This window comes from Caulobacter sp. Root487D2Y, from assembly GCF_001427165.1.
Classification (GTDB): domain Bacteria; phylum Pseudomonadota; class Alphaproteobacteria; order Caulobacterales; family Caulobacteraceae; genus Caulobacter.
This window is the reverse complement of the sequence record NZ_LMFD01000010.1, coordinates 56,337-110,238: the sequence shown is the minus strand read 5'-3', so window position 1 is coordinate 110,238 and position 53,902 is coordinate 56,337. Positions and strand designations below refer to the sequence as shown.

Genomic DNA, 53,902 nt, shown 5'->3' with positions numbered 1-53,902 from the left:
TGGGGATTGGGGCCGATGTCGAGCCCGCCGTCCAAGGGGCCCAGATCGGCCGCGAAGCGGATGGGGCCGGCGGTGACGAGGATCTGCACGCCGCCGTGGCCGCTGTCGTCGGCGATGGCGGAAGGGCGGGCGGGGACGGCGATCATGGGGCGGACTCCGGCTGGCGTCCCACTTGCTACCGTGAAGCCGGGCCGTCTTGTACGGATTTATCGCTCTATTCCGCTGTCATCCCGGACAAGCGCGTAGCGCGCCGATCCGGGACCGCCGGAAGCGCCGGCGCTCAGGCGTCGGTCCCGGATCTTCGCTGCGCTACGTCCGGGATGACAGTCTTCGAGGGGGAGAAAGAACTAGGCCGCCGCCACCTGGTGCGAGGTCACCTCGAACAGGCGGGTGGCGCCGCGCCACACCTCGACGGTGTCGCAGCCGCGATGGACGCCGACCAGCTGTTCGGCGCGACGGCGCGCGGCCTGGTCGTCGGGGCAAGGGGTGACATCGAAACGCGGCACCGAGCCATCGGACTCGACACAGAAAAACGTGAACACCTGCATGGGAACATCCGTTCGCATCAGGCGGGACCGGGTCCATATTCGATGGGCGGGGCCGCGGGCGTCGGCTGGATTCTCAGCCGACTAGAAGGATATAGGTGAGAACCTGGCGATTAACCAGAGAGCGCGGGTTTCGATACAAGACTCTCCACAGGACTCTCACGAAGACGAATCCCTGAGCCTCGCAGGGGTTCCGGCCGAGTCATGGTGTCGCTGCGACGACAAGTCGCAGGCCAGGGCTCCGCGTATCCTTCTGGAACCCCAATGAGTCCGGCGTGAGTCCCGTACAAGGCGAGGTTTGGCGATTTCGAGGCGATGAACCGCCAAAAGCGGTTTCGTTTTCGGTTATCGCGCTCTAGGTTCGCCACCTTTCCGTAACGGCGACGTTAGAGACCCATGGCCGCGCATTATCTCGACTTCGAGCGACCCATCGCCGATCTGGAAAGCAAGATCGAGGAGCTGTCGCGGCTCTCCGAGACGGCGGGTCCCGGCGCGTTCGAGACCGAGATCCAGGCCCTGCGCGACCGCGCCCAGCAGCTTCGGAAAGAAGCCTATGCCGGCCTCGACGCTTGGCAGAAGACCATGGTCGCCCGCCATCCCGAGCGTCCGCACCTGAAGGACTATGTCGCCGGCCTGATCGACGAGTTCGTCGAGCTGCGCGGCGACCGCAAGTTCGCCGACGACCAGGCGATCGTCGGGGGCCTGGGCCGGTTCCGCGGCGTCCCGGTGGTCGTGATGGGCCACGAGAAGGGCCACGACACCACCACCCGCCTGAAGCACAATTTCGGCATGGCCCGCCCCGAGGGCTATCGCAAGGCCGTCCGCCTGATGGACATGGCCGAGCGCTTCAACCTGCCGGTCATCACCTTTGTCGACACCGCCGGGGCCTATCCGGGCCTGGGCGCCGAGGAGCGCGGCCAGGCCGAGGCCATCGCCCGCTCGACCGAGCGCGGCCTGGTGCTGGGCACCCCGATGGTCGCCACCATCGTCGGCGAAGGCGGTTCGGGCGGCGCCATCGCCCTAGCCGGCGCCAACAAGGTGCTGATCCTCGAGCACTCGATCTATTCGGTGATCTCGCCGGAGGGCGCGGCCTCGATCCTGTGGCGCGACGGCGCCCGGGCCAAGGACGCGGCCGCCAACATGAAGATCACCGCCCAGGACCTGATCCAGCTGAAGATCGTCGACCGCATCGTCGAGGAGCCGGCCGGCGGGGCCCATTCCGACCCGGCCGCCGCCATCGAAGCCGTCGGCGACGCGGTCGAGGACGAACTGAAGAAGCTGATGAAGCTGTCGCCCGCCGAGCTGAAGAAGCAGCGCGCCGCGCGGTTCTACGCGATCGGCCGCGAGGGGCTGCAGTAGTGTTCGATCCAGGCCCGCGCGACCCTCTGCTCGGAGCGGAAGTCGGCGGGCGGCGGAAGCAATCGGACAATAATTGGTTTGGCGCGGGTCTCGACGCGGGCTTGTCCAACGCCGGCTGGCTGGCCCTGCCCATCGTCGCCGTCCTAGGTCTCTGCGCGGTGGTTTTCGTTGCCTGGCAGAGATTTTTCGGCGGGCGCCGATAAAATCGCCGACCCTATGTCACGTCTGGCCGCCTAACCTCGTCTTGTTCCGAAAGCCCGATCGCAGGGCCAAATCGAGGACAAGACCATGAGCGTCGAAACCGCCCCCTTCCGCCACGACGTCAACGTTCCGGCCGTCTACCAGGCCTTCATCGCCGCCGAGACCGCGGCGGTGGGCGCCGGGGTCGACGGCCACCTGGTGCACCTGGTCAAGCTGCGCGCCTCGCAGCTGAACCAGTGCGCCTTCTGCGTGAAGATGCACTCCAAGGAAGCCCGCGACGACGGCGAGACCAACGAGCGGCTGGACCGCCTGGTGGTCTGGCGCCACGTGTCGGACTTCACCGCCAAGGAGAAGGCCGCCCTGGCCTGGACCGAGGCCCTGACCCAGCTGCCCGTCCACACCGATCTCGGCCCGCTGCGCGCCGACCTGCGGACCCACTTCAGCGACGTCGAGGCCAGCGCCCTGACGACGGTGATCGCGATGATCAACCTGTGGAACCGCCTGGGCGTGTCGGTGCACTAAATTCCTCCCCCTGTGGGGGAGGTGTCGCCGAAGGCGACGGTGGTGGGAGTGATCGGCAGTCGGCCCGCGTCTGGATCGAACGAGCCTAAAACTCCCCCCACCGGTCCTTCGGACCGCCTCCCCCACAGGGGGAGGGACTTCGGGAGGATGAACTTTCCCCTCTTGCCCGTCCCCAACGTCACCCGGCCATACTCCCGCGAAACACAGAGGGAGCACGCCCGTGGCCATCAAGACCCGCTTCACCGAGATGTTCGGCGTCGAGCATCCGATCGCCCAGGGCGGCATGCAGTGGGTGGGCACCGCGCCGCTGGTCAGCGCCGTGGCCAACGCCGGGGCCCTGGGCTTCCTGACCGCCCTGACCCAGCCCACGCCCGAGGCCCTGTCCAAAGAGATCGCCCGCACCCGCGAGCTGACCGACAAGCCGTTCGGCGTCAACCTGACCATCCTGCCGGCCATCAAGCCGCCGCCCTACGCCGAGTACCGCGCCGCGATCATCGAGGCGGGGATCAAGATCGTCGAGACGGCCGGCTACAAGCCGCAGGAGCATGTCGACGAGTTCAAGGCCCACGGCGTCAAGGTGATCCATAAATGCACCGCCGTCCGCCACGCCCTGTCGGCCGAACGGATGGGCGTGGACGCCATCAGCATCGACGGCTTCGAATGCGCCGGCCACCCCGGCGAGGACGACATCCCCGGCCTGATCCTGATCCCGGTGGCGGCCGAGAAGGTGAAGATCCCGATGATCGCCTCGGGCGGGTTCGGCGACGCGCGCGGCCTGGTCGCGGCCCTGGCCCTGGGCGCCGACGGCGTCAACATGGGCACCCGCTTCTGCGCCACTCAGGAGGCGCCGATCCACGACAACTTCAAGCAACAGATGGTCGCCAACGACGAGCGGGCCACCGACCTGATCTTCCGGACGCTGCACAACACCGCCCGCGTGGCCAGGAACGCGATCAGCCAGCGGGTCGTGGCCATCGAGCGGGCCGGCGGCGCCAAGTTCGAGGACGTGGCCGATCTGGTGAAGGGCGCGCGCGGCCGCGAGGGCCTGATCGGCGGCGACACCGACCACGGCGTCTGGTCGGCCGGCATGGTCCAGGGCCTGATCCACGACGTGCCGACGGTGCGCGAGCTGATCGACCGGATCGTGTCGGAGGCCGAGGAGATCATCCGCGGGCGGTTGGCGGGGATGGTCTCCTAGCTACGCGGAACGCCCCCTCCGTCATGTCGCGTATTCGCGCCATGCCACCTCCCCCGTTTCACGGGTGAGGAGGAAGCTGGACCGCCCTCCTCCTCACCCGCATCGCGGGGGAGGTGGCGCGATGCGCAGCATCGTGACGGAGGGGGCGTCTAGCGCCGCGCAAGGTCACGGTAAACGCCCCCGCAAACACTGTGACAGCAACGTGAAGTTTTCGCGAAATAGCAACGCTTCGGCCCACAGATTAGCCAGTCGTTAGGTCAGAAATGGTCCCTCCACCCGCGAGTGGAGGCGTATCTATGTTCACCCTGCGAGACACCGTTTCTTCCCTGGTTCCGGCCCGCGCCGACAGCCTGGGCAAGACCCTGTACGAGCGGTTCCGCGAGGAGCCCGACACCCTGATCGTGCCGGTGCTCGACGCCGACGACCGGCCGATCGGCCTGGTCGAGCGCAACGCCTTCTTCCTGCGCATGGCCGCCGAATACGGCCGCGCCCTCTACGCCCTGCGGCCGATCTCGGTGCTGATGGACAACGACCCCCTGGTGGTCGAGGCCGACGTCGAGCTGGCGGCCTTCACCAGCGACAGCCTGTCGTACCGGGCCAGCGACCTGCTGCGCGGCTTCATCGTCACCGACGGCGGCCGCTATCTGGGCGTCGGCACGGTGCTGGGCCTGCTGCAGGCCGCCAACGAGACCAACCGCCGGGGCGTCGAGGCCCTGGCTTCGGCGAAGGCCGCCGCCGAGCAGGCCCGCACCTTCATGACCGCGGTGGTCGAGGCCATCCCGTCGATGGTGTTCGTCAAGCGGGCGGACGACCACACCTATGTCCTCCTCAACCGCGCCGGCGAGAAGATCCTGGGCCACGCCCGCGCCGACATGATCGGCCGCACCGACGCCGACTTCTACCCGGCCGAACAGGCGGCGATCTATCGCGAGCGCGACGCCGAGGTGATCTCCTCGGGCGAGGTGCGGGTGATCGAGGAGGACCACGTGCCGCGCAAGGACGGCTCCCTGGCCCTGCTGCGCACCAAGAAGATCGCCATTCCCGGCCCCGACGGCGCGGCCGAATACCTGCTGGGCGTCTCCGAGGACATCGCCGAGCGCAAGCGGGCCGAGGCCCAGATCGCCCGGCTGGCGCACTACGATCCGCTGACGGATCTTCCCAACCGGCTGCTGTTCCAGAAGGACCTGGCCGCGGCCCTCAGCCGCGCGGCGCGCCGCGAAGACCTGGTGGCGGTGCACTGCATCGACCTGGACCGCTTCAAGACCGTCAACGACACCCTGGGCCATCCGATCGGCGACGCCCTGCTGAAGACCGCCGCCGAACGCCTGCGGGCCTGCGTGCGCGAAGGCGACACCGTCGCGCGCCTGGGCGGCGACGAGTTCGCGGTGGTCCAGTGCGGCCTGACCGATCTTTCCGGCGCCACGCGTCTGGCCGGCCGCATCGTCGAGGCCCTGGCCGAGACCTTCGAACTGCAGGGCCACCAGGTGATGATCGGCGGCAGCGTCGGGGTGGCGGTGTCGCCCAACGACGGGTCGGACAGCGGCGAACTGCTGAAGAAGGCCGACATGGCCCTCTATCGCGCCAAGGCCGACGGGCGCGGGGCCTTCCACTTCTTCGAGCGGGCCATGGACGAGGCCCTGCAGGCGCGCCGGGCCTTGGAGCTGGACCTGCGCGTGGCCCTGGCCGAGGGCCAGTTCGAGCTCTACTACCAGCCGCTGTTCAACCTGGGCGCCGACAAGGTGATGGGGTGCGAGGCCCTGCTGCGCTGGAACCACCCGAGCCGCGGCATGGTCTCGCCGGGCGACTTCATCCCGATCGCCGAGGAGATCGGCCTGATCAATCCGCTGGGCGAGTGGGTGCTGCGCGAGGCCTGCCGCGAGGCGGCCGGCTGGCCCGAGCACGTGCGCCTGGCCGTCAACCTGTCGCCGGCCCAGTTCCGCGACAAGCACCTGGTCGGCATCGTGGTCTCGGCCCTGGCGGTCTCGGGCCTGCCGGCCGAGCGGCTGGAGCTGGAGATCACCGAGTCGGTCCTGCTGCAGGACAGCGTCGGCAACATGTCGGTCCTGCACCACCTGAAGGCCCTGGGCGTGCGGATCTCGATGGACGACTTCGGCACCGGCTATTCGTCGCTGAGCTATCTGCGCAGCTTCCCGTTCGACAAGATCAAGATCGACCAGACCTTCGTGCGCGACATCCTCGACGACGCCGACGCCCTGGCGATCATCAAGGCCGTGCTCGACCTGGGCGCCAGCCTGGGCATCACGACGACGGCCGAGGGGGTGGAGTCGGTGGAGCAGCTGGACGAACTGCGCCGCCAGGGCTGCGGCGAGATCCAGGGCTATTTCATCAGCCGCCCCAAGCCGGCCGCCGAGATCGCGGCGATGCTGGGGGTGACGGTCCAGAGCTCCGGCAGGGCGTCCGTCGTCACCTTCTCCCAAACCGAAACCTTCTCCCATGGGGAGAAGGCGGGGCCCGCGCCGCAGGCGTGGGAGGATGAGGGGGTTCCGAGCCAGCCGGCGCGCCGGCAGGGCGCTGAGTGAAATCGTCGGCGGTGTAACCCCTCACCCTCCCATCGTTTCACGATGGGTCCCTCCCTCTCCCTCAGGGAGAGGGTGTCGGTCGGGGAGAGGGTTACAGATTTATCCCCGACCTTTCCGCACTCGCCCCTAGCCACCCGCCCTCGGCTTTGCCACACACCGGCTCATGCGCATGGTCGGCTATCTCAGAGTTCCGCCCGTCAGGGGCGTGGTGATCGACGGGCCGAAGTCCCAGCGCCTGTTCGAGGCCGGCTGCGACCAGCTGTTCCATGATCGCTGCTACGGCCTGGCGGTGCACAAGCCGGGGCTGGACTCGGCCCTGGCCGTCCTCAAGCCCGGCGACGTGCTGGCGGTGATCAACCTGCACGCCTTCGCCGCCCACCTGGTCGACCTGCTGGAGGTCCTGGCGCGGTTCGAGGCGGCCGGGATCCATTTGCTGACCCTGACCGAGGGGATCGACACTCGCGCCCCCGGCGGTTTCTTCACGGCCTGCGCCCAGCTGGCCAAGTTCCACGACCAGCGCCGCATGGTGCGCACGGCGGAGGAGAAGATCGTGCGGGACGGGCCGAGGCGGCTGGAGGCGACGGAGGAAGCGGCGGTCGAGGAGTAGCGCTGTCGGGGACATGCCCTCGCGGCGTGTCCCCATCCGCCAGCGCCGAGCCAAGGTTTGGGAACACGCCGCAAGGGCGTGTCCCCCTCCCGTGAATCACGCCACCGCCTTCAGCGCCTCGCCCAGTTCCTCGACCATCTCCGGCGTCGTCGCCCACGAGCACATGAAGCGGGCCGTGCCGTCCAGGAAGCGATAGACGAACCAGCCGCGCTCGCGCAGGCGCTCCAGCGCCGCGTCGTCCATGTCGACGAACAGGCCGTTGGCCTCGACCGGGTGGCGCAGGGGGAAGGGCATCAGGGCGGCCAGCTTTCGGGCCATGGCGTTGGCGTGGGCCGCGCGCGCCGCCCACGGACCGCCGTCGGCGCCCTCGCCCAGCAGGCCCAGCCAGGGGGCGCTGAGGAACCGGCCCTTGGAGACCAGCTGGCCGGCGTGCTTGAGGCGGGCGTCCAGGCGCCGGCCGAGATCCTTGTTCAGGAACACCACGGCTTCGGTCGGGGTCGAGCCGGCCTTGGTGCCGCCGATCACCAGGATGTCGACGCCGATCTTCGGCACGGCCTTCAGGTCGAAACCCGCCGCCACGGCGTTGGCCAGGCGCGCGCCGTCCAAGTGCACGCCATAGCCCTTGGCCTTCACCGGCGCGATCAGGGCGGCCAGGTCGTCGGCGCCGTAGACCGTGCCGTACTCGGTGGCGTTGGTCAGGGACAGGGCGGCGGCCGGCTGGCGGTACGAGACGTCCGGCTCGTTCAGGGCCAGCTCCAGCCCCGGCAGGGCGATCTTGCCCGAGGCGCCGGGCAGGCCGATCAGGCCCACGCCCTGGCCGAAGAAGCCCGGCGCGCCGGTCTCGTCGGTGCAGATGTGGGCGTGCTCGTGGGCCAGCACCGCCTCGTGCGGTTGGGCCAGGCAGGTCAGGGCGAAGGCGTTGGCCGCCGTGCCCGAGGCGGTGAACCGCACCTGCGCGTCGGCGTCCAGCAGGGCGCGGATGCGGTCGGCGGCGGCGGCGCTGACATGGTCGGTCCCGTAGCCCGACGCCGTTCCGGCGTTGGCGGCGACGATCGCCTCGATGACTTCCGGCATGGCGCCGGCGACGTTGTCCGAAGCGAAGTCGTAGCGGGCGGCCATTCAGGTCCTCAGGGCAGCGGCGGGTTCTCGGGGAAGGCCGGGCGGCCCGGCTCGATCCGATGCCACGGCTGGGCCTCGCTCGTCCAGAGATGGATGGCCGGCTCCAGGATCGACGGATCGTCCAGGCTGCCGACCTTGACCGGATAGAAGGGCAGGCGGCCCTCCGACCACAGCGGCGTGCCGCAGTCGCCGCAGAAGGCGCGGGCGACGTCCGCCCCGCTGCCGCCCGGCCGCACGTAGCGCTTGGGCTCGCCCCGGGTGACCGTGAACCCGTCCCTCGGCGCCAGGCCCACATAGTTGGGCCCGCCGCCGGTCGAGTACTGGCAGGATCGGCAGTGGCAGGCGCCCGAACCCATGAACTCGCCCTCGATCCGGTAACGGATCGCGCCGCACTGACAGCCGCCTTCGATGCTCATGATGGTTCCTCCCTGGGGTGGGCCTCGTCGGGCCGTTAGGGGGAGAGTGCACGAAGACCCCAACGGCCGTCATCCTCGGACTTGTTCCGAGGATCCCTGTTTCAGCCTAGGTGACGGCGTGGATCGGCTGAGACGGCAGCGGATGGCTCTGAACGTTCAGCGCGGCGGACATAGGGGTCCTCGGAACAAGTCCGAGGATGACGGGCGGGGAGGGGTGAACCTCAATCAAACACGATCACCGACCGCGCCAGCTCGCCGCGCTTCAGCTCGTCGAACGCCGAGTTGACGTCCTCGAGCTTGATGCGGCGCGAGATCAGTTCGTCCAGCTTCAGCTTGCCGGCCATGTAGGCGTCGACCAGGCGGGGCATGTCGACCGGGAAGCGGTTGGAGCCCATGTAGCTGCCCTGGATCTTCCGCTCGCCCAGGAAGTCGGGCCCGTGCAGCTCGATCATGGTGCCCACCGGGATCATGCCGATGATGTTGGCCGTGCCGCCCCGGCGCAGCATCTTGAACGCCTGCTCGGCGGTGACCTTCAGGCCGATGGCCTCGAAGCTGTGGTGGACGCCGCCGCCGGTCAGCTCGATCACCTGCTTGACCGTGTCGTCCGAGGCCTGGATCACGTCCGTGGCGCCGAACGCCTTGGCCAGCTCCAGCTTGCCCGGGATGCGGTCGATGGCGATGATCCGGCCGGCGCCGGCCATGACCGCGCCGTTGATCGTCGACAGGCCCACGCCGCCGCAGCCGATGACGGCCACGGTCTCGCCCGGACGGACGCCGGAGGTGTGGATCACCGCCCCCACGCCGGTCATCACCGAGCAGCCGATCAGGGCGGCGCGGTCGAACGGCATGTCGCGGCGAATGGCGACGCAGGCGTGCTCGTGCACCAGCATCATCTCGGCGAACGACGACAGGTTCAGGAATTGGGCCATCCGGGTGTCTCCGGATCCCGAGAGATCCTCGCGGAACAGGCGCGGCTCCTCGCCCTTGGCGCGGCGCGTTTCCGGGCTGATGCACAGGTTCATGTGCCCGGTCAGGCAGACCTCGCAGTGGCCGCAATAGGGGTTGAGGCAGGTGATCACGTGGTCGCCGACCTTGACGGTGCGCACCTCGGACCCGACCGCCTCGACGATCCCGGCGCTCTCGTGGCCCAGCACGGCGGGCAGGGGATGGGGATAGGAGCCTTCGACGAAGTGCAGGTCGGAATGGCAGACGCCGGCGGCCTTGGTGCGGATCAGCACCTCGCGCGGGCCCGGCTTGCCGATCGAGACCTCCTCGATCTGGAGCGGCTTGCCCACTTCGCGCAGAACGGCGGCCTTCATCGGCGATCTCCCTGGTTCGTTGGGGAGACCCTAACGGGAGGGCGGGGGCCGAAGGAAGGGGATATTCGAACAAATGTTTGGAAGTGTGCGTGTCCTCGTCCTTCGACAGGCTAAGGATGAAGACAATCAATACGCCGCGTTCGAATTCATCCTCATCCTGAGCTTGTCGAAGGACGAGGATGCGGCAGGGCGCCTAGGCCGCCAGGTCGACCCGGCGCTCGGGCAGGATGGCGTCCACCGACAGCAGCACGATCATGGCCGCCTCGGTGGTGATCACCGCCGAGACCAGGTTCGAGGTGATGTCCTCGCCCAGCGGCGGGGGCGGGCTGATGCTGTCGGCCGAGACGATGAAGCTGTCGCAGACCGCGTCGACCAGCAGGCCGGCGACGTCGTCGTGGTGCTCGACCACGATGATCACCTGGCGGGCGCTGTCGGCGGCGACGCCCTTGCCCAGGCGTTCGGACAGGTCGATCACCGGCATCACCTGGCCGCGCAGATTGATCACGCCGCGCACATAGGGCGGCGCGTCCGGCAGCGGGGTGGCGGGGGTGACGCCGCGGATCTCGCGGACCGCGCCCACGGGCACGCAATAGGTCTGGGTTCCGACTTCGAACGACAGGATCTGCAGATCCTCGCCGGCCGCGTAAGCCACGTTCCTGGACATCGCCTGGTCGCCTTCAAGCCTGTGTGTCGCCCGTTCTGAGCGCCGTCTGGTCCCACCCTCGCGCGGAAAGGTGAATAAATCGGCGTTGCCGTCAGGATTTGGATCGGGCGCGGCCGGTGAAGCTGACGGTCCCGTTCAGCCTGCGTTCAGCCGCCGGGACCGAGGATCTCCAGCATGGAGACGGACGTGTCGGAACGCCGTCGCCACGAAGGAACAGCGTCATGACTCGTCATCTGAAAACCACGATCGGCCGTGTCGCCGCGAGCGTCGCGGCCCTGGCCATGGTCGCGGGCGCGACCGCCGCCTCGGCCGACTCCTACCGTCACCACGGCTATTACGGCCACGGGCGCGGCCACCACGACAACGACGTCGGCGTCGCCATCGCCGGGGGCATCGTCGGCCTGGCCCTGGGCGCGGCGATCGCCGGCAACAACAACAACCACTATCGCACCGGCTACAGCCACGGCTACGCCCCGCCGCCGCCACCCCCGCGCTACTACGGCGGCTACGCCCCCCGCCCCTACGGTTACGGCTACGGCCGCGACTGCTGGACCACCCGCGAATACGACCCCTATCGCGACGCGGTGTACACGCGGACCGTCTGCCGCTAGCGCCGGGCCCAGATACGAAGACGCCCCGGGTGCGAGCCCGGGGCGTTTTTGTTTTTGGTGAAAGGGCCGCCCCCAAACCGTTGTCATCCCGGACAAGCGCCGCGCGCTTTCCGGGATGACAACGGTGGGTAGGCGCAATTGGACCCTTAGGCCGAGGCCGCCAGCAGGCGCTCCAGCACCAGCGGGTGCAGTTCCTGGTTGGTGGCCAGGATCGAGGCGCCTTCGATCGGGTTGCCGTGCTCCTCGATCGTGGAGACCTTGCCGCCGCTCTCGGTGACCATCAGCACGCCGGCCGCCACGTCCCAGGGCTTGAGGTTGCGTTCCCAGTAGCCGTCGAAGCGGCCGGCCGCGACCCAGGCCAGGTCCAGCGAGGCCGAACCGAAGCGGCGCACGCCGGCGACCTTCTGGCTGATCTGGTGCAGCTCCTTCAGGAACTGGCCGTGGCCGGGCTTGCCCAGGAACGGCACGCCGGTGGCCAGGACGCTTTCGTCCAGGTGGCGGCGGGCCGCCACGCGCAGGCGCTTCTCGGCGCCCAGATAGGCGCCCTTGCCCTTTTCGACCCAGAACAGGTCGTTGGTGATGGGGTTGTAGGTGACGCCGGCGACGACCTCGCCCTCGCGCTGCAGGGCGATGTTGACCGCGAAGTGCGGGATGCCGTGCAGGAAGTTGGTGGTGCCGTCCAGCGGGTCGACGATCCAGGTGTGGGTCTTGTCGGTGCCCTCGATCAGGCCGCGTTCCTCGCCCAGGAAGCCGTAGCCGGGACGGGCCTTTTCGAGGATCTCGAAGATCACCTGCTCGGCCTTCTGGTCGGCGGCGGTGACGAAGTCGGCGGGGCCCTTCTTGGACACCTGCAACTCGGTGACTTCGCCGAAGTCACGGGCCAGGCCGCGGGCCGCTTTACGGGCGGCGTCGATCATCACGTTTAGGAGGGCGGAAGCGGTGGCCAAGGCGGGTGTTCCTCATAGTTCCCCCTGCGCGGCGTCATGAGGATGACGGCGGGGGATATGCATGCGGGCGGATAGAAAGATCGGGAAAGTGGGCGCGATACCTAGTCGCGTAGGCCGCCGAAAGCAAGGCGAGGGGATTTTTCAGGCCCGCCCCACCTCCGCTCATCCCGGCGAACGCCGGGACCCAGATCCCGTAGCGGGGTGGATGATTGGCAAGGGCTCAACGCTCATGGCGTCAGCCACACCGCCATTCCATCTGGGTCCCGGCGTTCGCCGGGATGAGCGGAATTTTGGTTCGGGGCCGAGTAAATCAGCCCGCCATGTCACATCCGCCCGCGCTGCCTCGTCCTGTCTCCAAACACGGAGGAGGTGACGATGCGTTGGGTGAAATGGATCCTGCCGGCCATCCTGGCGATCAACGGCGCGGTGATGCTGCTGGCGCCGGCCTGGTGGTATCCGCGCGTGCCGGGGGTGATCGAGACCGGGCCGCTGAACGAGCATTTCGTGCGCGACATCGGGGCGGCCTATCTGGCCTGCGCCCTGGCCATGGGCTGGGCGGTGAAGGATCCGGCGCGCGGCCTGGGCGTGGCGGTCGCCTCGGCGACCTTCCTGACCCTGCACGCCGCCATCCACCTGATCACCCCGTTCTGCGGCGCGACCCTGCCGTGGCCGCTGCTGCTGCGCGACTTCCCCGGCGTGTTCCTGCCGGCGATCATCAGCCTGCTGATCGTGCGGTCGTGCCGGCGACGCGCCATGCGAGCGGAGGCCTGACCATGCTGACCTGGTTGATGCTGGGCGCCGTGCGCCGCCTGGAGCGCCGCTACGACTACGACGCCAGCTATCTGCGCGCCCTGGCGGCGGCCAGCCCCAGGGCGCTGATCGCCTTTTCGGGCGTGGGGCGGCTGCAGGGCTTTCTGGAGGGCGCGCCGCCGGCCGCGATCGCCGCCGCGGCCCTGGCCGGCACGCTGAACGAGGACTGCGGTCCCTGCACCCAGATCGTCGTGCGCCGGGCCGAGGAGCGGGGCGTGTCGCCCGCGGTCCTGGCCGCGATCCTGGCCGGCGACGGCGAGGCCATGGGACCGGACGCGGGCCTGGCCTTCGGCTTCGCCCGCGCCAGCCTGGCCCGCGATCTGGAAAGCAGCGAGGACCTTCGTGAGGAGATCGTCTCGCGCTGGGGCCAGAAGGGCCTGGCCGCCATCGCCCTGGCCTTGGCGGCGGCGCGGGTCTATCCGACGGTGAAATACGCGCTGGGCTACGGCAAGACCTGTTCCAAGGTCACGGTCGGCGGCCGCGCGGTGGCGGTGCGGACATGAGCGCTTTTGGCAAGAACGGGCGGGACGCGATCTTCGAGGACCGCCGCGGGGCGATGACCGGCCTGGCCTACCGCATGCTGGGCTCGCGGGCCGACGCCGAGGACGTGGTGCAGGACGCCTGGATCCGCTGGCGCGACGTCGACGCCGACGAAGTGGCCAACCCGGCCGGCTTCCTGAACAAGGTGGTCACCCGCCTGTGCCTGGACCGGCTGAAATCGGCCCGCGCCCGGCGCGAGGTCTATGTCGGCGAGTGGCTGCCCGAGCCGGTGGTCGACGAGGATCACGAACGCCTGGGCGAGGACCTGTCGGTGGCCTTCCTGCTGGCCCTGGAGCGGCTGACGCCGCTGGAGCGCGCGGCCTTCCTGCTGCACGACGTGTTCGACGCTCCTTTCGCCGAGGTCGCCAAGACGCTGGGCCGGACCGAGGCGGCCTGCCGCCAGCTGGCCGCCCGGGCCCGCGAGCACGTCAAGGCCGGCAAGCCGCGCTACCGCCCCAGCGCCGAGGAGGAGCAGCGCCTGACCGGCGCCTTCCTGGCCGCGGCGATGACCGGCGACGAGACGGCGCTGCGCGGCGTCCTGGCTCGGGACGTGGTCATGCATTCCGACGGCGGGGGCCTCGCCAAGGCGACCATGAACCCGGTGTTCGGGCTGGAGAAGGCCGTGCGCCTGATGCTGGGGATCAAGAAGAAATGGCCCGCGCCCGACGACACGGTGGCCCGCCTGGCGCGGATCAACGGCGCTCCCGGCATCGTGTTCAGCCACGCCGGCGTGGTGTTCCAGACCATGGGCCTGGAGATCGTCGACGGCCGCATCGCCGCGGTCTACACGATGCGCAATCCGGAGAAGCTGGCGCGGTTGAATTCTTGAAACCCTCTCCCGGAGGGGAGAGGGCGGGTGAGGGGTGACACCGTCAAAAGTGAAACCCCGATTACTTTGCTTGCCACGTTCTTGATTTGATCCGCTTCATCGCGAGATGAACCAGATCCCCAACGCTCGCCGCCTGCGTCGCGGCCAGACCCAGGCCGAGGAAAGATCTGGGCGATCGTGCGCGGCCGCCGTCTCGATGGCTTCAAGTTTCGCCGCCAAGTTCCGATCGATCGTTATTTCGCGGACTTCGCCTGTTGGGACGCCAAGCTCGTCGTTGAACTCGATGGACCGGCGCACGAGGATCGCGAACTGCATGACCTGGTTCGCACCGAAGTTCTTGAGCGCTGCGGGTATCGCGTCTTGCGGTTCGACAATGAATTCGTACTGGCCGATCCCGGAGGGGTGGCCGAGGCCATCGGCGCGGCGCTCCGGCTGAGGGCGTGACCCCTCACCCTCCCACGCTTCGCGTGGGCCCCTCCCTCTCCCCTCCGGGAGAGGGTGCCCCTAGGGCAGCGCCACCTTCGGCAAGGTGTCCTTGGTCTCGCACGCCACGCGGCCCGCGCCGCCGGCGGCGCCCTTGATGTCGTCGATCTTCTCGCCCTTGCGCCAGCCCTTGGGCAGGCCCTGGTCGCCGGTGAAGTCCATGCCCAGGTCGATCCACTTGTCGGCCGCGCAGTCCAGGGCGAACAGCAGGATCGGACCCTTGCCGGCCGGCCAGCTCCGGTAGGGGCCGTTGGGCCGTCCCTCGGCGATGCGCAGCACGATCAGGCCGGACGTCTGGTCCACCCGCATGAAGTCCGCGTCGTAGAAGGTTTTCGCCTCGCCGGGCGACGCTTTCCAGCTTTCCGCCAGGGTCGCGGTGGCCGTCGCCATCAGGCCCAGGACGGTTACGCCAAGCAAACACAGACCAAGCCGCCGCATGGACGTCCTCCCCGTATTCTATCGTTGGGAAGACGCTACGCCCGACAAGCTTGACCGGCAAGCTCCGCGAACGGCGTTATGCGCCCCGCGCCGCCAAGCGGGCCGCAAGGCCCTCGGCGATGGCGGCGTTGATCGCCGCGACGCCGGCGGCCGGCCCCTGGGGGTGCTTCCAGACCCCGGCCGAGACGGCCAGGAAGTCGGCCCCCGCCGCGGCCAGGCCGGCGGCGTTGTCGGCGGTGATCCCGCCGATGGCGACGGAAGGCACTTCCATCGTCTCCTGCCAGATCGACAGGATCTCCGGATCGGCGGTGGTCGGAGCGTCCTTGGTGGTGGTCGGGAAGAAGGCCCCGAAGGCCACGTAGTCGGCTCCGGCCTCGGCGGCCTCCATGGCCAGGTGGCGGCTGTCGTGGCAGGTGACGCCGATCATGGCGTTCGGCCCCATGATCTTGCGGGCCTCCTTGTAGGGCGTGTCGCCCTGGCCGACATGGACCCCGTCGCAGCCCAGCCGGGCGGCCAGGTCGGGACGGTCGTTGAGGATCACCGCCACGCCGCGCGACCGGGCGATGGGGCTGAGCACCTGGACGGCGGCGGCGATCACGTCGTCCGGGGTGTCCTTCAGGCGGATCTGCAGGGCGGCCACGTCGCCGCCGTCGAGGGCCGCGGCCAGGTCGTGGCCGAAGGCGGCTAGGTCGTCCAGGGCCGGCGGGGTGATCAGGTAGAGGCGGCAGTCGGTCATCAGGCGGGATTACGCCGATTTGGACGGCGGACAAAGGTCCTCCCCCCGTGGGGGAGGCGGCCGAAGGCCGGTGGGGGGAGTTTTGGGGGCGTCGATCGGGGGGATGAGGCCATCTGCCGATCACTCCCCCCTCCGTCGGCTGCGCCGACACCTCCCCCACAGGGGGAGGTGCTTAGAACCTAGGACCCATTTGTCGCACTGCGAGTCAGTTGCAAAAGGCGCGCGCCTCCGCTACATGAGAATGACAATCATTCGATGGGGCGCGTCTCCCTTGTACGTCTGCAACTGTAACGGCATTCGCGAGCGGGAAGTCCGCGCCGCCATCGACGCCGGGGCCACCCGCCCGGCCGACGTGTTCCGTCACAAGGGCTGCCAGGCCCAGTGCGCCAAGTGCGTCTGCGAGATGCGCCAGATGATCCAGGACAACCGCGAAGCCCTGGCCTTCGCCGCCGAATAGGCCTCAAACGCGCTAAAATCCGCGCCCGCGCGCCTGCTTCACGCTTTTCCGTGAGGCTGAGAAACACTTGCAGACATAGCGGTTGATGCAACCTGGCCGATGGCTCAGGGTCCCCTCTGCCTGAGTCCAAAGGACTCAGGCAGCCCTTTTACGTGGGCACGCGATGGTCGCCGAAACCGGCGTCCACTTTCGGCTATCGCGCGCCGTTATTCGAATCTGAGGAGGCCCGCCATGCAAGGCGATCCCGGCATCATCCGGCTCTTGAACGCGGTGCTCACCAACGAGCTGACGGCGGTGAACCAGTACTTCCTGCACGCGCGGATGTACGACAACTGGGGCTTCAAGCGCCTGGGCAAGATCACCTACGACGAGTCGATCGGCGAGATGAAACACGCCGACAAGCTGATCAACCGCATCCTGTTCCTGGAGGGGCTGCCCAACCTGCAAGACCTGCACAAGCTGAAGATCGGCGAGACCGTGCCCGAATGCCTGGCCAGCGACCTCTCGGTCGAGGTCGGCGGCCGCGAGACGCTGATCCCGGGCATCATCCAGTGCGAACAGGTCCGCGACTATGTCAGCCGCGAACTGCTGCGCGAGATCCTCAGCGACACCGAGGAGCATATCGACTTCCTCGAGATGCAACTGGGCCTGGTCAAGGCGCTGGGCGAGCAGAACTACCTGCAGAGCGCCGTGGGCGAACTGCCGGCTTAGGTCGCGGCGGACGGACGCCCCCTCCGTCGGGCTTCGCCCGCCACCTCCCCCGTTGCTCGGGGGAGGAAATGGTGAGGGCGTAATCCTCCTCACCCGCATCGCGGGGGAGGTGGCGCGATGCGAATACGCATCGTGACGGAGGGGGCGTCCGTCCCCTCACAAATCCCGCGTCATGAACACCCGCGCGTCCTCATCCAGCCCTCGGGCCAGGTGCGTCTCCCGGATCGCGGCCATCCCCGGCGTCAGCTCCGCCAGGTCCACGAACCCCAGCCGCCGGTAGTACGGCGCGTTCCACGGCACGTCGCGGAAGGTCGACAGCGACAGGCCGTCCAGCCCCGCCGTCCGCGCCCATTCGGCCGCCGCGTCCAGCAGCGCCGCGCCGATCCGCCGGCCGGCGAAGGCGGGCAGCACGTCGAGCTGTTCGACATAGGCCCGGGTCTCGACCCGCCGGAACATCACGAACCCCACGAGCGCCTCGTCCTCCACCGCCACGACCAGGCCGCCGGCGGCGATCCGCGGGGCCAGGATCGACGCCGGCGTGGGCTCGTCGGCGGCCAGGGCGTCCATCAACCCGACGAAACGCTGGGCCGAGGCGCGCTCGAGGGCGCGGATCGTCTCGATCTCTTCGGGCCGGGCGGGGCGGAAAACGAGCATGGGAACCCTCAAACCGTTTCGCCGCCTTGGAACCAAGGCCCAGCTAGGCGGGTTACAAGCATGTTTAGCGAGGAGTTCCGCCATGCACATCCCGAACGGCCGATCCCACGGGAGGCGGACTCACGCCGGTCGCGAGTCGTTCGAGATTGACGTCAAGGCCGACACCCCTAGCACCGCCGGCGCTCAACTGCTCCTGGGCCTGGCCCTGGCCGGCGGCGCGATCCTGGCCTCGACCCTGCTGGGCCGCCGCCACGAGAAGATGATCGACGACGAGGAATACGCGGTCGGCTACGCCGAGATGCACGAGCCGGTCGCCCATCAGCCCAAGGCCCTGACCAGCCTGATCCTGCCGCCGCTGTTCATCGCCATGACCCTTTCGGGACTGCGGATCTGGAACGCGCCGTCCAGCCCCACGCGCACCCGGGCTCTCACCCTCTGGAGCCTGGTCCAGGGCTTCAACGCCCTCTGGTTGGCCCTCGGCGCCAAGCGCGTCGGGGGACAACTTGGCGCGGCGACCGCGTCGCTGGCGGCCTCGGCCGCCTATGCCCTGCAGGCCCGCAAGCTGGTGGCCCCGGCCTCGGGCTTTTCCAGCCCCTATCTCGGCTGGCTGGGCTTCGCCAACGCCCTGACCGAGGAGCTGTGGAAGCGTCCGCGCCGCGTGACGGTTCATTGAGTACGGGCCACTAGGAAACCATCGTTCAGCGGCCGTTCAGACGGCCAAGCTTTAGCTCCCCCCAAGTCACGCTTTAGGGCCATGCCTTGGGGAGCTTACACATGCGTCGTCTTTGGGTTCGGAAACTGGGGGTTCTGGGACTGGTCGTTACGGTCGGCGCGCTGGCCGGCTGCGCCACCATGAGCAAGGAGGCCTGCCTGCAGGGCGACTGGGCCGGGGTGGGCTTCAAGGACGGCGAGGCGGGGCGTCCGCAAAGCCGTCTGGACGACCACGCCAAGGCCTGCGCCAAGGCCGGGGTGGTTCCCGACGCCGCGCCCTATTTCCAGGCCCGCGACCAGGGGCTGAAGCTGTATTGCACCCAGGACCGCGGCTTCAGCGAAGGGCGCGACGGCAACGCCTATGCCGGGGTTTGCCCGCAGGGACCCGAGCGCGGCTTCCTGGTCGGCTATGCCGACGGCCAGCTGGTGAACGCGGCCGTGTCGCGCCTGAGCCAGGCGGAATCGGACCGCCAGAGCGCCGACCACCGCGCCGAGAAGCGCGACCGCGAGGCGCGGGGCGTCGAGGACGAACTGAAGAATCCCCAGCTGAACGACGAGCAGAAGCACGAACTGCGCGACCGGCTGAACCGCCTGCGCAGCGAGCGCCGCCAGGCGGTCGAGGACGGCCGCCGGGCCGACTGGGCCGCCCGCGACGCCGAGCGCGAGGTGGACGAGCTGCGGCGCCGGTTCGGGCCGCGGTACGGCGGGTGGTGACGCGACGGGACGCCCCCTCCGTCACGATGCGTATTCGCATCGCGCCACCTCCCCCGCCTTGCGGGTGAGGAGGATGCGGCGTCTTTCTCCTCCCCCGTGCAACGGGGGAGGTGGCGGGCGAAGCCCGACGGAGGGGGCGTCTTGGGAGGCCTCAGCGAATCCCCAGCGCCCGATCCAAACTCCACTTCCCGCCGCCCTTGGCCACCAGGAACAGCAGGATCGCGGCCCAGGACAGGTGGGTGCTCCAGGCGTCGGGATAGACGAACACCTCGATCACCAGGGTCATGCCCAGGAAGGCCAGGGCCGAGAGCCGGGTGAACAGGCCCAGCACCAGCAGGATCGAGAACAGGTGCTCGCTGTAGGTCGCCAGGTGGGCGGCGACGTCCGAAGGGATCAGCGGCAGGGCGTATTCGTCGGCGAACAGCGAATAGGTTCCGTCGGTGATGTGCAGGATACCGTCGACCTTGGTGCGTCCCGACAGGAAGAACACCGAGGCGACGCCCAGGCGCGCGACCAGGGTCAGGACCCCGTCGGGCAGGGCGCGGTGGGCCAGGACGGCCAGGGCGTCGAACGGACGGCTCCAGGGACGCGAGGGGGCGGGGGCGAGCATCTGGTCGGTCACGCGAGGTCTCCAAGGTCGAGGCCGCTGAACGCACCGTCGGCGATCAAGGCGGCGAAGAGGGTTGCGAGGTCGGCGGCGGGGTTCGCCCGGGCCGCGGCGGTGATCGCCTCGCCCAGGCTCGCCCCGTCGCGGGCGGCGGTCAGGAAGGCGAAGCCGGCGGCGTCGAGCAGGCGGCCATGCACCATGTCGTCGGGCCGGGCGATCAGGACGCCCTGCGGGTCGTCGGTCAGCGCCATCTCGCCGGGCTCGGGTTCGCGGGCCGCCAGCCACAGGCCGGGCAGGCCGCTGTCGAACCAGGCGAAGGCCAGGCTGGGATGCAGGCGCGGGCGGGCGGCGGCCAGGGCGTCGGGCGCCAGGGCGAAGGCTTCGGCGGCCAGCGGCTGGGCCTCCGGCGCGAACAGGGCGGTGGTCCACATCCGATCCAGCCGGGCCATGGCCGGCAGGTAGGGCAGGTCGTCGGCCGGCGGAAAGCGGTCCAGCCAGTCCGGGAAGGCCTCGCCATAGGCATGCAGGGCGGCGTGGGTCGGCGGATGCTCGCGGGCGAACAGGGCGGCGGCGGCGCGGAACCAGTCGTCGCCGACCAGGCTGGCCACGGTCGGGAAGTTGGCCGCCAGGGCGTCGACGCAGCCCTTGGCGATCGTGTTGCGATAGACGGCCAGGCCGGCGGGCTCGGCCTCGCCGTCGCCCTCGCCGTTTGGCAGCCAGGCGGCGATCGGCGCGGATGCTCGCTCGGCGAGGGCGGCGGCGAAAGCGTCCTGGAAACGGCCCAGCTCAGACATGGGCCGGCTCCCGCTTCGCCAGCATCCCATGCGCCCGGTTCCGCTCAGCCATCAGCACGTCGAAGGCCGGGATGTCGTCGTCGCGCTCGATCAGGGTCGGACGGGGGCCGATCCGGTCGACCAGGCGGCGGTACAGGGTCCAGACGGGCTCGGCGACCGGGGCGCCGTGAGTGTCGATCAGCAAGCTTGAGCCGCCCTCATCGGCGCCGTGGCCGGCCAGGTGGATCTCGCCGATGACCTCGGCGGGCAGGGCGTCCAGATAGGTCTCGGCGGCGTAGCCCAGGTTGCTGGCGCTGACGAACACGTTGTTGACGTCGACCAGCAGGCCGCAGCCGGTGCGGCGGGTCAGGTCGATCAGGAAATCGGTCTCGTCCAGCGCGTGACCGGTCAGCGGCAGGTACAGCGACGGGTTCTCGACCAGGATCGTCCGTCCAAGGACGTCCTGGGTGCGGCCGATGTTGCCGGCGATCCGGTCGAGGGCCGCGCGGGTGCGGGGAAAGGGCAGGAGGTCGGGCTGGTGGACGCCGCGATGGGTGCTCCAGGCCAGGTGCTCGGAGACCACGAACGGCTCGAACCGATCGGCCAGGGCCTTCAGGGCGGAGAGGTGGGCGGGGTCCGGATCGGCGTCGGCGGCCAGGGACAGGCCCACCCCGTGCAGCGACAGCGGATGCCTGTCGCGGACGGCCTGCAGCCAGCGCAGGCGCGGCCCGCCGGCGGCCATGTAGTTCTCGGGATGGACCTCGAACCACAGGCCCGCGTCCTCGGCCGCGAGGGCTTCGGCGTAGTGCTGCGGTTTGAGGCCGAGGCCGGCGGTGGGGGACATGGGACGTTCTTCAAATCAACAAGAGCCTGTCATCCCGGACGAAGCGAAGCGCAGATCCGGGACCGCCGGAAACGCATGCGCTCTGGGTCGGTCCCGGATCTTCGCGCTTCGCGCTCGTCCGGGATGACAGCGTTGGGGCGGGCGTGGCCTACATCGAGGTCTTCGGGGTCAGCGAGCCCGTGCCGTTCGGGGTCTTGATGCTGGTGCAGGTGCCCTTGGCGACCTTCTTCCAGGCGTCGCCCTGATAGTCGGCCTTCGAGGTGCCCGCGCACGAGGTGCCGGCCCCGGCCTTGCAGTCGTTGTGGCCGGCCTTGGCGATGCCGTAGCACTTTTCCATTTCCATCTTGGCCGGCTTGGCGTCGTCGCGGGCCATGGCGGCGCCGGCGCTCAGGGCGAACACGGCGGCGAGGGCGAGAGCGGGGGTGCGGTTCATGGAGGCGTTTCCTTCGTCTGGTGCGACCGAGCCCGGCGCCGTTCGTCGGCCCGTCCTGCGCGGTCAAAGGGGAGTTACGGACGGGCGCCGCGAAAGGTTACACCGGTATCCGAACAAAAAAGCGGCGCGCCGAAAAACGCCGGACAGCGCCAGACCCGGTTCCCGCTTTCCGCGACGCGGTGTAACCATCAGGCCGTCTCGCGCGAACAAGGGGGAGGCGTGACGGAAACCGAGGCCGCCCTGAAGGCGCTGATGCTGTTGAGCCTGGACGGCGACGCCCCGGCCTATCGGCTGTTGCTGTCTCAACTCGGCGGCCGGCTCCGCGTCTATTTCGAGCGTCGCATGCGCGACGCTTCCGGCGATGTGGAGGATCTGGTGCAAGAGACCCTGATGGCGGTGCATACGCGGCGCGCGACCTACGATCGCGCCCAGCCGTTCACCCCTTGGGCCTTCGCCCTGGCGCGCTACAAGCTGATCGACCACTGGCGGCGGCGGAAGGTGCGGGTGACCCTGCCGATCGACGACTATGTCGAGGTCCTGGCCGCCTACGCGCCGGAACCCGGCTCGGCCATGGACCTGGACAAGGCCCTGGAGACCCTGCCCGAGCGCCAGCGCAACCTGGTGCGCGACGTCAAGATCGAGGGTCTCAGCCTGGCCGAGGCCGGCGATCGGGCCGGCGTCAGCGAGGGCGCGGCCAAGGTCGCCCTGCACCGCGCGCTGAAGAGTCTCGGAGAAAGGATGCGTGGCCGTGCGGACGGATGATCTGATCGATCAGCTGGCGGTGCGACCGCGCGCCATCCCGGCCGGGGCGGTGCAGCGTCGGTTCGTCGGCGTGGCCGTGGCCGGAGGCCTGGCGGCCTTGGTGATGGTGCTGGCCTGGCTGGGCACGCGTGAGGACCTGGCCCAGGCCATGACCGGCCGGATGTTCTGGATGAAGGCGATCTACACCGCCCTGCTGGGCGTGGCGGGCTTCTGGGCCCTGGAGCGCCTGGCGCGGCCGGACGGCGCGCCGCGCAAGGCGTTGCTGTTCGGGGCTCTGGTGCTGGCGCTGTTCGTCGGCATGGGCTTCGGCCAATGGCTGGCCGCCGATTGGGGGCATCGCCGGTCGATGATGATGGGCGGATCCTGGAAGGTCTGCTTCCGCTACATCCTGACCCTGGCCCTGCCGGGGCTGGCGGCGACGCTGGTGGTGCTGCGCGGCATGGCCCCGACCCGCCCGGCCCTGACCGGCTTCGCGGCCGGCGCCTTCGCCGGCGGCGTGGCGGCCACGGTCTACGGCCTGCACTGCGGCGAGAGCACGATGGTGTTCGTGGGCACCTGGTACACCCTGGGCGTGCTGGGAACCGGGGCGCTGGGGGCGTTGGTGGGTCGGTGGGCGCTGCGGTGGTGAGCGCCCTTCACGTCTGAAAACGCAAAAAAGCCTGTCATCCCGGACGAAGCGCGAAGCGCGAAGATCCGGGACCGGGCCGAAGCGCTGAGCTCTGGCGTCGGTCCCGGCTCTCCGCTGCGCCGCGGCCGGGATGACAGGCTTTTGGAAGCTCTAGGCGAAGCCTAGTCCTTCGCGCGTTCCTGGTACGAACCATCCTCGGTCAGGATGATCACCCGGGTGCCCGAGGCGATGTACGGCGGCACCATGGTGCGCACGCCGTTGCTGAGGATGGCCGGCTTGTACGACGAGCTGGCGGTCTGGCCCTTCACCGAGGGTTCGGTCTCGACGATCTCGAGGGTCACGGTGCGCGGCAGTTCCAGGGCGATCGGCACGTCGTTGTGCGTCGACAGGACGACGGTCATGTTTTCCTGCAGATAGGCGCCCAGGTCGCCGATCACGTCCTCGGAGGCGACCAGCTGGTCGAAGGTTTCCGGGTTCATGAAGTGGTAGCCCTCGCCGTCCTGGTACAGGAAGGTGTGGTCGCGCTGGTCGACGAAGGCGCGCTCGACCTGCTCGGTCGTGCGGTAGCGTTCCGACACCTTCACGCCGTCCGAGATGCGGCGCATGTTCAGCTGGGTGACCGGCGTGCCCTTGCCGGGGTGGATGTTTTCGGCGTTGAGGACAACGTAGAGCTTGCCGTCCATATCGACGACGGAACCCTTCCTCAGCGAGCTGGCGGCGACTTTGGTCACGTAGTGCGTCCTTGGATCTCGCGGCGGCCTTGGCCGCGAATTGCGTTAGATATCGCCCTCCTATAGCGATCCTCGCCAAGTTCGCCACCCCCCGACCTGGGACGCCCCGTGCCGACAGCTTCTCCTTCGCCCTGGTGGCGGCCTGAAAACCACGCCGACCGGCGGCCGTTCCTGCTGGCCCGCAACAGGATCAAGGCCGCGTTCCGGGCCTGGTTCGAGGCCGCGGGGTTCCTGGAGGTCGAGACCGCGGCCCTGCAGGTCTCGCCCGGCAACGAGGCCCATCTGCACGCCTTCGAGACCCAGGCCCTGACGCTTTCGGGGGAAAGCGCGCCGCTCTACCTGCACACCTCGCCGGAGTTCTCGTGCAAGAAGCTGCTGGCGGCGGGCGAGCGGCGGATCTTCGATTTCGGCAAGGTCTGGCGCAACCGCGAGCGCGGGGCGCTGCACCATCCGGAGTTCACCATGCTGGAATGGTACCGGGTCGACGCGCCGTACCAGACCCTGATGGACGACTGCGCGGCGTTGCTGGCGCTTTCGGCGGAAACGGTGGGAACCCTCCAATTCCGCTTTCGCGGTCATGACTGCGATCCTTTCGCCGCCCCCGAGCGGGTGACGGTGGCGGAGGCGTTCGCGCGGCACGCGGGCGTCGATCTGCTGGCCTCGATCGACGGGACGGGGGCGACGGATCGCGACGTCCTGGCGGCCTCGGCCAAGGCCGCCGGCATACGGGTGGCCGACGACGACACCTGGGCCGACGTGTTCAGCCGGGTGATCGTCGAGAAGGTCGAGCCGAACCTGGGGATCGGCCGCGCCACGATCCTCTGCGAATACCCGACCGCCGAGGCGGCCCTGGCGCGGCCCAAGCCCGGCGACCCGCGCGTGGCCGAGCGGTTCGAGCTCTATGCCTGCGGGGTCGAGCTGGCCAACGCCTTCGGCGAGCTGACCGACGCCGGCGAACAGCGCCGCCGCTTCGAGGCCGAGATGGACGAGAAGGCCCGGGTCTATGGCGAGCGCTACCCGTTGGACGAGGATTTCCTGGCCGCCCTGGCGATCATGCCGAACGCTTCGGGCTCGGCCCTGGGCTTCGACCGCCTGGTGATGCTGGCGGCGGGGGCGTCGCGGGTGGACCAGGTGCTGTGGACGCCGGTGGCGGGGTAGGGATCAATATTTGGCGTTTCGGCCGTTCAATCCCTCTCGAAGCCATTCCCCCTTTATCCCGTCATTCCCGCCACAAGGGCGGGAATGACGGATAGATTTTTGGGTGCGCCTGAATGTCGACAAACCCCTACCCCCGCGCCCGCACCAGCCAGCAGGCCGCGGTGAACCGCGCCACGCCGTCGGCCAGAAAGGGCGCGAAGCCCCGCCGCACGGCCTCGATCACCGCGGCGCGACGACCGGCCTCCAGGCTCGGCAGCATCAGACCCACGGGCCCCATGCGCGTCGCGTAGGTTTCCAGGTCGTCCGCCGGCACGGCGCAGGCGACGTCCAGCGGCTGGAGGTCCGCGTCCCGCCATCCCGCCGCCGACAGGATCCCGCCCACCCGATCCGGATCGGCGAAGGCGAACTGGCCCGGGGCGTCGGGCGCGCGCTTGGGCAGCTCGGGCAGCAGCGGGCCGGCCGCCCGCTCCGCCGCGGCCATGAACGGGTTCTCGTCGGTCCCGCGCCAGACGATGCAGGCCAGGCCCGCTTCGGGACGCGCGGCCCGCCGCAGATTGGCGAAGGCGGCGACCGGATCGTCGAAGAACATCACCCCGAACCGCGAAATGACCGCGTCGAAGCTCGCGGGCTGGAAGGCGTGCTGCTGGGCGTCGGCGACCACGAAATCGGCGTTGTCGACCGCCTGTTCGGCCGCCCGCCGCCGCGCCAGGTCGATCAGCGGCGCGGACAGGTCAAGGCCGGTGGAGCGGCCTTGCCCCTTCAGGCTCCGCGCCACGGCGAAGGTGGTGGCGCCCGCGCCGCACCCCACGTCGAGCACCGCGCGCGCCCCGTGTTCCCGGATCGCGTCGACCAGCGGCTGTTCGAACGGTTCGAACAGGCGGTCGAGCATGGCGTTCTGCTCGACCCAGTTGCGGCCGGCCCCGCCGTTCCAGAGCTCGGTCTGGGCCTTGTTGGCCTCGGTTTGCGGCTGCGTCACGCGCGGTCCTCCTTGCTTTCCAAGCGGGCTATGGACGAGGCTACGACCTCAAGTCGACTTGAGGTCAATCGTGAAACTTCTCGACATCGCGCAGGTGGCTCGAGGAACGGGCATGGCGGCCTCCCGGTTGCGGTTCTACGAGGAAAAGGGCCTGATCGTCTCGATCGGCCGGCGGGGGCTGAAGCGGCTGTTCGAGGCCGGCGTGATCGAGCGCCTGTCGCTGATCGCCCTGGCCCAGACGGCGGGGTTTTCGCTGGACGAGATCGCCGGCATGTTCGACGTGGCGGGCAAGCCGCGCCTGGACCGCGCGCGGCTCTCGGCCAAGGCCGACGACCTGGACCAGACGATCCGCCGCCTCTCCGCCCTGCGCGACGGCCTGCGCCACGCCGCGGCCTGTCCCGCGCCCAGCCACATGGCGTGCCCGACCTTCCGGCGGCTGCTGAAGGGCGCGGTCAAGGCGCGGCCCCGGGCGTTCGTCGACGACCTCGGCTAAGCCGCCGCATTGCTCCGGGCCGCCTAATCCGCCATATCCCGCGCCTCATGACCGCCGCCCGCACCCTCCGCAGCGCCGCCGCCCTGGCCGAAGCCGGCCTGATCGCTCCCGAGCGGCTGCCGGCGCTTGAGGCCGTGGCGGCGCGCTACGCCGTGGCGATCACCCCGGACATGGCCTCGCTGATCGACCCGGCCAACGAGAGCGACCCGATCGCCCGCCAGTTCCTGCCCGACGAGGCCGAGCTGCTGGAAAGCCCCGGCGAGGTCGCCGACCCGATCGGCGACGAGGCCCACAGCCCGGTCGAGGGGATCGTCCACCGCTATCCCGACCGCGTGCTGCTGAAACCCACCCACACCTGCGCGGTCTATTGCCGGTTCTGCTTCCGCCGCGAGGTGATCGGGCCCGAGGGCCTGGCCAACCTGTCGCCCGAGAAGCTGGACGCCGCCTTCGCCTATATCGCCGCCCACCCGGAGATCTGGGAGGTGATCGTCACCGGCGGCGACCCGCTGGTGCTGTCGCCGCGCCGCCTGCGCGACCTGGGCGAGCGGCTGGCCAGGATCGACCATGTGAAGGTCGTGCGCTTCCACACCCGCGTGCCGGTGGTCGATCCGGCGGCGATCACCGAGGACATGGTCCAGGCCCTGAAGGCCGGCGGCAAGACGGTCTATGTGGCCCTGCACGCCAACCACCCGCGCGAACTGACCGACGCGGCCCGCGCCGCCGTCGCCCGGATCATCGACGCCGGCATCCCGATGCTGAGCCAGACCGTGCTGCTCAAGGGCGTCAACGACGATCCCGAGACCCTGGGCGCCCTGATGCGCGGCTTCGTCGAGAACCGCGTGCGGCCCTACTACCTGCACCACGGCGACCACGCGCCGGGCACGGCCCATCTGCGCACCACGGTGGAGGAAGGCCGCGCCCTGATGCGCGCCATCCGCGGCCGGTTCTCGGGCCTGTGCCAGCCGACCTATGTGCTCGACATCCCCGACGGCCACGGCAAGGTGCCGATCGGGCCGGACTATCTGGCGGTCGACGGTCAGGTCGAGGATCCGAACGGCGGGGCGCACGCCTATCCGCCGGTCACGCCGATCTGACCCGAACGGATTTTCCGAACCTTCCGGCCGGCGAGGTATTTGGGACACGCCGACCCATGAAACGGGGTCGGTGTCGTCGGAGTCCGCCGTGTCTCGTCCCATCAATCCGCCATCCGTGTCCGGCGCGGGCGGCCGTGAACTGCCCGCCTATGTCAGCAACGGCCTGATCGGCCTGCGCGTGCGCTGCCAGCCGCTGCGGGCCGGCATGACCATCGTCGGCGGCTACGCCGGCGAGGACCCCGAACGGCGGATCGAGGGCGCGACGCCCGCGCCCTATCCCCTGGCCGGCGACATCGCCGTCGACGGGGCCTGGCTGTCCGACCTGCCGCACCAGGTCGGCGACCTGGAGCAGGCCTACGACTTCGCCACGGGCGAGCTGACCAGCCGGTTCGTCTTCCAGGCCGGCGCCCGCCTCCTGACCTGCACGGTGCTGACCTTCGCCAGCCGAGAGGACCCGACCCTGGTCTGCCAGGAGACCACGCTCGAGGTCGACGGCGCCTGCGACCTGCAGGTGCGCGCGGGCGTCGAGACCACCGGCGTCCTGGGCCGGGCTCTGCGGTTCCTGCGCGACACGCCGGGCGAAGGAAAGGCCGACGTCGATGGCACCCTGCTGTGGGAGTCGGCCGGCGGGCTCGGTCGTCTGGGCCTGGCCTATGTCACCGAGATCTCCGGCGGCGCGGCGGCGGGCGTCGAGCCCGTGCGTCCGGCCCTGGACGGCCAGGGGCTGATCACCACCTACGCCTTCCGCGGCGGAGCGCGCGCCACCTATCGCCTGCGGCAGATCACCAGCCTGGTGCCCAGCGCCATGCACGGCCGTCCGGACGAGCACGCGGGGCGGATGGCCGCCAAGGCGCGGCACGACGGCTTCGACGCGATCCGCGCCGAGAACCGCGCGGCCTGGGACGAGCTGTGGAAGGGGCGGGTGCGGCTGGTAGGCGCCGACGACCGCTGGCAGGCCCTGGCCGACGCGGCGTTCTTCTATCTCAACACCTCGGCCCACGCCTCGTCGTGCGCCTCGACCTCGATCTTCGGTTTGGCCACCTGGCACGACTATCACTACTATTACGGCCACGTGATGTGGGACATCGAGGCCTTCGCGGCGCCCGTCCTGACCCTGCTCCAGCCCCAGGCGGCCCACGCTCTGCTGGACTATCGCTTCCGCAATCTGCGGTCCGCGCGGACCAACGCCCAGCTGATGGGCCGCGAAGGCGCGCAGTTTCCCTGGGAGAGCTCGCCGTCGGCGGGGGAAGAGGCCGCGCCCTTGCCGGGCACGGCGTGCTGGCACGAGGACCACGTCTCGCTGGACGTGGCGCGGGCCTTCGCCCTGTTCGCCGACGCGACCGGCGAAGGCGAGTTTCGGCGCGAGAAGGCCTGGCCGGTCCTGTCCGCGGTCGCCGACTGGATCGTCTCGCGCGCCCACCGGACCGCCGAGGGCTACGAAATCCGCGCCTCCATGGGCATCGCCGAACGGGAGCAGCCGGTCGACAACGCCGCCTTCACCAACATGGCCGCCGTGGTGGTGTTGAACGACGCCGTCCGGATCGGCGAGCGCCTGGGCCGGTCGATCGATCCGCGCTGGCGGGCCGTCGCCGACGGCATGGTCCTGCCGCGCCGCGATCGGGTGGTCGTCTCGCACGACGGCTATCGCAAGACCGAGGAGAAGGGCGGCACGCCCGATCCGCTGATGGGAGTGTGGCCGTTCGGCTACCGACTGGATCCCGAGGACGAGCAGGCGACCCTGGGGTTCTATCTCGACCAGGCCGACGCCTATGTCGGCAGCCCGATGCTGTCGGCCCTGTACGGCGCCTGGGCGGCGCGGACGGGCGACCGCGCCCTGGCGCTGAAGCTGCTGGACGAGGGCTACGCCAAGTTCCAGAGCGGCCGCTTCGCCCAGATCCTCGAATACCGCCCCGACCGGTTTCCGGAACAGCCGCGGGCCGGTCCGTTCTTCGCCAACATGGGCGGCTTCCTGTCGAGCCTGGTTCTGGGCTTTCCGCGCCTGGAGCCCGGCGAGGGCGAGCCGGAAACCTGGTCCAAGGCGCCGGTGGTCCTGCCGACCGGCTGGGAGGCGATCCAGATCGACCGGCTCTGGGTGCGCGGCCGGCCCATGCGGCTGGAGGCCCGGCACGGCGAGCCGGCGCGCCTGACGCCGGCGGAGGACTAGGATCTGTCGGCAGTCATGCCGCTGGGGTCCAACCATCCCTCTCCACCGTCATTCCCGCCACAAGGGCGGGAATGACGACCTATTGAACTGAAAAAGGCCTCCCGGGTCGCCCTGGGAGGCCTCTTCACATGTCGCGAAAGCGGACCGGTCAGGCGTTGGCGATGGCCGTGGCGATCGCGTCGGTCGGCTGGCCGGTCAAGTCCTTGGCGAGTTCGCCGACCAGCTTGGCCTGCAGCGCCTTGTGCCAATGCTTGCGCAACTCGCCGAGCGTCTTCGGCGCGGCGACGACGAACAGGGTCTCGAACTGATTGGTCAGGGCCTGCTGGTTCAGCAGGGCCGCGACGCCGGTGGCGTACCCGTCCTCGGCCTGGGTGCTGTCGTCGGGATTGGACGCGCTGGACGGATGGCCGCCCGAGCCGCCGCCGCCGTTGATGTCCGGCGTGGGCAGGGAGGTCAGTTCGGGGGCGTGGTCGCCGGTGTTCTTGAACAGCACCAGCTTCTCGCCGTCGACGACGGCCACCAGGGCGCCTTTGGGAAGTATCATCGTGCGTGTCCTTGAACCAATGGGGCCTGTTAACGGCCCGCGAGGACGGGAGTTGCCCCGGGCGTCGCCCGCGGGCGAATGATCTGACGAACCACGCATGAAAAAGGCCTCCCGGGTCTCCCCGGAAGGCCTCTTCGCATCCACGAAAGCCGGAAACCTTACTCGGCCGCGGCCTTCTTCGCCGTCGCGCCGAACTTGGCGTTCAGTTCGCCGGCGCTGTAGCGCTTGGCCATGGTCGCGGTCGACAGGACCTTGATCTTGTCGGCGTGGCCGGCCGAGCCGAACTGCACGAAGCGCTCCTGGCAGACCTTGCGCATGGCCTCCTTGGCGGGCTTGAGATAGGCGCGCGGGTCGAACTCGTGCGGCTTCTCGGTCAGGATCTTGCGGATCGCGCCGGTGATGGCCAGGCGGTTGTCGGTGTCGACATTGACCTTGCGAACGCCGTGCTTGATGCCGCGCTGGATCTCCTCGACCGGCACGCCCCAGGTCTGGGGAATGGCGCCGCCGTACTGGTTGATGATGTCCTGCAGGTCCTGCGGAACGCTGGAGCTGCCGTGCATCACCAGGTGGGTGTTGGGCAGGCGCTGGTGGATCTCCTCGATCACGTTCATGGCCAGGACGTCGCCGTCCGGCTTGCGCGTGAACTTGTAGGCTCCGTGGCTGGTGCCCATGGCGATGGCCAGGGCGTCGACGCCGGTCCGCTCGACGAACTCGACCGCCTGGTCGGGATCGGTCAGCAGCTCGTCGTGGCTGAGCTTGCCCTCGAAGCCGTGGCCGTCCTCGGCCTCGCCCATGCCGCTCTCGAGCGACCCGAGCACGCCCAGTTCGCCTTCGACGGAGACGCCGCAGGCGTGGGCCATCTCGACCACCTTGCGGGTGACCTCGACGTTGTATTCGTAGGTGGCGGGGGTCTTGGCGTCCTCCATCAGCGAGCCGTCCATCATCACCGAGGTGAAGCCGTACTGGATCGCCGTGGCGCAGGTCGCCGGGCCGTTGCCGTGGTCCTGGTGCATGCACACCGGGATGTTGGGATAGATCTCGGCCAGGGCGTCGATCATCCGGGCCAGCATGATGTCGTTGGCGTAGCTGCGCGCGCCGCGCGAGGCCTGGATGATGACCGGGGAGTTGACGGCTTCCGCCGCCTCCATGATCGCCAGGCCCTGCTCCATGTTGTTGATGTTGAAGGCCGGCAGCGCGTAGTCATGCTCCGCCGCATGATCCAGCAACTGTCTTAGCGTGATCCTCGCCACGTGGTGTTCTCCTGCAAGCGTGAGTGATTTGGGTCGTTTCTTGTTTTTGGGGCCCGACGCTGATGCGTTCTTTGCCCTGGTCGTGCGTGAAATCCTCGTCCTTCGACAAGCTCAGGATGAGGATTTCAAGTTGGCGTCGCGTTCAATTCAGCCCTCATCCTGAGCTTGTCGAAGGACGAGGGCGAGCCATGAACGCGGGTATCTCCTCCTAGGCTTCCAAGGCTGAGACACCCGGAAGCGTCTTGCCCTCCATCCATTCAAGAAACGCGCCGCCGGCGGTCGAGACGAAGGTGAAATCGCCCGATACGCCCGCGTGGTTCAGGGCGGCCACGGTATCACCGCCGCCGGCCACGGCGACGATCTTACCCGATTTAGCGAGTTTCGCGGCGTGTTTTGCCGCCGAAACCGTCGCTTCGTCGAACGGAGGCACCTCGAAAACGCCCAAAGGACCGTTCCAGATCAGGGTATTGCTCGAATCCATGGCTTCGATCAGCCGCTGGGCGCTCTTGGGGCCGGCGTCCAGGATCAGGTCGTCGGGCTGGACGTCGGCCAGCTCGCGGGTCTCGGCGTCGACGCCGGGCGCGACCTTCTTGGCCACGACCACATCGATCGGCAGCAGCAGTTCGCAGCCCGACTTCTGCGCCGTGGCGATGATCTGGCGGGCGGTGTCGGCCAGGTCCTTCTCGCAGAGCGAGCCGCCGATGTCGTGGCCCTGGGCGAACAGGAACGTGTTGGCCATGCCGCCGCCGATCGCCAGGCGGTCCAGCTTGGCGACCAGGTTGTTGAGCAGGTCCAGCTTGGTCGAGACCTTGGAGCCGCCGACGATGCCCAGCACGGGCTTTTTGGGGTTGCCGAGCGCGGCGTCGAGGGCGTCGAGCTCGCGCTGCATGGCCAGGCCCGGATAGGAGGGCAGGATGCGGGCCAGGGCTTCGGTCGAGGCGTGGGCGCGGTGGGCGGCGCTGAAGGCGTCGTTGACATAGAGGTCGCCGTTGGCGGCCAGCTGGGCGGCGAAGTCGGGGTCGTTCTTTTCCTCGCCGGCGTGGAAGCGGACGTTCTCAAGCAGGGCGACGCCGCCGTTCTCCATGGCGTTGACCACCTCGGCGGCCGCCGGGCCGACGCAGTCGCTGGCGAAGGCCACCTCTTGCTCCAGCAGCTTGCCCAGCGGCTCGGCGACGAAGGCCAGGCTCATCTCGGGCACGACCTTGCCCTTGGGGCGGTCGAAGTGGGCCAGCAGGATGACCTTGGCGCCCTTGGTCGACAGGTAGTGGATGGTCGGCAGGGCCGCGCGCAGGCGGGTGTCGTCGGTGATCGCTCCGCCGTCGACGGGCACGTTGAAGTCCACCCGGACCAGGGCGCGCTTGCCGGCGAGATCGGCGGTGTCGAGGGTGCGGAAGGGCATGGGTTTTCTCAGTGGTTAGAGGAGGCCCGGTGCTCAAAGCACGCGGTAGAGTTCGGCGGTAGGATTGGTCTGCGGCCGCGCGAACAAGCCCGGCAAGAACATCGCGCCAGTGATCACGCCGGCCACGACGAAGTGCGCCAGGCGCGCCTTCCCCCGGTGGACAAGCCCGATCCAGATCAGGGCGGCCAACCAGAGAGCGGAGAAAGCGATGAGCAGGAGAAGGTCGATGCCCGAAGGCGTGAGCCAGGGCCCCTTCAGCAAGGGCAGAACGAACGGGAGTGCGATCAAGGTTGGGCCGCCGACAAAGGCGCCCAACCAGATCAGGCCGGTCGCGGCCCAGAGCAGGATTTGCTTGGGCCGCGCCGTCATCAGAGGAACTTCGCCATCACCAGGGCCGTGTCGGCCATGCGGGTCGCGAAGCCCCATTCGTTGTCGTACCAGCTGAGCACGCGGACCAGCTTGCCCTCGATGACCTGGGTCTGGGGCAGGGCGGCCGTCGAGCTGGCGGCGATGTGGTTCAGGTCCGACGAGACCAACGGCTCGGTGGTGGTGAACAGCACGCCGTTCATGTCGCCGTCGGCGGCGGCCTTCAGGGCGGCGTTGACCTCGTCGACCGTGGTGTCGCGCGAGGGCACGACCTTCAGGTCGATGACCGAGACGTTCGGGGTCGGGACGCGGATGGACGAGCCGTCCAGCTTGCCCTTCAGGGCCGGCAGCACCAGACCCAGGGCCTTGGCGGCGCCGGTCGAGGTCGGGATCATGCTCAGGGCCGCGGCGCGGGCGCGGTAGAGGTCCTTGTGCATGGTGTCCAGCGTCGGCTGGTCGCCGGTGTAGCTGTGGATCGTGGTCATGTAGCCACGCTCGATGCCGACCAGGTCCTGCAGAACCTTGGCCACCGGGGCCAGGGCGTTGGTGGTGCACGAACCGTTGGAGACGACGATGTCGTCGGCGGTCAGGACGTCGTGGTTGACCTTGTAGACGATGGTCTTGTCGGCGCCGTCGGCCGGGGCCGAGACCAGCACGCGCTTGGCGCCGGCCTTCAGGTGCAGGGCGGCCTTGTCGCGGGCGGTGAAGATGCCGGTGCACTCGAACGCGATGTCGACGTTCAGGTCCTTGTGCGGCAGCTCCTCGGGATTGCGGATCGCCGTGACCTTGATCTTGCCCAGGCCGACGTCGATCCAGTCCTCGCCCGAGGTGACGACGCCGGGGAAGCGGCCATGGACGCTGTCGTAGCGCAGCAGGTGGGCGTTGGTCTCGACGGGGCCCAGGTCGTTGATGGCGACGACCTCGATGTCGCGGCGCGCGTGCTCGGCGATGGAACGCAGGACGAGACGTCCGATCCGGCCGAAGCCGTTGATGGCGACGCGAATGGCCATGAGGTCTTTCTCCTAACGAGCGTCCGGTCCAGGCGACCGACGTTACCTTGATTTTGCAGCGCGTTTTGCGGTGCGGGGCGGGGAAGTCAACCCCAAGAAACCTCCGCGAGCGCTCACATTGGATGAGCTATTGTTATCCGCGCCGTTTCATCGCCCAATTGTCGCCATGGCGGGTGGCGAAGCGGACGGCAGTCTATATGTTGCGCCGCATGATTGGACGATGCCGATGACCCCGGGCGAAGGGAACGCTCTCGAGCTGGCCGCGCGACGCCTTGAGCGCGCCGTCAGCCAGCTGGAACAGAAGATCACGGCCGAGCGCACCGCGCGTCTGGCCGCGTTCTCGGCCGCCGCTTCCGCGGCGTCGTCGGGCGCCGCGTCTGGCGATCCCGGCCTGTTCGATGTCGAGGCCGAGTCCAAGGCCGCGCGCCTGGTCGCCGACCTCGAGGCCGCGCGGGCCCGCGAGAAGGCTCTCGAGGAGGCCGGCGAGCAGGCTTCCGAGGCCCTGGGCCGCGCCATCGCCGAGATCCGCGCCGCCCTGGGCGACGAAAGCCTGATCACCGAAGGCGTGCACGACGAAGAGGAAGACCTCGGCGACGAGGGGCCCGAAGCCGGCGACCTGTTCGACTTAGATGACGGCGTGACGGAAAGGGAGGCCTGATCCATGGCCCAACTGACCATCCAGGTGAACGGCCGGCCCTACACCGTCGGCTGCGAGGACGGGCAGGAAGCCCACCTGCTGGAAATCGCCCGCCTGTTCGACCGCCAGGTCCGCCAGGTCAGCCAGGACGTCGGCCAGCTGGGCGAGACGCGGCTGTTCCTGATGGGCGCCCTGCTGCTGGCCGACGAGCTGTCGGACCTGAAGCTGCGCCTGGCCCACGCCCAGTCCGAACTGGCCCGCCTGCAGACCGAACAGACCCGCGTCGAGATCCGGGCGATCAAGGCCCTGGACGGGGCCTCCGAGAGGATCGAGGCGCTGGTTCAGGGGTAGGCGGGCGTTCGCTTCCGCTCTCAAATGTTGTCATCCCGGAAGCGCGTAGCGCTGTCCGGGACCCAGGTGACTGGGCAAAAGCGGTGCGGCCGCCCCTGGGTCCCGGCTCTACGCTTCGCTTCGGCCGGGATGACAACCGTTGAGAATGCAAGGGCCGCGTATTAGCCGACCGCCATCTCCCGCAACACCTCCGCGATCACCGCCAGCCCCCGCTCGGCCGCCTCGGGCTCGGCCAGGCTGAAGTTCAGGCGGATCGTCGAACTGGCCCCGCCCTCGGCCAGGAAGTGGCTTCCGGGCGTGAACAGCACGCCGCGCTCGACGCAGCGCTTCAGCAGCGCCTCGACGTCGATCCCGTCCTCCAGGGTCAGCCAGAAGAACAGCCCGCCCGGCGGCAGCGACCACGACGCCCTGTTGCCCAGATGCCGCGTCAGGGCGTCGGCGAAGGCGTCGCGCTTGTTGCGATAGAGGGCGGTGACCTGGTCCATCCGCTCGGCCCGCCCCGGATCGTTCAGATATTGCAGCACCATCCACTGGCTCAGTCGGTTGGTGTGCAGGTCGGCCGCCTGCTTCAGCTGGACCAGCAGCGGGAACAGGTCGGGCGAGGCGGTCAGGTAGCCCAGGCGCAGGCCCGGGGCGACGGTCTTGGAGAACGAGCCCTGATAGATCCACGAGCCGCCCGTCATGCCGGCGCAGACCGGCGTGCGGTCGCAGGGCTCATAGACCAGGTCGCGATAGGGATCGTCCTCGAACAGGATAACGTCGTTGGCCTGGCAGGCCCGGGCCATGGCCTGGCGCTCGGCGGCGGTCCAGCAGTGGCCGGACGGGTTCTGGAAGGTGGGGATGACGTAAGCCATCGCGGGCGGCGCCTCGGCCCAGCCGGCCCCGGGGGCGCTTCTGTCGATGATCTCGAACCGGGCGCCGTAGAAGCGGAACACCTGCAGGGCGGCCAGATAGGCCGGCGACTCCACGGCCAGGGCGGTTCCGGCGTCGACCACCAGCTTGGCGGCCAGGTCGATGCCCTGCTGCGAGCCGGACAGGATCAGGATGCGGTCGGCGTCGGTGTCGAGGCCCAGGGCGGCCAGGTCCTCGGCGACCTTGGCGCGCAGGGCCGGCTCGCCCTCGGTGGGGCCGTACTGCAGCAGGTCGCGCGGCGGCGGGGGCAGGTCCAGCCCCGCGAAGGTCTCGGGCGAGGGCAGGCCGCCGGCGAACGAGATCATGCCCGGGCGCTGCGACACGTTGAGCATGTCGCGCACCGGCGAGGGCTTGATGTCCGCACTCCGCATCGACAGGCGCGCCATCGCCGTCCCTCCCAACCGTGTCCAAAATAGCGTCAAGATGCTTGACCTATCGACACCATGAGGCGGCAACGCCTATTGTGTCAATATGGTTGACCTGGATAATCCTGCCCTGACGGGCTATCTCCACCCCGAGATCGAGCAATTCTATTTCGCCTATCGCGGCTTTACCGACCGTGCTGACCGAATTCTGGACAGGCGTGGCCTGGGCCGGGTGCATCACCGCATCCTGTATTTCATCGGCCGCCGGCCGGACGTCTCGGTGCGCGGCCTGCTCGACCTGCTGGCCGTCAGCAAGCAGGCCCTGAACGCGCCCCTGCGCCAGCTGATGGAGATGGGCCTGGTCGGCGCCGAGGCCGGCGCTCAGGACCGCCGGGTCAAGAATCTGCGCCTGACACCCCAGGGCCGGAAGCTGGAAGCCGAACTCACCGAAGCCCAGACGCGGCATTTGCGGGCGGCGTTCGACCGGGCGGGGGCGGAGGCGCAGCGGGGGTGGAGCGCGGTGATGGGGGAACTGGTGAAGGGTTAGCGGCCCACCCACTTGCCCCCACCTGGCGGCTTCGCCGCCTGTCCGCCCCCATAGGGGGCGGAGGACGCGCACCGCGCTGGCGGCGGCACCTCTTCCCCCTGTGGGGGAAGACGACCGCGAAGCGGTCCGTAGGGGGCAAGTGCGACAACACCCCACTGGTATTGCGGGCCCCGAACGCCTATCTTCTCCAACGGCGGGTCAGCTGTGGCCCTCGTCGAAGATTTCTATTCCCAGGGACCTTAATCTCTCTATCGGGATCTGTTCCCTCCCGTGGCCGTGGCTGCGGGAACACGGAGCCCACCTGTAACAAACAGGTTCGAGTGGATTGAAACGTCTTCACGGTTCTTCACGGCGCCGCCACCTTCCCCCATTCTGATGCGATCCAGCGTTCCGACGCGTGAGATCCGCATGCGAAAGACCAAGGCCCTGATCGGCAGCGCCCTGTTCCTGGTCGTCGCCCCCGGCGTGGTGGCGGGGCTGGTTCCCTGGCTGCTGACCGGCTGGCGGTTCGCCGCCTGAAATGGCAGGAGAGGCCATGGTCATCGCCGATCCCGCCGCCGCCAAGATCGCCCTGCGTGTGTTCGTCCGCAACCGCCGCAAGGAACTGGCCCTGGAGCATCCCGAGGCCGGCTGGATGGTCGTCGACGTCGCCCGCGAACCCCTGGCCGCGCGCTTCCCGGAGCCGGCCGGCAAGGTCGCGGCCGTCTATTTCGGCCTGGGCTCGGAGGTCGAGACCCGTCCCCTGGCCGACTGGCTGGTCGAGCAGGGCTGGACCCTGGCCCTGCCCAGCGTCGAGGATGAGGACGGCCACATGGTCTTCCGCCGGTGGACGCCCGGCGACCCGCTGGTCCACGACCAGATCGGCCTGAACGCCCCCGATCCGTCGCGCCCGATGCTGGAGCCGGACCTGGTGGTCGCGCCCCTGCTGGCCTTCGACCGCCAGGGACGGCGTCTGGGCCAGGGCGGCGGCTACTACGATCGGGCGCTGGCGGCGCTGCGGACCCGCCGGCCGGTGTTCATGCTGGGCCTGGCCTATGTGGGACAGGAGACACAGGGGCTGCCCGATGAGCCTCACGACCAACGATTGGACGCCATCCTGACGGAAAGCGAGTATATCGCCGTCCAAGAGGACTGAAATTCATGCGTTTTGCTTTCTTCGGCGATGTCGTCGGCAAATCCGGCCGCGACGGTTTGGCCGACCATCTGCCCGCCCTGCGCCGCCAGCTGCAGCTGGAGTTCGTGATCATCAACGCCGAGAACGCCGCCGCCGGCTTCGGGATCACCGAGAACACGGCGCGCGAGCTGTTCGAGGCCGGGGCCGACTGCCTGACCCTGGGCAACCACAGCTGGGACCAGCGCGAGGCCCTGACCTATATCGTGCGCGAGCCGCGCCTGATCCGTCCGGCCAACTATCCGATCCTGTCGGACGCCCCGGGCCGCGGCAGCCACCTGTTCCAGACCGAGGGCGGCCGGACCATCATGGTCGTCAACCTGCTGGGCCGGGTGCACATGGACGCCATGGACGACCCGTTCGCGGCCGCCGACCGCGAGCTGGACAAGGCCCCGCTGGGCCAGGTGGCCGACGCGGTGGTGGTCGACATGCACTGCGAGGCCACGTCCGAGAAGATGGCCATGGGCCACTATTGCGACGGCCGCGCCTCGCTGGTCGTGGGCACCCACACCCATGTGCCGACCGCCGACGCCCAGATCCTGCCCGGCGGCACCGCCTACCAGACCGACGCCGGGGCCTGCGCCGACTATGACAGCGTGATCGGCAACCAGAAGGAAGAGCCGCTGCGGCGGTTCACCACCAAGATCAGCGGCGGGCGCTACACCCCCGCCTCGGGTCCCGCCACGGTCTGCGGCGTGTTCGTCGAGACCGACGACCGCACGGGCCTGGCGGTCCGCGTCGAGCCGATCCGGGTCGGCGGGCGGCTGAAGGAGACCGTGCCGGAGGTTTGAAACCCTCTCCCGGAGGGGAGAGGGTCCCCTAAGGAAGCCGGCCGCGCTTGCGCGCGTCATACCTTCGGTCACAAGGTCGCCGCGCGACCCCAAACCTCTCCGAAGGAGCACCCCCATGACCGACGCCATCTACACCGCCCACGCCCATGCCGTCGGCGGCCGCGAAGGGACCGCCAAGACCGACGACGGCCACCTGGACGTCAAGCTGGGCTATCCCAAGTCGATGGGCGGCAACGGCGAGGGGACCAATCCCGAGCAGCTGTTCGCGGCCGGCTACGGGGCCTGCTTCCTGGGCGCCCTGGGGCTGGTGGCTCGCGGCCAGGGCGTCAAGCTGGGCGAGCACAGCCTCGACATCGAGGTCGACCTGATCAAGGACGACACCAGCTTCCATATCGGCGCCCGCCTGACGCTGAACGCCCCCGACCTCGACGCCGACACCGCCCAGAAGCTGCTGCAGGCCGCCCACCAGGTCTGCCCGTACTCGAAGGCGACGCGCGGCAATATCGAGGTCGAGCTGAAGGTGGCTTAGGGGACACGATAGTCGACGCGGTGCGTGGTCCTCGTCCTTCCACAAGCTCAGGATGAGGACCATTGTGGAGGCCTCGGCATTAGAAAACCTCATCGTGAGCTTGTCGAAGGACGAGGTTTTCGCTTCCCAGGCAGAATGTCGATCAACCCTGGCGCCGCCGCTTTCCCGGCGAGACGCGTCGCACGATCAGCTCGTCGATCTCCAGCCGGCGAATCCGCGCCTTGCCGACCGACAGGCGGCCGATGGCCAGGGCGCCGATGGCCAAGGCCCCGACCGCCAGCGCCCCGACCGCCAGGCCGCCCAACGCGGCCGCGCCCGTCGACAGGGCTCCGGCGGCCACGACCCCCGCCGCCGCCGGGGACTTGTGGGCCGCGTGGATCGCGTCCTGGTCCTGCGCCTCGAGAGCCCCGAGGCGAGCCGGGTCGAACGGTTCAGACAGGAAATCGGACGGGGTCATCTAGGGTCTCCAGCGCGGGCTTCGCAGCTTGGAGGATGACAATACGGGGCGCCAAGCGCTAGAAGCGCCGCCTAACTTTCACTTCGCAGATCAGAGAAGAGCCTCCGAATGGCCGGCCACTCGAAATTCAAGAACATCATGCACCGCAAGGGCCGCGCCGACGCCGCGCGCTCCAAGCTGTTCTCCAAGCTGTCGCGGGAGATCACCGTGGCGGCCAAGGCGGGCCTGCCCGACCCGAACATGAACCCGCGCCTGCGCCTGGCCGTGAACAACGCCAAGGCCGAAAGCCTGCCCAAGGACGTCATCGACCGCGCGATCAAGAAGTCGCAGATGGGCGACGCGGCCGACTATTCCGAGATCCGCTATGAAGGCGTCGCCGCCGGCGGCGTCGGAATCATCGTCGAGGTGCTGACCGACAACAAGAACCGCGCCGCCGCCAATGTCCGCTCCTACTTCACCAAGATGGGCGGCAACATGGGGGCCACCGGCTCGGTGACCTTCAACTACGACCGGGTCGGCCAAGTCAGCTATCCGGCCAAGGTCGCGTCCGAGGACGAGATGATGGAGGCCGCCATCGAGGCCGGCGCCGACGACGTGGTGTCCGACATGGACGAGGAGGGCGAGGGCCACACGGTCTACACCGCCTTCGAGGACCTCAACGACGTGGCCGCCGCCCTGGAAGCCAAGTTCGGCGTGGCCAGCAACACCAAGATCGCCTGGCGGCCCAAGAGCCAGGTCCCGGTCACCGGCGACGCCGTGGCCACCCTGATGAAGCTGCTCGACGCCCTGAACGAGGACGACGACGTCCAGGACGTCTACTCCAACGAAGAGATCAGCGACGAGGACGCCGCCAAGCTGGGCTGACCTGATCCTTCTCCCCTCGCGGGAGAAGGTGGCGCGCAGCGCCGGATGAGGGGTCTCGCAGGCATCGAAAGCCGCGCCCAGCCGAAAGGCGGGGCGCGGCTTTTGCGTTCACGCGACCCCTCGCCCGACCTGCTTCGCGGGCCACCCTCTCCCGCGAGGGGAGAGGGGAGGGGGATGCCCACCAACCCCCGCGTGCCAGATTTCCAAATCCAACCTTGCGGAGACTCAAAATCAGGGATTTCCCTGATTTTCGTCTCCGGACACGCCGGCGCCTGAGCGGATTTCTCAAGCTGGAGTGTTTGGTTCGCGGGCCGGCATGTTGGGGAACGTCATGGAACGCCTTCGCTTTCGCACGATGGGGGAAATCCTCTACGAGCTGATGACCGGGCTGCTGTTCTACCCGCGCACCCTCTGGCGCGTGCTGCTGTGGCCCGCCGAGGCCTCGGCCACGTCGCAGGCGGGGCGGGAGGAGGGCGACCTGATCAGCCCGCCGCTGTTCCTGCTGATCTCCATCCTGCTGGCCCAGGCCCTGGACCTGTTCCTGCGCGGCGAACTGGGCGAGGCGGCGGCGTCCTCGGGCCTTGGCCCGTTGCTGTTCCGCGCGGTGGCCTTCAGCCTGTTTCCGCTGGTGATGGCGGTGGGCACGCTGCGGCGCCAGGGACGCCCCGTCGACCACGCGACCCTGCGCGAGCCGTTCGAGCTGCAATGCCTGTGCGCCGCGCCGTTCGCCCTGTCGCTTTCCGTCGCCGTCATCCTGATCGCCTCGCCGACCGCCTCGACCCGGCTGGCGGGCGCGGCGATCGGCCTGGCGGCCGTCGCCTGGTACCTGTGCGTCCAGACCCGCTGGCTTCACCGGCGCCTGGCGGTGGGCAGCTTCCGGGCGTTTCGGACGGCGACCTGGCTGTTCGCCGTGGCCCTGTTCTGCTGCCTGCCGCCCGCCTTGCTGATCCTGGGGCCGCGCGGGCCGTAGCCGGGGCGAAAACCGGCGGCCCGGGCGGCGGAGCGGCTTCCCGGCGACCGGGCGGCCGCGCTATGCTGGCCGCATGCCGCTGCGCTTGCACATCGATACCGACTGCGGCGTCGACGACGCCCTGGCCCTGGCCATGCTGGCGCGCTCGCGCGACCTGGTGGAGATCGTTTCGGTCTCGGCGGTGTTCGGCAACACCTATGTCGACCAGGCCGCCGCCAACGCCCGCGGCGTGCTGCGCCTCGCGGGCTGCCCGGCCGAGGTCTATATCGGCGCCGGCTCGGGGGTGGCCAAACGGCGGGTCGAGCGGATGCGGCCGGCCCACGGGGTCGACGGCCTGAACGGCGCCGGCTTCTCCCAACGCTGGAAGCTGCCCGAGCTGGACCGGGGGCAAGGCGGCAGCCTGCTGGCCTTCCGGGCCCGGGCCAAGGTGGCGGGATTGTTCCTGGGCCCGCTGACCAACCTGGCCAACGGCCTGCTGGAGGATCCCGCCGCGTTCCGCGCCTGGCGACCGACCATCATGGCCGGGGCCTTCACCGTCGAGGGCAAGGCCAGCGGCGGGGCCGACTTCAACAGCTGGAGCGACGCCGAGGCCCTGGCCCGGGTGCTGGAGCGCGGGGTCATGCCGCGCCTCGTGCCGCTGGACATCAGTTCGCGCGTCACCCTGACCGCCCAGGCCATGGCCGCGGGCTCGGCGGCCTGCGGCTCGCCGCTGTCGGCGCGGCTGAACAAGGCCATGGGGCCGTACATGGCCTTCCACCGGCGGGCCTGGGGCGTGGAGGCCGGCTGCCACCCGCACGACGCCGTGGTCGCCGCCAGCCTGTTGGCCCCGTCGCTGTTCGCCTTCGAGCCCGTGCGCCTGCGGGTGCTGACCGACGGCGAGCACCTGGGCCGGATCGAGCGGATCGACGGCGAGCCGAACGCCGAGCTCTGTCTCTGGGTCGACGCGCCGGCCGTCGAGGCCCTGCTGGCGGACCGGCTGTTCCAGGCGGCGGCGCTGAACCCGGCCTGACGGGCTCAAGCTTAAGGTTTCGTTAGCGAAGTCGCGCCTTTTCCTTGGGGGCGAAACCGGCGATGGTGCGAGAACACATGATGAACGCGAATCGCATCCCGATCCGAATCCTGGGGCTCGACCCCGGCCTGCGCCGCACCGGCTGGGGCGTGCTCAGCGTCGAGGGCTCGCGCATGAGCCACGTCGCCCACGGGGTCATCGTCCCCGACGAGAAGGCCGATTTCGCCTCGCGCCTGCTGCACCTGTTCGAGGGCATCTGCGCCGTCATCGACGAGCATCGGCCCGACGAGGCGGCGGTCGAGGAGGTCTTCCTCAACACCAACGCCCAGTCGACCCTGAAGCTGGGCCACGCCCGCGCCGCCGCCTTGATCGCCCCGGCTCGCGCCGGCCTGCCGGTGGCGGAATATTCGACGCGCCTGGTCAAGAAGGCGGTGGTCGGCACCGGGGCGGCCGACAAGGCCCAGATCGGCTTCATGATCGCCCGCCTTCTGCCCACGGCCGGCAAGACCACGGCCGACTGCGCCGACGCCCTGGCCGTCGCCATCACTCACGCCAACCTGCGCGTCGCCAATCGGAGAGTGGCATGATCGCCAAAAAGCTATGATTGGGCGTCTTCGTGGCGCCGTCGCCGAGATCGGCGAGGAAGAGGCGCTGATCGACGTGATGGGCGTGGGCTATGTCGTGCGCTGCGGCTCGCGGACCCTGCAACGGCTGCCGGCCCTGGGCGAAGAGGCCCTGCTGCATATCGAGAGCCAGTGGAGCGAGAGCGCCGGCCTGCGGCTGTACGGCTTCGGCACGCGCGAGGACCGCAAGGCCTTCGTGCTGCTGCAGGCCATCCAGGGCGTCGGCCCCAAGGCGGCCATGGCGGTGCTGGACGTGCTGTCGCCGGCCGAGCTGGCCTCGGCCGTGGCGCGCGAGGACAAGGCCGCCGTCGGGCGGGCGTCGGGCGTGGGGCCCAAGCTGGCCCTGCGGATCGTCACCGAGCTGAAGGACAAGCCGATCACCGACGGGCCGGTGTTCATGGGCGCCCCAACCCCGGCCGCCGCGCCCGCCAAGCCGGCCCCGAGCGGCGACGCCGTGGCGGCGCTGATGGGCCTGGGCGTGGCCGAGGTCAACGCGCGGCGCGTGGTCGAAGCCGCCGCCGCCAAGCTGGGCGACGAGGCGACCGTTCAGGCGCTGATCAAGGCCGGGCTGCAGGAGCTGGGCCGGTGACGCGCATCATCTCCGGCGAAGCGCAACACGGCGAACAGATCCCCGGCGCCTCCGACCGCGCCATGCGCCCGCAGACCCTGGCCGAGTTCGTCGGCCAGGAGCAGGCCAAGGGCAACCTGCGCATCTTCATCGAGGCGGCCAAGGGCCGGGGCGAGGCCCTGGACCATGTGCTGCTGTTCGGCCCGCCCGGCCTGGGCAAGACCACCCTGGCCCAGATCGTGGCCCGCGAGCTGGGGGTGAACTTCCGCGCCACCTCCGGCCCCGTGCTGAACAAGGCCGGCGACCTGGCGGCGATCCTGACCAATCTGGAAGCCAACGACGTCCTGTTCATCGACGAGATCCACCGCCTGCCCTCGACCGTGGAGGAGATCCTCTATCCGGCCATGGAGGACCATGTGCTGGACCTGGTGATCGGCGAGGGGCCCTCGGCGCGCTCGATCCGCATCGACCTGGCGCCGTTCACCCTGGTGGCCGCCACCACCCGGGCGGGCATGCTGGCCACGCCGCTGCGCGACCGCTTCGGCATCCCGATCCGCCTGGAGTTCTACACCCCGGCCGAGCTGCGCCACGTGCTGCTGCACGCCGCCCGCAAGATGGGCGCGCCGCTGTCGGACGACGGGGCCGACGAGATCGCCAAACGGGCCCGGGGCACGCCGCGCGTCGCCGGCCGCCTGCTGCGCCGCGTGCGCGACTTCGCCGCCGCCGACGGGGCGACCGTGATCGACCGCAAGGCCGCCGGCCTGGCCCTGGCCCGGCTCGAGGTCGACGAGAGCGGTCTGGACAGCCTGGACCGCCGCTATCTGCGCGCCATGATCGACAACTACGGCGGCGGTCCCGTCGGCGTCGAAACCATGGCCTACGCCATCGCCGAGGCCCGCGACGCGGTCGAGGACGTGATCGAGCCCTATCTGATGCAGCAGGGCTTCATCCAGCGCACCCCGCGCGGGCGGATGGCGTGCGGCAAGGCCTATCTGCACCTGGGTCTGACCGAGCCGGTCTCGGCGCCGAAGATCGTCCAGGGCGGGCTGTTCGGAGAGGAGTAACGCCATGACCGAGATTCCTCAGCCCACCGCCGGCGTCTTCGACGGCCGCGAGCACCAGCTTCCGGTCCGGATCTACTACGAAGACACCGACTTCTCCGGCATCGTCTACCACGCCAACTACCTGCGCTATTTCGAGCGGGGGCGGAGCGATTTCTTCCGGATGATCGGGATCTCGCACACCGCCCTGCACGCGGCCGACACCGCCTTCGCGATCATCCGCATGGAGCTGGACTTCAAGCGCGCCGCCCGGATCGACGACGCTCTGTTGGTGCGCACCACCTACGACCGGGTGAAGGGCCCGCGCCTGTTCGTCAGCCAGCGGATCACCCGCGGCGACGAGCTGATCGCCCAGGCGGCCGGCGAGGCGGTCTGCATCACCCTGGACGGCCGCGTTCGCAAGCCGACGGCGGAGATGGTGGCGATGATGGCGCCGTGGTTGGAAGCGACGTCCTAGTTCGCGGACGCCCCCTCCGTCACGATGCGTATTCGCATCGCGCCACCTCCCCCGCTTCGCGGGGGAGGAGAAGGTCGGCGCGGTTCTTCCTCACCCGTGAAACGGGGGAGGTGGCGCGTCGCGAAGCGGCGTGACGGAGGGGGCGTCCCGCGACGGTTGGGCGAAACGACGTGGGAAGCCCCGAGATGCTCAGAGCTTCACCAGCAAAAAACCCGCTCCCCCGCCGATTGTCATAGTTTCACCATTGCCCCGCTTCATGTCAGTAAGGGCGCAACGGAACCCCGGAAGGTGCGCTATCAACCTTCCACGATACTGACGCCCCAACGGAGCAGGACCCCGCATGGACGCCGCCGCAGGCCCGCAGAGCTTTTCCTTCATTTCGCTGTTCCTTCAGGCCGACTGGGTGGTCAAGGCGGTGATGATCGGGCTGATCCTGGCCTCGCTGGGCTCGTGGGCGGTGATCATCGACAAGCTGTTCCGCTTTTCGGCGCTGAACAGCGCGGCCAATCGGTTCGAGGACCAGGTCGGTTCGGGCCAGGGGCTGGAGGAGGTCGCGGCCCAGGCCGGGGCCAATCCGCGCCATCCGCTGCCGCGCATGCTGCAGGCCGCCCTGAAGGAATGGCGCGACGCCAAGGCCAAGGGCCAGATGGGCGAGGCCCAGGCCGCGTTCCTGATCCAGCGCATCGACCGGATGATGGACACCCTGATCTCGCGCGAGACCGGCAAGGCCGAGGACGGGCTGGGCAGCCTGGCCATCGTGGCCACCGCCAGCCCGTTCATCGGCCTGTTCGGCACGGTCTGGGGCATCATGCACGCCTTCCAGAACATCGCGATCTCGAAGAACACCTCGCTGGCCGTGGTCGCCCCGTCGATCGCCGAGGCGCTGTTCGCCACCGCCATCGGCCTGATCGCCGCCATCCCGGCCTATATCGCCTACAACAAGTTCTCGACCGACGCGGGCAAGTTCGCCGATCGGCTGGGCAACTTCGCCGACGACCTGTCGACGGCCATCCAGCGCCGCCTCAGCGAGCGGGTCTGACCCCATGGCCATGTCCGCCAACGACGCCTTCGCCACCGGCGGCCGTCGCGGCCGTCGCCGCGGCCGACGCCGGGGCAAGGGCGCCCTGTCCGAGATCAACGTCACCCCGCTGGTCGACGTGATGCTGGTGCTGCTGATCATCTTCATGATCAGCGCCCCGCTGCTGACCGCCGGCGTGCCGCTGGAGCTGCCCAAGACCGAGGCCGCCGCCCTGCAGAACCAGCAGGAGCCGATCACCGTCTCGATCAAGGCCGACGGCGCGGTGTTCATCGGCGAGGGCGAGGTCCCGTTCGGCGAACTGGCCCCGCGCATCTCGTCGATCGCCGGCGACGGCTATGACAAGCCGATCTTCGTGCGCGCCGACGGCAAGGCGAACTACGCCACGGTCGCCCAGGTGATGGCGGCGCTGTCCAACGCCGGCTTCGCCAAGATCAACCTGCTGACCGACACCGGCGGCCCCTCGTCGGGCGCGGCGGCCCGGCAGGCGGCTGACGCCGAGGGCGCTTCGGACGCGGGCGCCCTGCGTCCGGCGCAGTGAGGTGACCGAGCGGTGATCCGTCGGGACGACAGAACCAACTTCTCTCCGGCCCTGGCGGGGTCGATCGGCCTCCACGCCCTGGTGGTGGTCGCGATCCTGATCGGGCCATGGAAGCCGTCCAAGCCGGTGATCATCGGCGAGAGCGTGCCGGTGACCATCGTCACCGAGGGGCCGACCAACGTCCGCCCGGCGGTCGAGGATCTCGTCGACCAGTCGGCCCAGACCGAGGAGCCGACGCCCGAGGCCGAGCCGCAGCCGCCGGCCCCGGTTCCCGCCCCGGTTCCGACCCCGGCCCCCGCGCCGCCCAAGACCGCCGCGCCCACGCCCAAGCCCACCCCGACCAAGCCGGCCAAGCCCGAGCCCGACTTCTTCGCCTCGCTGGAGAAGACCCTGGCCAGGACGCCCAAGGCGACCGGCAAGCCGGCGGCCAACGCGCCCAAGGGGGCGACCCGTCCGGAGACCGCCACCCAGGCCCGTCCCGGCGCCGGGGCGATGACCGGCGAGCAGGCCGCCGCCATCAACGGCATGAAGGACGAGATCCAGCGGCGCTGGAATCCCAATTGCGAGGTCGAGGGCGGGGCCGCCATCCAGGTCAAGGTCAGCTTCAAGCTGGCCACCGGCGGCCGCATCGTCGGCCAGGTCAGCGCCGGCGACGCCGGGCGTTCGTCCGATCCGGTGGTCAAGGCCGCCGCCGACCGGGCCATCCGCGCGGTCTACCAGTCGGCGCCCTTCGAGGGCCTGCCGCCGGACTACTATGGCCAGCAACTCAATTTGAACTTCAAGGCGCGCGACGCTTGCGCGGCGCGATAGGGAGGACACCGAGCATGAACCTGAAGTCCGTCTTCACCGGCCTGGCTGGCGCCGCCGTCCTGGCCCTCTCGATGGTCGCCGCCGCGCCGGGCTCGGCCCGCGCCCAGATCGAGGTCGACATCAACAAGGGCGCGGTCAAGCCGCTGCCCGTGGCCATCCCCGCCTTCTCGGGCGGCGGGCGCGGCGCCGACATCTCGCAGGTCATCAGCGGCAATCTCGAGCGCTCGGGTCTGTTCCAGCCGCTGAACGTCGCCAACGTCGCCGACAAGCTGGCCGACGTGAACGTCCAGCCGCGCTTCCCCGACTGGCAGGCGACCGGGGCCCAGGCCCTGATCAACGGCCAGGTCACGGTCGGGTCCGACGGCGTGCTGCGCGTCGACTTCCGCCTGTGGGACACCTTCAGCCAGCAGCAGCTGCTGGGCCTGCAGTTCACCTCGACCGCCGAGAACTGGCGGCGCGTGGCCCACAAGATCAGCGACGCGGTCTATGAGCGGCTGACCGGCGAGAAGGGCTATTTCGACACCCGCGTGGTGTTCGTCGCCGAGAGCGGCAGCAAGGTGGCCCGGGTCAAGAAGCTGGCGATCATGGACCAGGACGGCGCCAACCCGCAGTACCTGACCGACGGCTCCTACATCGTCATGACCCCGCGCTTCTCCTCGACCAGCCAGGAGATCACCTACATGGCGCTGCGGCCCACGGGGTCGAGCATCTACCTGACCAACCTGGAGACGGCCCGCACCGAGACCATCGGCAAGTTCCCCGGCATGGTCTTCGCCCCGCGCTTCTCGCCGGACGGCAGCAAGGTGGCGTTCTCGGTCGAGAAGGGCGGCAACAGCGACATCTACGTGATGGACCTGCGCAGCCGGCAGTCGACGCGGATCACCACCGACCCGGCCATCGACACCTCGCCCTCGTTCTCGCCGGACGGCAGCCGGATCGTGTTCAACTCCGACCGCGGCGGCCAGGCCCAGATCTACATCATGAACCTCGACGGCAGCGGCGTGCGGCGTATCTCGTACGGCGGCGGCCGCTACACCACCCCGGTGTGGAGCCCGCGCGGCGACTTCATCGCCTTCACCAAGCAGACCGGCGGCGAATTCCACATCGGCGTGATGCGCGCCGACGGCGGCGACGAGCGCCTGCTGACCACCAGCTATCTGGACGAGGGCCCGACCTGGGCCCCCAACGGCCGGGTTCTGATGTTCTCGCGCGAGGCCTCCAGCGGCAATTCGCGTCTGTGGACGGTGGACATCACCGGCCGGATCCTGCGCCCGGCCGCCTATCAGGGCGCGGCCTCCGACCCCGCCTGGTCGCCGCTGCTGGAATGATCGAGTTTCGGCTTCGATCGTCTCAAATAAGCGCCGTCATCCCGGGCCTCGTGCCCGGGACCCCTGGTTCAGCTGACGGTGAGATAGATTGGCGCGCCAGCGCGCCACCCCTCCGCACCTGTGGCGGACAGAGGGGCCCGGGCACAGGGCCCGGGATGACGACCGAGATGGAATGCTGGACTAATCCCCGCGACTTTCTCGCAACCTTCACCATTGAGGCGCGTTGCCCTAGAGTCGTTCATCCGACGTTCACCCCGCGGGTGAAAACAGGTGGGTGTGCGACATTCTGACGCCATTGTGAGGCGATAGGTACGATTTGGCGCGGCGCCGCGAAGGCTTCAAGCGCTAGAAGTATGAACCTTGGCCGTGGACTTGAGGAGAAACTGGATGAGCTTCGACACCCAACGCGTTGCTAGACTGGCGATGATCGGTCTTGCGGCCGCCTCGCTCGCCGCCTGTGCTTCGCGGCCGAAGCCCGCGGGCCCCGCGGCTCCGCAGACGCAGCCGACGCAGCCCATGCCCCCGGCCCAGACGCCGCAGACCCCGCGGTCGCCGGTCAACCAGGGCCCGCTGCCGGGCACGGTCCAGGACTTCGTGATCAATATCGGCGAGCGGATCTATTTCGCCACCGACAGCTACGAGGTCACCAGCGACGCCCAGGCGGTGTTGGCCGCTCAAGCCCAGTGGCTGAACCGCTATCCGGCCGTGCGCGTGCGCATCGAAGGCAACGCCGACGAACGCGGCACCCGCGAGTACAACCTGGCCCTGGGCGCGCGCCGCGCCAACGCCGTCCGCGAGATCCTGGTCAGCCAGGGCGTCTCGGCTTCGCGCATCGAAAGCCTGTCGTACGGCAAGGAGCGCCCGATCGATCCGGGCACGGGCGACGAATCCTGGGCCAAGAACCGCAACGCCCGCACCGCCATCACCGACGGCGCGCGGTAAGTGGAAAGCGCCCTTCCCCCTCGATGGGGGAAGGGCGCATCCTCGTGCTGTCATCCCGGACGCAGCGCAGCGAAGATCCGGGACCGCCGGAAGCTCGGCGCTCGGGCATCGGTCCCGGATCTTCGCGCTGCGCGCTCGTCCGGGATGACAGAGTTTTGGTAGCGCGTCGTTGTTTGGCGCCGCACTTTTGTCCGCAACCGGGGCATAATCGCCGACATGACGCTGAAAGCCGCCCTGCTCGCCTCCGTCCTGGCCCTGACCGCCGTCCCGGCCCTGACCTCGATCACCCTGCCTTCGAAGGCCATGGCCCAGACCGCCATGCCCGATCCGCTGGACGACCGCTCGGTCAAACGGCTGGACAAGATGGAGAAGGTGGTCCGCGAACTGCGCGCGATCGTCTTCCAGGGCCGCGACACCGGCAAGCCGGTCGTCGTCCAGGCCGCCGAGACCGACGCCCAGATCGCGGCGCTGTCGGAAAGGCTGACCGATCTGGAACAGACCCTGACCAAGCTGAACGGCCAGAACGAGACCCTGACCCACGACCTGGACGAGGCGCGCCGGGCCAACGAGAGCGAGAAGACCCGCGCCGACGCGCTGGACCAGCGCCTGGCCGCCCTGGAAAAGCGTCTCGCCGACCAGGAGGTCGCCGCGGCGGCCGCCGTCGCCGCGGCCCCCGCCGCGACCGCCTCCGATCCGGGCGAGGCCTTCAAGTCGGCCCGCCAACTGCTGCTGGACGGCGACTACGGCGCCGCCGAACAGGCCTTCGCCGGCTATGTCGAGGCCTTCCCCGACAGCGCCAAGGCGCCGGAGGCCCGCTACTGGCTGGGCGAGACCCAGTTCGTGCGCGAAGCCTATTCCGATGCGGCGGGAAGCTATCTGGGCGCGGTGCGCGGCTGGCCGCAGACCAGCTGGGCGCCCGACGCGGTGCTGAAGCTGTCGCGCTCGCTGGTGGCCCTGAAGAAGCCCGCCGACGCCTGCAAGACCCTGGACGAGCTGTCCCGCCGCTATCCCAAGGCGCCCAACGCGGTCACCGCCAAGGCCACGGCGACGCGCGTCCAGGCCAAGTGCGCGAGCTAGGGTTCTAGATCTATTGATCCGCTCATCCCGGCGAATGCCGGGACCCAGATGGAATGGCGGTGTGGCGGGTTCCTTGAGCTCAGCGCTTATCCGGCCAGCCCGAGCGCCTTTGGATCTGGGTCCCGGCATTCGCCGGGATGAGCGGAATTAGGGGAGGGCCATGACCGAAACCTTCCCCGCCTTCACCGCCGCCCTCGACCGCCGCCTGCGCCCGGACGCGGCCGCGCCCCTGGCGGTGGGGTTCTCCGGCGGCGGCGACAGCCTGGCCCTGCTGATCCTGACCCTGGACTGGGCGCGGGCCCAAGGCCGGGCCGTGGTCAGCCTGACCGTCGACCACCAGCTCAATCCCACCAGCGGCGCCTGGACTGCGCGGGCGGTCGCCAAGGCCCGCGCGCTCGGCGCGCGCGCCAGCGCCCTGGCCTGGACCGGACCCAAGCCCGCCTCGGGCCTGTCGGCCGCCGCCCGCGCCGCCCGCCACGCCCTGCTGGCCGACGCCGCCCGCGCGGCCGGCGCGCGCGTCCTGCTGCTGGGCCACACCGAAGACGACCTGGCCGAGGCCGCCCTGATGCGGGCCGAGGGCTCGACGGTGCCGGATCCCCGCGAATGGTCGCCGTCGCCCGCCTGGCCGCAGGGCCGGGGCGTGTTCGTGCTGCGGCCGCTGCTGGCGGTCGGACGCGGCGAGATCCGCGATTGGCTGGCGGCGCGAGGCGAGACCTGGCTGGACGATCCGGCCAATGAGGATCCCGGGTCGGCGCGGGCGCGGGCGCGGGCCCATTTGAACGCTTCCCCTCCCCCTCGTGGGGAGGGGGCAGGGGGTGGGGGGAGTCCGCGCGCAATGCGTCCGACGTCCAGCCCCCCMCCCCAACCCCTCCCCACGAGGGGGAGGGGCTATCTCATTTTGCCCCGCGACGCCCCCGCCGCCCAGGTCGCCGCCGCCTGCCTGTGCGCGGCCGGCACGTCGCGGCCGCCGCGCGGCGAGCGGCTGCGGCGGCTGGTCGAGCGAATCGGACGCGGCGAGACCTTCACCGCCACCCTGGCCGGGGCGCGGATCGAGGCGGGGGACGTCGTGTCCTTCTTCCGCGAACCGGGCGAGGCCAGACGCGCACCAGGCCCTCCCCCCGTGGGGGAGGTGGCGGCGAAGCCGACGGAGGGGGGAGTGGTCGAGCGCCCGACGTCTCCCCCCACCGATCCTTCGGATCGCCTCCCCCAGGGGGGGAGGGCCTTGATCCCCGGTCAACCTCTCGTCTGGGACGGCCGCTACGAGATCACCGCCGCCGAGCCCGGCCTGACCGTTCGCCCCCTGCAAGGCCTCGCCGCCCGCCTGCCCGCCGCGCAACGCCAGGTCCTGCAAGGCCTCCCGGCCGCCGCCCGGCCCAGCCTGCCGGCGGTGCTGGCCCCCGACGGGACGGTCAGTTGCCCGATCCTTGCAGAGGCGAAAGCGGCGCGCGCGCGTTGTCTTGTGATGGATCGTTTCGAGGCGGCGACGGGCCGTGTCGATCAAGAGCCCGCGACATGATATCCCGCGCGTGGCGAAACCGGCCGGACCATCCTATCTTGGAAGGTCAGAGACTATCGTTGGGAAGACAACGCGTATGAATTTCAAGACCCTGGGCATCTGGGCGACGATCGTGGTGGTGCTGGTGATGGCCTACACCGTCGTGAGCCAGGGCGGAAAGCCCGGCGGCAACGGCGAGGTCAGCTACTCGCAGCTGCTCAAGAACATCGACAACGGCGAGGTCAAGAAGGCCGACATCAGCGGCGACGTCGTCAAGGTCGAGCCCAAGACCGGCAAGCCCTATTCGGTCAACGTGCCGCCGAACTCCGAGGATCTGGTCAAGCGCCTGGAGGCGCGCAACTCGGTGATCGTCTACCAGCGCAACACCTTCAGCCTGCTGGGCCTGCTGTTCCAGATGCTGCCGATCCTGCTGCTGATCGGCGTGTGGATCTTCTTCATGCGTCAGATGCAGGGCGGCACCAAGGGCGCCATGGGCTTTGGCAAGTCCAAGGCCCGACTGCTGACCGAAAACAAGAACCGCGTGATGTTCGACGACGTCGCCGGCGTCGACGAGGCCAAGGAAGAGCTGCAGGAAGTGGTCGAGTTCCTGAAGGACCCGGCCAAGTTCCAGCGCCTGGGCGGCAAGATCCCCAAGGGCGCCCTGCTGATCGGCCCTCCGGGCACCGGCAAGACCCTGATCGCCCGCGCCGTCGCGGGCGAGGCCGGCGTGCCGTTCTTCACCATCTCCGGTTCGGACTTCGTCGAGATGTTCGTCGGCGTCGGCGCCAGCCGCGTGCGCGACATGTTCGAGCAGGCCAAGAAGAACGCCCCCTGCATCATCTTCATCGACGAAATCGACGCCGTCGGCCGCCATCGCGGCGCCGGCCTGGGCGGCGGCAACGACGAGCGCGAGCAGACCCTCAACCAGCTGCTGGTCGAGATGGACGGCTTCGAGGCCAACGAAGGCATCATCCTGATCGCCGCCACCAACCGTCCCG

Annotated in this window: 63 protein-coding genes and 2 pseudogenes (2 of these 65 only partly in view); 42 read left to right on the top strand and 23 right to left on the bottom strand. The window is 69.5% G+C overall.

Translation table 11 applies throughout. The features are described from left to right. A protein-coding gene (locus ASD38_RS10415; RefSeq protein WP_056459877.1) for an OsmC family protein crosses the window boundary here: on the bottom strand, positions 1-146 show its 5' end (the start). It extends 271 nt beyond the left edge of the window; the window shows 146 of its 417 coding nt (coding positions 1-146); it begins with the start codon at positions 144-146; the stop codon falls past the left edge of the window. 201 nt (positions 147-347) lie between these two features. Beyond that, complete coding sequence (locus tag ASD38_RS10410; RefSeq protein ID WP_235523815.1) at positions 348-506, bottom strand: hypothetical protein; 159 nt, start codon at positions 504-506, stop codon at positions 348-350. A 435-nt stretch (positions 507-941) separates the two neighbouring features. Here ASD38_RS10410 and ASD38_RS10405 point away from each other — a divergent pair, with 435 nt between their 5' ends. The 5 genes and pseudogenes from ASD38_RS10405 (at position 942) to ASD38_RS10385 (ending at position 6,972) form a co-directional block, all read left to right on the top strand. Further along, positions 942-1,904 carry an acetyl-CoA carboxylase carboxyltransferase subunit alpha gene (locus tag ASD38_RS10405; protein ID WP_056440809.1) on the top strand — a complete coding sequence of 321 codons (963 nt, stop codon included), beginning with the start codon at positions 942-944 and terminating at the stop codon, positions 1,902-1,904. Positions 1,905-2,192: 288 nt separating this feature from the next. Further along, on the top strand, positions 2,193-2,627 hold the full coding sequence (locus tag ASD38_RS10400) for a carboxymuconolactone decarboxylase family protein (protein WP_056440812.1): 435 nt from the start codon (positions 2,193-2,195) through the stop codon (positions 2,625-2,627). Between the two features lie 220 nt (positions 2,628-2,847). Then, positions 2,848-3,825, top strand: a complete 978-nt coding sequence (locus tag ASD38_RS10395; protein ID WP_056459874.1) for an NAD(P)H-dependent flavin oxidoreductase — start codon at positions 2,848-2,850, stop codon at positions 3,823-3,825. A 296-nt stretch (positions 3,826-4,121) separates the two neighbouring features. After that, a pseudogene (locus ASD38_RS10390) lies at positions 4,122-6,288 on the top strand (putative bifunctional diguanylate cyclase/phosphodiesterase); the annotation flags it as partial. A gap of 246 nt (positions 6,289-6,534) precedes the next feature. After that, positions 6,535-6,972, top strand: a complete 438-nt coding sequence (locus ASD38_RS10385; protein ID WP_162252138.1) for a recombinase family protein — start codon at positions 6,535-6,537, stop codon at positions 6,970-6,972. Between the two features lie 96 nt (positions 6,973-7,068). Here the strand turns inward: ASD38_RS10385 and ASD38_RS10380 are convergent, their stop codons facing one another. From ASD38_RS10380 to ASD38_RS10365, 4 genes are all read right to left on the bottom strand, one after another. Then, entirely contained in the window at positions 7,069-8,091 is a 1,023-nt protein-coding gene (locus tag ASD38_RS10380; protein ID WP_056459863.1) for a beta-eliminating lyase-related protein, read from the bottom strand. An 8-nt stretch (positions 8,092-8,099) separates the two neighbouring features. Continuing rightward, complete coding sequence (locus ASD38_RS10375; RefSeq protein WP_056440826.1) at positions 8,100-8,507, bottom strand: GFA family protein; 408 nt, start codon at positions 8,505-8,507, stop codon at positions 8,100-8,102. Positions 8,508-8,728: 221 nt separating this feature from the next. Further along, positions 8,729-9,826, bottom strand: a complete 1,098-nt coding sequence (locus ASD38_RS10370) for a Zn-dependent alcohol dehydrogenase (protein WP_056440829.1) — start codon at positions 9,824-9,826, stop codon at positions 8,729-8,731. A 193-nt stretch (positions 9,827-10,019) separates the two neighbouring features. Then, a complete protein-coding gene (locus tag ASD38_RS10365; RefSeq protein ID WP_056440832.1) occupies positions 10,020-10,490 on the bottom strand; it encodes a chemotaxis protein CheW in 471 nt (156 codons plus the stop codon). A 221-nt stretch (positions 10,491-10,711) separates the two neighbouring features. Here ASD38_RS10365 and ASD38_RS23865 point away from each other — a divergent pair, with 221 nt between their 5' ends. After that, positions 10,712-11,101, top strand: a complete 390-nt coding sequence (locus ASD38_RS23865) for a hypothetical protein (RefSeq protein ID WP_056459860.1) — start codon at positions 10,712-10,714, stop codon at positions 11,099-11,101. 146 nt (positions 11,102-11,247) lie between these two features. Here the strand turns inward: ASD38_RS23865 and ASD38_RS10355 are convergent, their stop codons facing one another. Then, on the bottom strand, positions 11,248-12,048 hold the full coding sequence (locus ASD38_RS10355; protein WP_056459857.1) for an inositol monophosphatase family protein: 801 nt from the start codon (positions 12,046-12,048) through the stop codon (positions 11,248-11,250). Positions 12,049-12,423: 375 nt separating this feature from the next. On the opposite strand from ASD38_RS10355, the gene ASD38_RS10350 reads away from it, so the two are divergent. From ASD38_RS10350 to ASD38_RS10335, 4 genes are all read left to right on the top strand, one after another. Next, complete coding sequence (locus ASD38_RS10350) at positions 12,424-12,819, top strand: hypothetical protein (protein WP_056459854.1); 396 nt, start codon at positions 12,424-12,426, stop codon at positions 12,817-12,819. A gap of 2 nt (positions 12,820-12,821) precedes the next feature. Continuing rightward, complete coding sequence (locus ASD38_RS10345; RefSeq protein ID WP_056459851.1) at positions 12,822-13,361, top strand: hypothetical protein; 540 nt, start codon at positions 12,822-12,824, stop codon at positions 13,359-13,361. Continuing rightward, the gene (locus ASD38_RS10340) at positions 13,358-14,227 is read left to right on the top strand and encodes a sigma-70 family RNA polymerase sigma factor (RefSeq protein ID WP_056440848.1); all 870 of its coding nucleotides are present in this window, start codon (positions 13,358-13,360) and stop codon (positions 14,225-14,227) included. The genes ASD38_RS10345 and ASD38_RS10340 overlap by 4 nt, the downstream gene beginning before the upstream one ends. 177 nt (positions 14,228-14,404) lie before the next feature. Further along, complete coding sequence (locus tag ASD38_RS10335; protein ID WP_442856967.1) at positions 14,405-14,671, top strand: DUF559 domain-containing protein; 267 nt, start codon at positions 14,405-14,407, stop codon at positions 14,669-14,671. Between the two features lie 60 nt (positions 14,672-14,731). Here ASD38_RS10335 and ASD38_RS10330 read toward each other — a convergent pair whose 3' ends face one another. Then, complete coding sequence (locus tag ASD38_RS10330; RefSeq protein ID WP_056440852.1) at positions 14,732-15,148, bottom strand: hypothetical protein; 417 nt, start codon at positions 15,146-15,148, stop codon at positions 14,732-14,734. A gap of 76 nt (positions 15,149-15,224) precedes the next feature. After that, positions 15,225-15,887 (bottom strand): thiamine phosphate synthase, encoded by a 663-nt coding sequence (thiE, locus tag ASD38_RS10325; protein ID WP_156390658.1) that lies wholly within the window; start codon positions 15,885-15,887, stop codon positions 15,225-15,227. A 268-nt stretch (positions 15,888-16,155) separates the two neighbouring features. On the opposite strand from thiE, the gene ASD38_RS10320 reads away from it, so the two are divergent. Together ASD38_RS10320 and bfr are read left to right on the top strand one after the other, a co-directional pair. Further along, positions 16,156-16,341 (top strand): (2Fe-2S)-binding protein, encoded by a 186-nt coding sequence (locus tag ASD38_RS10320; RefSeq protein ID WP_056440858.1) that lies wholly within the window; start codon positions 16,156-16,158, stop codon positions 16,339-16,341. 231 nt (positions 16,342-16,572) lie between these two features. Beyond that, positions 16,573-17,052 carry a bacterioferritin gene (bfr, locus tag ASD38_RS10315; RefSeq protein ID WP_056459848.1) on the top strand — a complete coding sequence of 160 codons (480 nt, stop codon included), beginning with the start codon at positions 16,573-16,575 and terminating at the stop codon, positions 17,050-17,052. Positions 17,053-17,208: 156 nt separating this feature from the next. On the opposite strand, the gene ASD38_RS10310 is transcribed toward bfr, so the two are convergent. Beyond that, the gene (locus ASD38_RS10310; RefSeq protein WP_056459843.1) at positions 17,209-17,706 is read right to left on the bottom strand and encodes a GNAT family N-acetyltransferase; all 498 of its coding nucleotides are present in this window, start codon (positions 17,704-17,706) and stop codon (positions 17,209-17,211) included. Between the two features lie 82 nt (positions 17,707-17,788). Between ASD38_RS10310 and ASD38_RS10305 the strand changes: the two genes are divergently transcribed. The 3 genes and pseudogenes from ASD38_RS10305 to ASD38_RS24585 all read left to right on the top strand — a co-directional run. Further along, the gene (locus ASD38_RS10305; RefSeq protein WP_056440869.1) at positions 17,789-18,379 is read left to right on the top strand and encodes a tryptophan-rich sensory protein; all 591 of its coding nucleotides are present in this window, start codon (positions 17,789-17,791) and stop codon (positions 18,377-18,379) included. Positions 18,380-18,480: 101 nt separating this feature from the next. After that, complete coding sequence (locus ASD38_RS10300; protein ID WP_056459840.1) at positions 18,481-19,131, top strand: DUF2799 domain-containing protein; 651 nt, start codon at positions 18,481-18,483, stop codon at positions 19,129-19,131. Positions 19,132-19,137: 6 nt separating this feature from the next. Next, positions 19,138-19,203, top strand: a pseudogene (locus ASD38_RS24585) (hypothetical protein); the annotation flags it as partial. A gap of 79 nt (positions 19,204-19,282) precedes the next feature. On the opposite strand, the gene ASD38_RS10295 reads toward ASD38_RS24585, so the two are convergent. The 4 genes from ASD38_RS10295 to ASD38_RS10280 all read right to left on the bottom strand — a co-directional run bounded on the left by ASD38_RS10295 (position 19,283) and on the right by ASD38_RS10280 (position 21,788). Next, positions 19,283-19,741 (bottom strand): DoxX family protein, encoded by a 459-nt coding sequence (locus ASD38_RS10295; RefSeq protein WP_056461339.1) that lies wholly within the window; start codon positions 19,739-19,741, stop codon positions 19,283-19,285. 8 nt (positions 19,742-19,749) lie between these two features. After that, positions 19,750-20,532: an HvfC/BufC N-terminal domain-containing protein gene (locus ASD38_RS10290; RefSeq protein ID WP_056459836.1), complete on the bottom strand. Its 783-nt coding sequence runs from the start codon at positions 20,530-20,532 to the stop codon at positions 19,750-19,752. Next, positions 20,525-21,355, bottom strand: coding sequence for an MNIO family bufferin maturase (bufB, locus tag ASD38_RS10285; RefSeq protein ID WP_056459833.1), 831 nt, complete (start codon positions 21,353-21,355; stop codon positions 20,525-20,527). Before bufB ends, ASD38_RS10290 begins: the two co-directional genes overlap by 8 nt. 148 nt (positions 21,356-21,503) lie before the next feature. Beyond that, positions 21,504-21,788, bottom strand: coding sequence for a BufA1 family periplasmic bufferin-type metallophore (locus ASD38_RS10280; RefSeq protein WP_056440877.1), 285 nt, complete (start codon positions 21,786-21,788; stop codon positions 21,504-21,506). A 219-nt stretch (positions 21,789-22,007) separates the two neighbouring features. Here ASD38_RS10280 and ASD38_RS10275 point away from each other — a divergent pair, with 219 nt between their 5' ends. Continuing rightward, on the top strand, positions 22,008-22,550 hold the full coding sequence (locus tag ASD38_RS10275; protein WP_056440878.1) for a sigma-70 family RNA polymerase sigma factor: 543 nt from the start codon (positions 22,008-22,010) through the stop codon (positions 22,548-22,550). Beyond that, a complete protein-coding gene (locus tag ASD38_RS10270; RefSeq protein WP_056461336.1) occupies positions 22,537-23,178 on the top strand; it encodes an NrsF family protein in 642 nt (213 codons plus the stop codon). Before ASD38_RS10275 ends, ASD38_RS10270 begins: the two co-directional genes overlap by 14 nt. 161 nt (positions 23,179-23,339) lie before the next feature. Here the strand turns inward: ASD38_RS10270 and efp are convergent, their stop codons facing one another. After that, positions 23,340-23,909 carry an elongation factor P gene (efp, locus tag ASD38_RS10265; RefSeq protein WP_082554725.1) on the bottom strand — a complete coding sequence of 190 codons (570 nt, stop codon included), beginning with the start codon at positions 23,907-23,909 and terminating at the stop codon, positions 23,340-23,342. Positions 23,910-24,017: 108 nt separating this feature from the next. On the opposite strand from efp, the gene epmA reads away from it, so the two are divergent. Next, positions 24,018-25,067 (top strand): EF-P lysine aminoacylase EpmA, encoded by a 1,050-nt coding sequence (gene epmA / locus ASD38_RS10260; RefSeq protein WP_056440881.1) that lies wholly within the window; start codon positions 24,018-24,020, stop codon positions 25,065-25,067. A gap of 127 nt (positions 25,068-25,194) precedes the next feature. Here epmA and ASD38_RS10255 read toward each other — a convergent pair whose 3' ends face one another. Beyond that, positions 25,195-26,043 carry a class I SAM-dependent methyltransferase gene (locus tag ASD38_RS10255; RefSeq protein ID WP_056459831.1) on the bottom strand — a complete coding sequence of 283 codons (849 nt, stop codon included), beginning with the start codon at positions 26,041-26,043 and terminating at the stop codon, positions 25,195-25,197. A 70-nt stretch (positions 26,044-26,113) separates the two neighbouring features. Between ASD38_RS10255 and ASD38_RS10250 the strand changes: the two genes are divergently transcribed. From ASD38_RS10250 to ASD38_RS10240, 3 genes are all read left to right on the top strand, one after another. Continuing rightward, a complete protein-coding gene (locus ASD38_RS10250; RefSeq protein ID WP_200941424.1) occupies positions 26,114-26,536 on the top strand; it encodes a helix-turn-helix domain-containing protein in 423 nt (140 codons plus the stop codon). A 47-nt stretch (positions 26,537-26,583) separates the two neighbouring features. Further along, on the top strand, positions 26,584-27,630 hold the full coding sequence (locus ASD38_RS10245; RefSeq protein ID WP_056459829.1) for a lysine-2,3-aminomutase-like protein: 1,047 nt from the start codon (positions 26,584-26,586) through the stop codon (positions 27,628-27,630). An 88-nt stretch (positions 27,631-27,718) separates the two neighbouring features. Continuing rightward, positions 27,719-29,794 carry a glycoside hydrolase family 65 protein gene (locus tag ASD38_RS10240; RefSeq protein WP_200946014.1) on the top strand — a complete coding sequence of 692 codons (2,076 nt, stop codon included), beginning with the start codon at positions 27,719-27,721 and terminating at the stop codon, positions 29,792-29,794. Between the two features lie 148 nt (positions 29,795-29,942). Here ASD38_RS10240 and ASD38_RS10235 read toward each other — a convergent pair whose 3' ends face one another. From ASD38_RS10235 to gap, 5 genes are all read right to left on the bottom strand, one after another. After that, on the bottom strand, positions 29,943-30,338 hold the full coding sequence (locus ASD38_RS10235; protein WP_056459824.1) for a host attachment family protein: 396 nt from the start codon (positions 30,336-30,338) through the stop codon (positions 29,943-29,945). Positions 30,339-30,496: 158 nt separating this feature from the next. Next, positions 30,497-31,588 (bottom strand): class II fructose-bisphosphate aldolase, encoded by a 1,092-nt coding sequence (gene fba, locus ASD38_RS10230; protein ID WP_056459820.1) that lies wholly within the window; start codon positions 31,586-31,588, stop codon positions 30,497-30,499. Between the two features lie 208 nt (positions 31,589-31,796). Beyond that, positions 31,797-32,987 (bottom strand): phosphoglycerate kinase, encoded by a 1,191-nt coding sequence (locus ASD38_RS10225; RefSeq protein ID WP_056440900.1) that lies wholly within the window; start codon positions 32,985-32,987, stop codon positions 31,797-31,799. Positions 32,988-33,020: 33 nt separating this feature from the next. Next, positions 33,021-33,356 carry a hypothetical protein gene (locus ASD38_RS10220; RefSeq protein ID WP_056440902.1) on the bottom strand — a complete coding sequence of 112 codons (336 nt, stop codon included), beginning with the start codon at positions 33,354-33,356 and terminating at the stop codon, positions 33,021-33,023. Then, complete coding sequence (gap, locus tag ASD38_RS10215; protein WP_056459817.1) at positions 33,356-34,363, bottom strand: type I glyceraldehyde-3-phosphate dehydrogenase; 1,008 nt, start codon at positions 34,361-34,363, stop codon at positions 33,356-33,358. Before gap ends, ASD38_RS10220 begins: the two co-directional genes overlap by 1 nt. Before the next feature lie 226 nt (positions 34,364-34,589). Here gap and ASD38_RS10210 point away from each other — a divergent pair, with 226 nt between their 5' ends. Together ASD38_RS10210 and ASD38_RS10205 are read left to right on the top strand one after the other, a co-directional pair. Continuing rightward, a complete protein-coding gene (locus tag ASD38_RS10210) occupies positions 34,590-35,021 on the top strand; it encodes a hypothetical protein (RefSeq protein WP_056459814.1) in 432 nt (143 codons plus the stop codon). Positions 35,022-35,024: 3 nt separating this feature from the next. Next, positions 35,025-35,351, top strand: coding sequence for a cell division protein ZapA (locus ASD38_RS10205; RefSeq protein WP_056459810.1), 327 nt, complete (start codon positions 35,025-35,027; stop codon positions 35,349-35,351). A 161-nt stretch (positions 35,352-35,512) separates the two neighbouring features. On the opposite strand, the gene ASD38_RS10200 is transcribed toward ASD38_RS10205, so the two are convergent. Beyond that, the gene (locus tag ASD38_RS10200) at positions 35,513-36,649 is read right to left on the bottom strand and encodes an aminotransferase-like domain-containing protein (RefSeq protein ID WP_056459807.1); all 1,137 of its coding nucleotides are present in this window, start codon (positions 36,647-36,649) and stop codon (positions 35,513-35,515) included. Between the two features lie 85 nt (positions 36,650-36,734). Here ASD38_RS10200 and ASD38_RS10195 point away from each other — a divergent pair, with 85 nt between their 5' ends. The 4 genes from ASD38_RS10195 (at position 36,735) to ASD38_RS10180 (ending at position 39,666) form a co-directional block, all read left to right on the top strand. Beyond that, the gene (locus ASD38_RS10195) at positions 36,735-37,175 is read left to right on the top strand and encodes a MarR family winged helix-turn-helix transcriptional regulator (RefSeq protein WP_056459806.1); all 441 of its coding nucleotides are present in this window, start codon (positions 36,735-36,737) and stop codon (positions 37,173-37,175) included. A 535-nt stretch (positions 37,176-37,710) separates the two neighbouring features. Beyond that, entirely contained in the window at positions 37,711-38,310 is a 600-nt protein-coding gene (locus ASD38_RS10190) for a 5-formyltetrahydrofolate cyclo-ligase (RefSeq protein WP_082560726.1), read from the top strand. Positions 38,311-38,315: 5 nt separating this feature from the next. Continuing rightward, on the top strand, positions 38,316-39,137 hold the full coding sequence (locus tag ASD38_RS10185; RefSeq protein WP_056440919.1) for a TIGR00282 family metallophosphoesterase: 822 nt from the start codon (positions 38,316-38,318) through the stop codon (positions 39,135-39,137). Between the two features lie 115 nt (positions 39,138-39,252). Beyond that, the gene (locus tag ASD38_RS10180) at positions 39,253-39,666 is read left to right on the top strand and encodes an organic hydroperoxide resistance protein (protein WP_056459800.1); all 414 of its coding nucleotides are present in this window, start codon (positions 39,253-39,255) and stop codon (positions 39,664-39,666) included. Between the two features lie 142 nt (positions 39,667-39,808). Here the strand turns inward: ASD38_RS10180 and ASD38_RS10175 are convergent, their stop codons facing one another. Continuing rightward, entirely contained in the window at positions 39,809-40,123 is a 315-nt protein-coding gene (locus tag ASD38_RS10175) for a hypothetical protein (protein ID WP_200946002.1), read from the bottom strand. A 108-nt stretch (positions 40,124-40,231) separates the two neighbouring features. Here ASD38_RS10175 and ASD38_RS10170 point away from each other — a divergent pair, with 108 nt between their 5' ends. From ASD38_RS10170 to ftsH, 15 genes are all read left to right on the top strand, one after another. Further along, entirely contained in the window at positions 40,232-40,987 is a 756-nt protein-coding gene (locus ASD38_RS10170; RefSeq protein WP_056440925.1) for a YebC/PmpR family DNA-binding transcriptional regulator, read from the top strand. 331 nt (positions 40,988-41,318) lie between these two features. After that, a complete protein-coding gene (locus tag ASD38_RS10165) occupies positions 41,319-41,957 on the top strand; it encodes a hypothetical protein (RefSeq protein WP_156390655.1) in 639 nt (212 codons plus the stop codon). A gap of 73 nt (positions 41,958-42,030) precedes the next feature. Beyond that, entirely contained in the window at positions 42,031-42,966 is a 936-nt protein-coding gene (locus ASD38_RS10160; RefSeq protein WP_056459793.1) for a nucleoside hydrolase, read from the top strand. A gap of 65 nt (positions 42,967-43,031) precedes the next feature. Further along, positions 43,032-43,553: a crossover junction endodeoxyribonuclease RuvC gene (gene ruvC / locus ASD38_RS10155; protein WP_200946011.1), complete on the top strand. Its 522-nt coding sequence runs from the start codon at positions 43,032-43,034 to the stop codon at positions 43,551-43,553. A 13-nt stretch (positions 43,554-43,566) separates the two neighbouring features. Beyond that, positions 43,567-44,178: a Holliday junction branch migration protein RuvA gene (gene ruvA, locus ASD38_RS10150; RefSeq protein ID WP_056459786.1), complete on the top strand. Its 612-nt coding sequence runs from the start codon at positions 43,567-43,569 to the stop codon at positions 44,176-44,178. Then, positions 44,175-45,221, top strand: coding sequence for a Holliday junction branch migration DNA helicase RuvB (ruvB, locus tag ASD38_RS10145; RefSeq protein WP_056459784.1), 1,047 nt, complete (start codon positions 44,175-44,177; stop codon positions 45,219-45,221). Before ruvA ends, ruvB begins: the two co-directional genes overlap by 4 nt. A gap of 4 nt (positions 45,222-45,225) precedes the next feature. Further along, entirely contained in the window at positions 45,226-45,675 is a 450-nt protein-coding gene (locus tag ASD38_RS10140) for a YbgC/FadM family acyl-CoA thioesterase (RefSeq protein WP_156390654.1), read from the top strand. A gap of 340 nt (positions 45,676-46,015) precedes the next feature. Beyond that, the gene (gene tolQ, locus ASD38_RS10135) at positions 46,016-46,714 is read left to right on the top strand and encodes a protein TolQ (RefSeq protein ID WP_056459781.1); all 699 of its coding nucleotides are present in this window, start codon (positions 46,016-46,018) and stop codon (positions 46,712-46,714) included. Positions 46,715-46,718: 4 nt separating this feature from the next. Beyond that, positions 46,719-47,252, top strand: a complete 534-nt coding sequence (locus tag ASD38_RS10130) for an ExbD/TolR family protein (RefSeq protein WP_056459778.1) — start codon at positions 46,719-46,721, stop codon at positions 47,250-47,252. Between the two features lie 12 nt (positions 47,253-47,264). Beyond that, entirely contained in the window at positions 47,265-48,062 is a 798-nt protein-coding gene (locus ASD38_RS10125) for a hypothetical protein (RefSeq protein ID WP_056459775.1), read from the top strand. Positions 48,063-48,076: 14 nt separating this feature from the next. Continuing rightward, positions 48,077-49,390, top strand: coding sequence for a Tol-Pal system beta propeller repeat protein TolB (tolB, locus tag ASD38_RS10120; RefSeq protein ID WP_056440953.1), 1,314 nt, complete (start codon positions 48,077-48,079; stop codon positions 49,388-49,390). A gap of 387 nt (positions 49,391-49,777) precedes the next feature. Then, entirely contained in the window at positions 49,778-50,332 is a 555-nt protein-coding gene (gene pal, locus ASD38_RS10115) for a peptidoglycan-associated lipoprotein Pal (protein WP_156390652.1), read from the top strand. A gap of 216 nt (positions 50,333-50,548) precedes the next feature. Next, positions 50,549-51,409, top strand: a complete 861-nt coding sequence (gene ybgF, locus ASD38_RS10110; protein WP_056459772.1) for a tol-pal system protein YbgF — start codon at positions 50,549-50,551, stop codon at positions 51,407-51,409. 160 nt (positions 51,410-51,569) lie between these two features. After that, the gene (gene tilS, locus ASD38_RS10105; RefSeq protein WP_056459770.1) at positions 51,570-52,925 is read left to right on the top strand and encodes a tRNA lysidine(34) synthetase TilS; all 1,356 of its coding nucleotides are present in this window, start codon (positions 51,570-51,572) and stop codon (positions 52,923-52,925) included. Positions 52,926-53,001: 76 nt separating this feature from the next. Then, on the top strand, positions 53,002-53,902 hold the start of the coding sequence (gene ftsH, locus ASD38_RS10100) for an ATP-dependent zinc metalloprotease FtsH (RefSeq protein ID WP_056440965.1). 974 nt of this gene lie beyond the right edge of the window; the window shows 901 of its 1,875 coding nt (coding positions 1-901); the start codon lies at positions 53,002-53,004; the stop codon falls past the right edge of the window.

Excerpts from the sequence above, each read along its gene's own strand:
- ASD38_RS10175 (WP_200946002.1), bottom strand. The coding sequence starts at position 40,123 with ATGACCCCGTCCGATTTCCTGTCTGAACCGTTCGACCCGGCTCGCCTC.
- ASD38_RS10235 (WP_056459824.1), bottom strand. The coding sequence starts at position 30,338 with ATGATACTTCCCAAAGGCGCCCTGGTGGCCGTCGTCGACGGCGAGAAG.
- ASD38_RS10405 (WP_056440809.1), top strand. The coding sequence starts at position 942 with ATGGCCGCGCATTATCTCGACTTCGAGCGACCCATCGCCGATCTGGAA.
- bufB (WP_056459833.1), bottom strand. The coding sequence starts at position 21,355 with ATGTCCCCCACCGCCGGCCTCGGCCTCAAACCGCAGCACTACGCCGAA.
- ASD38_RS10345 (WP_056459851.1), top strand. The coding sequence starts at position 12,822 with ATGCTGACCTGGTTGATGCTGGGCGCCGTGCGCCGCCTGGAGCGCCGC.
- ruvA (WP_056459786.1), top strand. The coding sequence starts at position 43,567 with ATGATTGGGCGTCTTCGTGGCGCCGTCGCCGAGATCGGCGAGGAAGAG.
- pal (WP_156390652.1), top strand. The coding sequence starts at position 49,778 with ATGAGCTTCGACACCCAACGCGTTGCTAGACTGGCGATGATCGGTCTT.
- ASD38_RS10295 (WP_056461339.1), bottom strand. The coding sequence starts at position 19,741 with ATGCTCGCCCCCGCCCCCTCGCGTCCCTGGAGCCGTCCGTTCGACGCC.
- ASD38_RS10195 (WP_056459806.1), top strand. The coding sequence starts at position 36,735 with ATGGTTGACCTGGATAATCCTGCCCTGACGGGCTATCTCCACCCCGAG.
- ASD38_RS10350 (WP_056459854.1), top strand. The coding sequence starts at position 12,424 with ATGCGTTGGGTGAAATGGATCCTGCCGGCCATCCTGGCGATCAACGGC.
- ASD38_RS10160 (WP_056459793.1), top strand. The coding sequence starts at position 42,031 with ATGCCGCTGCGCTTGCACATCGATACCGACTGCGGCGTCGACGACGCC.
- tolB (WP_056440953.1), top strand. The coding sequence starts at position 48,077 with ATGAACCTGAAGTCCGTCTTCACCGGCCTGGCTGGCGCCGCCGTCCTG.
- ASD38_RS10200 (WP_056459807.1), bottom strand. The coding sequence starts at position 36,649 with ATGGCGCGCCTGTCGATGCGGAGTGCGGACATCAAGCCCTCGCCGGTG.
- ASD38_RS10180 (WP_056459800.1), top strand. The coding sequence starts at position 39,253 with ATGACCGACGCCATCTACACCGCCCACGCCCATGCCGTCGGCGGCCGC.
- ASD38_RS10330 (WP_056440852.1), bottom strand. The coding sequence starts at position 15,148 with ATGCGGCGGCTTGGTCTGTGTTTGCTTGGCGTAACCGTCCTGGGCCTG.
- ASD38_RS10280 (WP_056440877.1), bottom strand. The coding sequence starts at position 21,788 with ATGAACCGCACCCCCGCTCTCGCCCTCGCCGCCGTGTTCGCCCTGAGC.
- ASD38_RS10130 (WP_056459778.1), top strand. The coding sequence starts at position 46,719 with ATGGCCATGTCCGCCAACGACGCCTTCGCCACCGGCGGCCGTCGCGGC.
- ASD38_RS10140 (WP_156390654.1), top strand. The coding sequence starts at position 45,226 with ATGACCGAGATTCCTCAGCCCACCGCCGGCGTCTTCGACGGCCGCGAG.
- ASD38_RS10400 (WP_056440812.1), top strand. The coding sequence starts at position 2,193 with ATGAGCGTCGAAACCGCCCCCTTCCGCCACGACGTCAACGTTCCGGCC.
- ASD38_RS10210 (WP_056459814.1), top strand. The coding sequence starts at position 34,590 with ATGACCCCGGGCGAAGGGAACGCTCTCGAGCTGGCCGCGCGACGCCTT.
- tolQ (WP_056459781.1), top strand. The coding sequence starts at position 46,016 with ATGGACGCCGCCGCAGGCCCGCAGAGCTTTTCCTTCATTTCGCTGTTC.
- ASD38_RS10365 (WP_056440832.1), bottom strand. The coding sequence starts at position 10,490 with ATGTCCAGGAACGTGGCTTACGCGGCCGGCGAGGATCTGCAGATCCTG.
- ASD38_RS23865 (WP_056459860.1), top strand. The coding sequence starts at position 10,712 with ATGACTCGTCATCTGAAAACCACGATCGGCCGTGTCGCCGCGAGCGTC.
- gap (WP_056459817.1), bottom strand. The coding sequence starts at position 34,363 with ATGGCCATTCGCGTCGCCATCAACGGCTTCGGCCGGATCGGACGTCTC.
- ASD38_RS10300 (WP_056459840.1), top strand. The coding sequence starts at position 18,481 with ATGCGTCGTCTTTGGGTTCGGAAACTGGGGGTTCTGGGACTGGTCGTT.
- ASD38_RS10310 (WP_056459843.1), bottom strand. The coding sequence starts at position 17,706 with ATGCTCGTTTTCCGCCCCGCCCGGCCCGAAGAGATCGAGACGATCCGC.
- ASD38_RS10245 (WP_056459829.1), top strand. The coding sequence starts at position 26,584 with ATGACCGCCGCCCGCACCCTCCGCAGCGCCGCCGCCCTGGCCGAAGCC.
- ASD38_RS10220 (WP_056440902.1), bottom strand. The coding sequence starts at position 33,356 with ATGACGGCGCGGCCCAAGCAAATCCTGCTCTGGGCCGCGACCGGCCTG.
- ASD38_RS10290 (WP_056459836.1), bottom strand. The coding sequence starts at position 20,532 with ATGTCTGAGCTGGGCCGTTTCCAGGACGCTTTCGCCGCCGCCCTCGCC.
- ASD38_RS10375 (WP_056440826.1), bottom strand. The coding sequence starts at position 8,507 with ATGAGCATCGAAGGCGGCTGTCAGTGCGGCGCGATCCGTTACCGGATC.
- ASD38_RS10385 (WP_162252138.1), top strand. The coding sequence starts at position 6,535 with ATGGTCGGCTATCTCAGAGTTCCGCCCGTCAGGGGCGTGGTGATCGAC.
- ASD38_RS10225 (WP_056440900.1), bottom strand. The coding sequence starts at position 32,987 with ATGCCCTTCCGCACCCTCGACACCGCCGATCTCGCCGGCAAGCGCGCC.
- ASD38_RS10370 (WP_056440829.1), bottom strand. The coding sequence starts at position 9,826 with ATGAAGGCCGCCGTTCTGCGCGAAGTGGGCAAGCCGCTCCAGATCGAG.
- ASD38_RS10340 (WP_056440848.1), top strand. The coding sequence starts at position 13,358 with ATGAGCGCTTTTGGCAAGAACGGGCGGGACGCGATCTTCGAGGACCGC.
- ASD38_RS10165 (WP_156390655.1), top strand. The coding sequence starts at position 41,319 with ATGGAACGCCTTCGCTTTCGCACGATGGGGGAAATCCTCTACGAGCTG.
- ASD38_RS10205 (WP_056459810.1), top strand. The coding sequence starts at position 35,025 with ATGGCCCAACTGACCATCCAGGTGAACGGCCGGCCCTACACCGTCGGC.
- bfr (WP_056459848.1), top strand. The coding sequence starts at position 16,573 with ATGCAAGGCGATCCCGGCATCATCCGGCTCTTGAACGCGGTGCTCACC.
- ybgF (WP_056459772.1), top strand. The coding sequence starts at position 50,549 with ATGACGCTGAAAGCCGCCCTGCTCGCCTCCGTCCTGGCCCTGACCGCC.
- ASD38_RS10380 (WP_056459863.1), bottom strand. The coding sequence starts at position 8,091 with ATGGCCGCCCGCTACGACTTCGCTTCGGACAACGTCGCCGGCGCCATG.
- ASD38_RS10305 (WP_056440869.1), top strand. The coding sequence starts at position 17,789 with ATGCACATCCCGAACGGCCGATCCCACGGGAGGCGGACTCACGCCGGT.
- ASD38_RS10185 (WP_056440919.1), top strand. The coding sequence starts at position 38,316 with ATGCGTTTTGCTTTCTTCGGCGATGTCGTCGGCAAATCCGGCCGCGAC.
- ASD38_RS10190 (WP_082560726.1), top strand. The coding sequence starts at position 37,711 with ATGGTCATCGCCGATCCCGCCGCCGCCAAGATCGCCCTGCGTGTGTTC.
- ASD38_RS10170 (WP_056440925.1), top strand. The coding sequence starts at position 40,232 with ATGGCCGGCCACTCGAAATTCAAGAACATCATGCACCGCAAGGGCCGC.